Source organism: Coleofasciculus sp. G2-EDA-02, assembly GCF_040226375.1.
In the GTDB taxonomy this organism is placed as follows: domain Bacteria; phylum Cyanobacteriota; class Cyanobacteriia; order Cyanobacteriales; family Coleofasciculaceae; genus Coleofasciculus.
Genome location: NZ_JAVKEW010000242.1, coordinates 1 through 57,671 on the forward strand (window position 1 = coordinate 1; position 57,671 = coordinate 57,671).

Annotated in this window: 42 protein-coding genes, 1 tRNA gene and 2 pseudogenes (1 of these 45 running past the window's edge); 16 read left to right on the forward strand and 29 right to left on the reverse strand. The window is 46.2% G+C overall.

Annotation, left to right across the window (positions count from 1 at the left end; all coding sequences use genetic code 11):
* Positions 1–109, forward strand: a pseudogene (locus RLO19_RS27635) (IS200/IS605 family transposase); the annotation flags it as partial.
* Between the two features lie 21 nt (positions 110–130).
* On the opposite strand, the pseudogene RLO19_RS27640 reads toward RLO19_RS27635, so the two are convergent.
* Positions 131–388, reverse strand: a pseudogene (locus RLO19_RS27640) (phospholipid-binding protein); the annotation flags it as partial.
* A gap of 267 nt (positions 389–655) precedes the next feature.
* Here RLO19_RS27640 and RLO19_RS27645 point away from each other — a divergent pair.
* Positions 656–1,618: a glutaminase gene (locus RLO19_RS27645; RefSeq protein WP_446360572.1), complete on the forward strand. Its 963-nt coding sequence runs from the start codon at positions 656–658 to the stop codon at positions 1,616–1,618.
* A gap of 187 nt (positions 1,619–1,805) precedes the next feature.
* Here the strand turns inward: RLO19_RS27645 and RLO19_RS27650 are convergent, their stop codons facing one another.
* The 10 genes from RLO19_RS27650 to RLO19_RS27695 form a co-directional block, all read right to left on the reverse strand.
* Positions 1,806–2,930 (reverse strand): THUMP domain-containing class I SAM-dependent RNA methyltransferase, encoded by a 1,125-nt coding sequence (locus tag RLO19_RS27650; RefSeq protein WP_446360573.1) that lies wholly within the window; start codon positions 2,928–2,930, stop codon positions 1,806–1,808.
* A 38-nt stretch (positions 2,931–2,968) separates the two neighbouring features.
* A complete protein-coding gene (locus RLO19_RS27655; RefSeq protein WP_446360574.1) occupies positions 2,969–3,757 on the reverse strand; it encodes a DNA-binding response regulator in 789 nt (262 codons plus the stop codon).
* 131 nt (positions 3,758–3,888) lie between these two features.
* Positions 3,889–6,474 (reverse strand): tetratricopeptide repeat protein, encoded by a 2,586-nt coding sequence (locus RLO19_RS27660; protein WP_446360575.1) that lies wholly within the window; start codon positions 6,472–6,474, stop codon positions 3,889–3,891.
* 337 nt (positions 6,475–6,811) lie between these two features.
* Positions 6,812–7,024, reverse strand: coding sequence for a hypothetical protein (locus RLO19_RS27665; protein ID WP_446360576.1), 213 nt, complete (start codon positions 7,022–7,024; stop codon positions 6,812–6,814).
* 179 nt (positions 7,025–7,203) lie between these two features.
* Positions 7,204–7,866 carry a phosphoribosyltransferase gene (locus RLO19_RS27670; protein ID WP_446360577.1) on the reverse strand — a complete coding sequence of 221 codons (663 nt, stop codon included), beginning with the start codon at positions 7,864–7,866 and terminating at the stop codon, positions 7,204–7,206.
* Positions 7,867–8,085: 219 nt separating this feature from the next.
* Positions 8,086–10,680: a PAS domain S-box protein gene (locus tag RLO19_RS27675; protein WP_446360578.1), complete on the reverse strand. Its 2,595-nt coding sequence runs from the start codon at positions 10,678–10,680 to the stop codon at positions 8,086–8,088.
* A complete protein-coding gene (locus RLO19_RS27680; protein ID WP_446360579.1) occupies positions 10,622–12,130 on the reverse strand; it encodes a CBS domain-containing protein in 1,509 nt (502 codons plus the stop codon). The genes RLO19_RS27675 and RLO19_RS27680 overlap by 59 nt, the downstream gene beginning before the upstream one ends.
* 81 nt (positions 12,131–12,211) lie before the next feature.
* Positions 12,212–17,395, reverse strand: a complete 5,184-nt coding sequence (locus RLO19_RS27685) for a PAS domain S-box protein (RefSeq protein ID WP_446360580.1) — start codon at positions 17,393–17,395, stop codon at positions 12,212–12,214.
* A gap of 126 nt (positions 17,396–17,521) precedes the next feature.
* A complete protein-coding gene (locus tag RLO19_RS27690) occupies positions 17,522–17,689 on the reverse strand; it encodes a hypothetical protein (protein ID WP_446360581.1) in 168 nt (55 codons plus the stop codon).
* A gap of 92 nt (positions 17,690–17,781) precedes the next feature.
* Positions 17,782–18,840 (reverse strand): YihY/virulence factor BrkB family protein, encoded by a 1,059-nt coding sequence (locus RLO19_RS27695; RefSeq protein ID WP_446360582.1) that lies wholly within the window; start codon positions 18,838–18,840, stop codon positions 17,782–17,784.
* Positions 18,841–19,162: 322 nt separating this feature from the next.
* Here RLO19_RS27695 and RLO19_RS27700 point away from each other — a divergent pair, with 322 nt between their 5' ends.
* Together RLO19_RS27700 and bchD are read left to right on the forward strand one after the other, a co-directional pair.
* Positions 19,163–20,434 (forward strand): glycosyltransferase, encoded by a 1,272-nt coding sequence (locus tag RLO19_RS27700; RefSeq protein ID WP_446360583.1) that lies wholly within the window; start codon positions 19,163–19,165, stop codon positions 20,432–20,434.
* A 120-nt stretch (positions 20,435–20,554) separates the two neighbouring features.
* Complete coding sequence (gene bchD, locus RLO19_RS27705) at positions 20,555–22,582, forward strand: magnesium chelatase ATPase subunit D (protein WP_446360584.1); 2,028 nt, start codon at positions 20,555–20,557, stop codon at positions 22,580–22,582.
* 222 nt (positions 22,583–22,804) lie between these two features.
* Here bchD and RLO19_RS27710 read toward each other — a convergent pair whose 3' ends face one another.
* Positions 22,805–23,419: a Uma2 family endonuclease gene (locus RLO19_RS27710; RefSeq protein WP_446360585.1), complete on the reverse strand. Its 615-nt coding sequence runs from the start codon at positions 23,417–23,419 to the stop codon at positions 22,805–22,807.
* 220 nt (positions 23,420–23,639) lie between these two features.
* Here RLO19_RS27710 and RLO19_RS27715 point away from each other — a divergent pair, with 220 nt between their 5' ends.
* Complete coding sequence (locus tag RLO19_RS27715; RefSeq protein WP_446360586.1) at positions 23,640–23,804, forward strand: hypothetical protein; 165 nt, start codon at positions 23,640–23,642, stop codon at positions 23,802–23,804.
* A gap of 119 nt (positions 23,805–23,923) precedes the next feature.
* Here RLO19_RS27715 and RLO19_RS27720 read toward each other — a convergent pair whose 3' ends face one another.
* The gene (locus tag RLO19_RS27720) at positions 23,924–24,763 is read right to left on the reverse strand and encodes a DUF4231 domain-containing protein (RefSeq protein WP_446360587.1); all 840 of its coding nucleotides are present in this window, start codon (positions 24,761–24,763) and stop codon (positions 23,924–23,926) included.
* Positions 24,764–25,567: 804 nt separating this feature from the next.
* Between RLO19_RS27720 and nifJ the strand changes: the two genes are divergently transcribed.
* Together nifJ and RLO19_RS27730 are read left to right on the forward strand one after the other, a co-directional pair.
* Complete coding sequence (nifJ, locus tag RLO19_RS27725; RefSeq protein WP_446360588.1) at positions 25,568–29,182, forward strand: pyruvate:ferredoxin (flavodoxin) oxidoreductase; 3,615 nt, start codon at positions 25,568–25,570, stop codon at positions 29,180–29,182.
* An 82-nt stretch (positions 29,183–29,264) separates the two neighbouring features.
* A complete protein-coding gene (locus RLO19_RS27730; RefSeq protein WP_446360589.1) occupies positions 29,265–30,281 on the forward strand; it encodes a dihydroorotate dehydrogenase-like protein in 1,017 nt (338 codons plus the stop codon).
* A gap of 630 nt (positions 30,282–30,911) precedes the next feature.
* On the opposite strand, the gene RLO19_RS27735 is transcribed toward RLO19_RS27730, so the two are convergent.
* On the reverse strand, positions 30,912–32,855 hold the full coding sequence (locus RLO19_RS27735) for a DUF3370 family protein (RefSeq protein ID WP_446360590.1): 1,944 nt from the start codon (positions 32,853–32,855) through the stop codon (positions 30,912–30,914).
* Between the two features lie 317 nt (positions 32,856–33,172).
* On the opposite strand from RLO19_RS27735, the gene RLO19_RS27740 reads away from it, so the two are divergent.
* From RLO19_RS27740 to RLO19_RS27760, 5 genes are all read left to right on the forward strand, one after another.
* A tRNA-Asp gene (locus RLO19_RS27740) sits at positions 33,173–33,246 on the forward strand.
* A 298-nt stretch (positions 33,247–33,544) separates the two neighbouring features.
* A complete protein-coding gene (locus RLO19_RS27745) occupies positions 33,545–33,745 on the forward strand; it encodes a hypothetical protein (protein ID WP_446360591.1) in 201 nt (66 codons plus the stop codon).
* Between the two features lie 76 nt (positions 33,746–33,821).
* Positions 33,822–35,273 (forward strand): glutamate--tRNA ligase, encoded by a 1,452-nt coding sequence (gltX, locus tag RLO19_RS27750; RefSeq protein WP_446360592.1) that lies wholly within the window; start codon positions 33,822–33,824, stop codon positions 35,271–35,273.
* A 285-nt stretch (positions 35,274–35,558) separates the two neighbouring features.
* A complete protein-coding gene (locus RLO19_RS27755) occupies positions 35,559–35,690 on the forward strand; it encodes a hypothetical protein (protein ID WP_446360593.1) in 132 nt (43 codons plus the stop codon).
* Positions 35,691–36,030: 340 nt separating this feature from the next.
* Positions 36,031–36,255: a hypothetical protein gene (locus RLO19_RS27760; RefSeq protein WP_446360594.1), complete on the forward strand. Its 225-nt coding sequence runs from the start codon at positions 36,031–36,033 to the stop codon at positions 36,253–36,255.
* A gap of 152 nt (positions 36,256–36,407) precedes the next feature.
* Here the strand turns inward: RLO19_RS27760 and RLO19_RS27765 are convergent, their stop codons facing one another.
* The 10 genes from RLO19_RS27765 to RLO19_RS27810 form a co-directional block, all read right to left on the reverse strand.
* Positions 36,408–37,055: a ThiF family adenylyltransferase gene (locus RLO19_RS27765; protein WP_446360616.1), complete on the reverse strand. Its 648-nt coding sequence runs from the start codon at positions 37,053–37,055 to the stop codon at positions 36,408–36,410.
* Between the two features lie 57 nt (positions 37,056–37,112).
* Complete coding sequence (locus RLO19_RS27770; RefSeq protein ID WP_446360595.1) at positions 37,113–37,334, reverse strand: hypothetical protein; 222 nt, start codon at positions 37,332–37,334, stop codon at positions 37,113–37,115.
* 152 nt (positions 37,335–37,486) lie between these two features.
* Positions 37,487–38,404, reverse strand: a complete 918-nt coding sequence (locus tag RLO19_RS27775; RefSeq protein WP_446360596.1) for a hypothetical protein — start codon at positions 38,402–38,404, stop codon at positions 37,487–37,489.
* Between the two features lie 30 nt (positions 38,405–38,434).
* Positions 38,435–39,685, reverse strand: a complete 1,251-nt coding sequence (gene hpsP, locus RLO19_RS27780; protein ID WP_446360597.1) for a hormogonium polysaccharide biosynthesis glycosyltransferase HpsP — start codon at positions 39,683–39,685, stop codon at positions 38,435–38,437.
* Between the two features lie 202 nt (positions 39,686–39,887).
* Entirely contained in the window at positions 39,888–41,057 is a 1,170-nt protein-coding gene (hpsO, locus tag RLO19_RS27785) for a hormogonium polysaccharide biosynthesis glycosyltransferase HpsO (protein ID WP_446360598.1), read from the reverse strand.
* A 190-nt stretch (positions 41,058–41,247) separates the two neighbouring features.
* The gene (gene hpsN / locus RLO19_RS27790) at positions 41,248–42,240 is read right to left on the reverse strand and encodes a hormogonium polysaccharide biosynthesis glycosyltransferase HpsN (protein WP_446360599.1); all 993 of its coding nucleotides are present in this window, start codon (positions 42,238–42,240) and stop codon (positions 41,248–41,250) included.
* Positions 42,241–42,310: 70 nt separating this feature from the next.
* Positions 42,311–43,996, reverse strand: coding sequence for a hormogonium polysaccharide biosynthesis protein HpsL (gene hpsL, locus RLO19_RS27795; RefSeq protein ID WP_446360600.1), 1,686 nt, complete (start codon positions 43,994–43,996; stop codon positions 42,311–42,313).
* Positions 43,997–44,187: 191 nt separating this feature from the next.
* Positions 44,188–45,651, reverse strand: a complete 1,464-nt coding sequence (glmM, locus tag RLO19_RS27800) for a phosphoglucosamine mutase (RefSeq protein ID WP_446360601.1) — start codon at positions 45,649–45,651, stop codon at positions 44,188–44,190.
* Between the two features lie 231 nt (positions 45,652–45,882).
* The gene (locus tag RLO19_RS27805) at positions 45,883–47,319 is read right to left on the reverse strand and encodes a pentapeptide repeat-containing protein (RefSeq protein WP_446360602.1); all 1,437 of its coding nucleotides are present in this window, start codon (positions 47,317–47,319) and stop codon (positions 45,883–45,885) included.
* A 167-nt stretch (positions 47,320–47,486) separates the two neighbouring features.
* On the reverse strand, positions 47,487–47,648 hold the full coding sequence (locus RLO19_RS27810; protein ID WP_446360603.1) for a hypothetical protein: 162 nt from the start codon (positions 47,646–47,648) through the stop codon (positions 47,487–47,489).
* Between the two features lie 100 nt (positions 47,649–47,748).
* Between RLO19_RS27810 and RLO19_RS27815 the strand changes: the two genes are divergently transcribed.
* Positions 47,749–48,588, forward strand: coding sequence for a prephenate/arogenate dehydrogenase (locus tag RLO19_RS27815; protein ID WP_446360604.1), 840 nt, complete (start codon positions 47,749–47,751; stop codon positions 48,586–48,588).
* A gap of 133 nt (positions 48,589–48,721) precedes the next feature.
* Here the strand turns inward: RLO19_RS27815 and RLO19_RS27820 are convergent, their stop codons facing one another.
* The 3 genes from RLO19_RS27820 to RLO19_RS27830 form a co-directional block, all read right to left on the reverse strand.
* Positions 48,722–49,534 (reverse strand): sulfite exporter TauE/SafE family protein, encoded by an 813-nt coding sequence (locus RLO19_RS27820; RefSeq protein WP_446360605.1) that lies wholly within the window; start codon positions 49,532–49,534, stop codon positions 48,722–48,724.
* A 297-nt stretch (positions 49,535–49,831) separates the two neighbouring features.
* Positions 49,832–51,313, reverse strand: a complete 1,482-nt coding sequence (locus RLO19_RS27825; protein WP_446360606.1) for a M16 family metallopeptidase — start codon at positions 51,311–51,313, stop codon at positions 49,832–49,834.
* Between the two features lie 222 nt (positions 51,314–51,535).
* Positions 51,536–53,128, reverse strand: coding sequence for an insulinase family protein (locus tag RLO19_RS27830; protein ID WP_446360607.1), 1,593 nt, complete (start codon positions 53,126–53,128; stop codon positions 51,536–51,538).
* 269 nt (positions 53,129–53,397) lie between these two features.
* Between RLO19_RS27830 and RLO19_RS27835 the strand changes: the two genes are divergently transcribed.
* On the forward strand, positions 53,398–54,009 hold the full coding sequence (locus tag RLO19_RS27835; RefSeq protein WP_446360608.1) for a TetR/AcrR family transcriptional regulator: 612 nt from the start codon (positions 53,398–53,400) through the stop codon (positions 54,007–54,009).
* 23 nt (positions 54,010–54,032) lie between these two features.
* On the opposite strand, the gene RLO19_RS27840 is transcribed toward RLO19_RS27835, so the two are convergent.
* Positions 54,033–54,476 (reverse strand): DUF4332 domain-containing protein, encoded by a 444-nt coding sequence (locus RLO19_RS27840; protein WP_446360609.1) that lies wholly within the window; start codon positions 54,474–54,476, stop codon positions 54,033–54,035.
* A gap of 130 nt (positions 54,477–54,606) precedes the next feature.
* On the opposite strand from RLO19_RS27840, the gene RLO19_RS27845 reads away from it, so the two are divergent.
* The gene (locus tag RLO19_RS27845) at positions 54,607–56,385 is read left to right on the forward strand and encodes a metallophosphoesterase family protein (protein ID WP_446360610.1); all 1,779 of its coding nucleotides are present in this window, start codon (positions 54,607–54,609) and stop codon (positions 56,383–56,385) included.
* A gap of 79 nt (positions 56,386–56,464) precedes the next feature.
* Positions 56,465–57,004: a hypothetical protein gene (locus RLO19_RS27850; protein WP_446360611.1), complete on the forward strand. Its 540-nt coding sequence runs from the start codon at positions 56,465–56,467 to the stop codon at positions 57,002–57,004.
* Positions 57,005–57,090: 86 nt separating this feature from the next.
* Here RLO19_RS27850 and RLO19_RS27855 read toward each other — a convergent pair whose 3' ends face one another.
* A protein-coding gene (locus RLO19_RS27855) for a calcium-binding protein (protein ID WP_446360612.1) crosses the window boundary here: on the reverse strand, positions 57,091–57,671 show its 3' portion. The gene runs 718 nt beyond the window's last position; 581 of the gene's 1,299 nt are visible here — the last part of the coding sequence; the start codon falls outside the window, past its right edge; it ends in the stop codon at positions 57,091–57,093.

Sequence of the window (57,671 nt, forward strand, 5' to 3'; positions counted from 1 at the left end):
TGTTTTATGGACAGGCGCTTATTTTGTCGCTAGTTGTGGCGGTGTTACCATTGAACAGCTAAAAGTCTACGTTCAAAGCCAAGATTGTCCGGATTCATCCCATCGCTAAAAGCGAGGGTCTTCTCCGGACGCTAAGATAAAGAGTATTGATGTCATCTAGATCAGGGTCTTCATCAAAGGCTAAAGCTACCCGCTTCGCTAAACCACTTTGGTCATATTCTCCATTTAAACCAAGACGTTCTGGAGGAGTGGTGGAAAGTTTAGTCGTTGCTGGAGCTTGAGCGGTTTTGGGGCGACTGGCTACAGATGTAGGCTGCTGTTGTGTTGGAGGATTTACCTTTGCTTCTTTTGGCTTATCCATGCCAAATAGTCGTTTTAACCAACCCATATTCTTTTGAACTCCTATTATATTTGCCTATTGAGTTAATCATTATCGGTCAAACCTAGGAGTTAGAACATCTATCAATAAGGATATTTTGGTATTATAACTATCGCCATAAAGGTACAGATTGAGAGCCGACAACACTAGGTATCAGCAAGAACTCTTCTGTCATCTGCCTTGTGCCTTTTGCTATATGAGTCACTCACCTGGAAAAAAGGAAAAATCTTGATCAATCTAAGTTGAATTGGGGATAGCATGACTGAAAAAAATAAGATGTCTCACTCTATCAGTGACTGGAATAATCCGCATCGTCATCAATCTTTACTGAGACTATCCGCACTGACTCAGGATCAACTCAATCCCTTAATCGTTCAGGCAAAAGTACAATGTCAAGGGGGACAACTACCCACCTATATCCCATATTTGGCACAGGCAAATCCAACCTGGGTGGCGGTGCAGGTACAGAGGATTCAGGGTGAGGGGGTGGCGGCGGGTGATATTTATCATTCATTTCCCTTGATGAGTGTGATTAAGCCGTTTGTACTGCTATTTTTGCTGGAACAATTGGGGATAGAGGCGGTATTTTCTCAGGTGGGGATGGAATCGTCTGATCAGCCATTCAATTCCTTAGCCCAACTGCAAGCTGATGGGGGAAAGCCACGCAACCCAATGATTAATAGTGGTGCGATCGCACTCGCTGGGCGTTTACCGGGTAAGGATGCAGCGTCTCGTTGTGAAACCCTGCGCCAGTGGCTGAATCAGCGATCGCAGTCTGGGTTATTTTTAGATGAGGCTATGTTACAATCGGTGCGTTCTCTCCCCAATGAACGGAACCGCGCGATCGCGAATTTATTAGCCGCCTCTGGTTATCTGGATCACCCAGAAATCGCCCTGGATACCTACAATCACGTCTGTTGTCTATCGGGAACCGTGAGGAATTTAGCTCAACTGGGGATGCTGCTGGCGCAGGATACGAGCCTAATATCACCTCAACACCGCCATATCGTCAACGACATTCTGATCACCTGTGGATTGTATCAAGCCTCCAGTCGCTTTGCGGTAGAGGTAGGATTGCCAACCAAGTCAGGGGTGAGTGGGGCGATGGTTTCCGTCGTACCCTCTCAGGGTGCGATCGCTTGTTATTCTCCGGCGTTAGATGAGACGGGGAATTCTAAAGCGGGGTTGTTTATTGTGCAGCAATTGGCGCAGGGTTTAGAGTTGAATGGTTTGGGTTAAATTTCAGCATCGGAATGATATTTTTTTAACGCAGAGAGACGCAGAGGTTCGCGCAGAGGTCAAGAGAGGGGTTGTAAGTGTTTTGAAATTGTTGGAAATACTAGGTTAGTCGTCTTTAGACGACTTTAGCTTTTAGCCTTGGGTTTTAACCCAAGGCGGTTTAATGCGAGTGGTAAAAAAGTGATTATTAATACAGTTCATATTTTAAAAAGGTGCAAGGAATAGAACCGTTATATACGGGAATTCTACGGGATGGTTTTAGTCCTACGCGCTTTGCCAACTGCTTATTTCCTGTTAAAATAAATGCTGTCCATCCTTTAAAGCGTTGTTTAAAGATATCCCCTAGTAATTTATATAAATCTCCCAGTTCTTGAGGATTCCCCAAACGTTCTCCATAGGGAGGATTGCAGATAATTATCCCGCTATCGGCTGGGGGTTCTACCTGGGAAAGGTCTTGTTGGATAAAGGTGATCTGCTTTAGAATGCCACAGTGTTGGGCATTACTCCGGGCTTGGTTAAGGATATCCGCGTCGCGATCGCATCCCGTAATCGGTGCTGCTAATTCCTGGTGCTGACAGGCTTTTGCTTCTTTGAGCAGGTGTTGCCAAAGGGTGGGATTAAAATCTAACCAACGCTCAAATCCAAACTGTTCTCGAAACAAGCCAGGGGCAATATTTAAGCTGATTAAGCTGGCTTCTAGGGGTAGCGTTCCGGAACCACACATTGGGTCTAATAAAGGCAAATTCGGATGCCATTCTGCTAATTCTAACAGTGCGGCGGCTAAGGTTTCTTTGAGGGGAGCAAGTCCCATGGCGGGTCGATATCCGCGTCGATGTAGACTAGTTCCTGAACTATCTAAACTGAGAATACAACGGGTTTGATGAATGTGAACATTGACGAAAAGGTCAGGCTTTTCTATATTTATACTAGACCTTTGACTAAACTGGCTACGTTGTTGATCGACGATTGCGTTTTTCACCTGCAGGGCGGTAAAGTGGCTATGGTTAAGCTGGTTATTCTTTCCTGTCGCATTCACGGCTAAGGTTTGCTGCGGTTTCAGGTATTGCGCCCAAGGAATGCTTTGTACCCCCTGGTAAAGTTGTTTAGCATTTGCACAAGGAAATTCGGCGATAACGACGAGTACGCGAAAAATCGTTCTCGCCCAGAGATTTACCTGATACATTAATGATGTATCGCCCTGAAAATGCACCCCCGCAAAATCTGTACGCACCTCCTGCGCCCCCAAGCGTTCAAGTTCTTGCGCCGCAATGGGTTCTAATCCACGGGCTACTGTGGCAAAGTAATGGTTCACGTTTTATGGTTTAATACAACGTCTACCGATTCTGTATTTTATAAAAGCTCCTTTAACAAAGATTTAGGTAACAAGGATTCAGTCAATGACTCAGAGTTATCAGAATCATCAAATAACTTGGTCATGTAATCATAGTTACCCTCACCGACATTTTTGTTCAAGATGTTGATAATCATTTCTGAATTATCGTAGGGACCGCTAATATAAAAGGGTTTGCCATTGCGACCCAATTGAATTTTGGGTTGACCACTCCACTTACCTAAATGCTGTCGCGATCGCTTAAAATCTCGATGGGGTTGAAATCCTAATTGTTCGGCATAGTCTACTGCACTATAAACTAGGGATTGGGCTTGTTCTAGGGTGATTTTTTGATGTCCTTCGGGAAAGCCGCGATAGGCATAGTCTAACATCTGTTTATATTCAACTGAATTCAGTTGCCTCGGCCCCATGGTATCTTTGACACCGAGACACCATACATCTAACAGGTAAGTACAAACGGTGAATCGGTCATATTTGGGTTTGCGGGTAATACAGACTAAGGCTAAACCTCGGTCGATATTCTCCTCGGTTTCTTGAACGGGTTCAGTATTTTCATGAAGATAATACTCAGCACAACTGGCGTTGACGAAGCATTCAAAAACTGGATCTAATTCTCCTGATGCAACACGGGCAAGTTTGGTTTCTTCCGCCTGTTCTTTGATATAGGCGGTGACTTCAGCCGCCCGTAATCCTAATTTGCGAGCAATTTGTTTCGGGGTTAAGTTGCGATCGCGTAATTCGGTGATTTCTTGTTGTTGTTCGGGTGTCATAGTTTTGTCATTAGTCATTCGTCATTGGTCATTTGTTAGATTGATAAATCAGGGCGGGTTTTGTTGAGCAGTGATTGGTAAGAAGCTACCGCTAGTTCCTAAACCCGCCCCTACAATTGTGGTTAAACCCGCTCCTACAGTTATACGTTTCATTGTTCAATCAACCTCCAGAAGCGATCATCTTGGGCGATCGCGTCCAAGTCTAAATCTGTTCTGGCTTCCTCACGATACGCGGGATTGAGGGCGATGGCTTTTTCTAGGTTATCGATACTGAAGTGAACCTGACGTTGTTGAGCATAGCCGATAGCTTTCTGATAAAAAGCTGGGGCATAATCGGGTTGAATGGCTAATGCCTGATCATAACTTTCTAACGCTTCTTGATTGCGTTTTAACTTGAGTAACATATTCCCTTTGTATGTCCAAGCTTTATGGGAATCTGGTTTGAGTTCAATCGCCTTTTCAAAAGACGTTACCGCCTCCTCATACCGTTCCAATACCGCCAAAGCCAAGCCGCGATTAAACCAAGCCACGCCATCATCCGGTTGCACTTGTACCGCTTGATCAAAGGAATTAAACGCCTCTTGGTGTTGTTGCAGTGCGCCGAGTACCACACCGCGATTTACCCAAGCTTCATGGTAATCGGGTTTGATTTCCAACGCCTGCTCAAAGGATGCGATCGCATCCTCCCGGCGTTTCAATCTCCCTAGCATCATTCCCCGATTTAGCCATGCTTTGTAATCATCAGGCTGGATTTGAATCACCTTATTGAACGCCACTAACGCCCCTTCAAAGCGCTGTAATTCCCGTAAAGCCAACCCTCTATAATACAAGGTATCGGTGGCTTCTGGGGCGAGTTCCAATCCCCGATCCAAGGATGCGATCGCGTCTTGGTAGCGTTTTAATTCCCATAAGGCGACACCACGCTGATGCCATAGATTCGCGTTATCGGGTTGTAGTTCTAGGGCTTGATCATACCGTGCGATCGCCTCTTCATAGTCACCTTGAGCGAATAAATTATTCCCTTGATTAATATAGTCCTTTACATTCAAGAAAAACTCAGGATGATTCTCATTCAATCGTTCCAGTTGTTCCGTCAGGGGTTGGATTTGTTGCAGTACATCAGATAAGGCAGATTCGGCAATTTCCGTGGGCGTAATCTCTGCTAATTTTTGCAGGATTTCCTGTTTTTGCCGTTGAGCATCGCTTTGAATATCGGTTAACTCATCGCCTAACATAGACTCCAATTTTTCCAGGCTTTGGAATGCTTGATCTTTTCGCTCTTGAATCGCCGACTGGAATTGAGAAAATTGATTAGTAAACTCGCTTTGGATTTGACTCAAACTTTGCAGAGTTTGATCCCGGTTTTCTTGTACTCCCGATTGAGTGGTTGAAAGCTGACGGGTTACCTCCTGCTCCAATTTTTTCAAATTCCCCAAGGTTTGATCAATCTCTCCTTGAATTTGCGATTGGGATTGTTCCAGGTGGCGCGTAATCTCTTGGCGTAAGCGTTCCACATCGGCAAAGGCTGTCCCTTGCTGCTGTTGAGCCTTTTGTTCCGCTTCCGTTTTAATCTCTGTCAATTGGGGTGAGAACTCTGAGGCGAGGCGTTGCAAATTCTCTAGAATACTCTCCCGTTCTTGTTTCGTGGTAGTTTGCAGTTGGGTTAATTGCTGTTTAAACTCCGTTTCCGCCTGTTGCAAGTTCTGTAAAATTGTCGCTTTTTGTTCGTTTAGTGACCCTTTCACTTGGTTAAGCTGGGGTGTAAACTCCTTCTGGAGTTTTTCTAAGTTCTGGAGAATCCTATCCCGTTGTTTTTGTGCATCGTTTTGCAGTTGAGTTAATTGCTTACCAAACTCCGTCTCTGTTTTTTGTAAGCGCTGGATAATTGCCGCTTTTTCCCCTTGAGCCGCCTGTTGCAGTTTGGAGAGTTCCGGGGCAAATTCGGCACTGAGTTCTTCTAAACTCTGGATAATTCTATCCCGTTGGCTTTGGGCGTGGTTAAAGAGTTCCGCCAGTTGATTGCTAAACGCCGTTTCTGAGTTTTTCAGGTTTTCCACAACCCGATCTTTTTCGGCGTGAGTATCCTGTTGTAATTTCGCCAGTTCCGGCGTAAACTGGGCGGTTAATTGTTTCAGGTTCTCCAGTGTATTCGTTTGTTCCGATTCAACATGAGAACGCAGTTGGGATAAATGGTGAGAAAACTCGTTATCGGTTTGAGCCAGAGCTTTTTGGGCGTCTTTAATATGGGTATTTAAATCCCGCAGTGCTTGTTGTTGAGATTCCGATAGTTCACTCAGAAGCTGGGATGACTCTTTTTGCTTCATGCTAATATCTTCGTAGAAGTCATCGGCTTCTCTATTTAAATCATTAGCTAAATCTGCGGTACGTTCCAGAATCGCTTGTACCTGTTGATTCGCCTGGTTAATTTTCCCTTCCAAGTCGGTTAATTCATTCAGATGCGCTCTCACCAAATCCGCCACCTCGCGAATTACCGCCCGTCGCAACAGGAATAAGCCAACAATCGCCGCAATTAACAGCAGCGCTAAGACAGCTAGGAGGACATTAAACAGGGTGGTGGTGCGACTAAAGGCGCGATTTGCCTCCGCCTGTACTTGTTCTTGGATACGCCGCTGCTGTCGCAACCGTTCCAACTCTTGTTCCTCGGTATCAGAAAGCGCTTGAGATAGTAACGCATCTTGGGCGATGGCTTGAGGCTGGATAACGCTAACAGACAATAGGATTGTCGAAAAGACAACTGCGCTTAACGATAGGAATGTCAAAGTCACCGAGTTTATGAGCTTCATCAGAACGTCCTTTGCCTATTGCTCTCCCATTGCCATCTGATTTCTAACCTTACCTCAAAATCAGGTTTGTCGTTGCGCTTTAGCGCCGACTGCACGAATGGTACTGACTGGCATGGTGGTGGGCATTGTCCACCCTACGGTATATCAAGGGTTTCGGCGATCTAAAATCGCAAAGTTTCAGTGCCATTAAACTTTTATCATATCAAGAAATTAGGCGGTTAAATGTAGGGGTACGACAATGCCGTGCCTGTTAAAATTGCCGTGTCCCTTAAAAGGGAAGATCAATTAGAATATTCTGATTTTTGGGATAATGCTGGGGGTTTTCTGGATCTTCTGCCCAACGCCCAGGATTTTCTTTAATATAGCGTCGGATAGTCTCTAACGATTTTTCATCTCGGTTGATGTGTTCGTAAAAATTACGTTGCCAGATTAAGGATGTATGTGTTGTATTGCAGAGGAGATTAATTTGTTTGGTGACCAATGAAAGAGCCCCTACGATAATCCAGGGATAATTGATTAGGTAGGGTCATCATATCCGTTTCTATTTGCCAGACACGTTATTCCGTGGGCGCACGATATTAATAGGGCATGGAACGATAGTATTGTTCGGCGTTCTTAATCAACCGGGCATTTTGTTCGGCATAATCTAAGTCCTCCTAATCATCGAGTTGAACCAGCTATTTGTTGACTGGCTGAGCGCTCCATTAAGTCACGCACTTCTTGGTCAGTGGTTTGGTCAAAGTTGTCGTACCACAAACCTACCGCGTGGAACGGTTGGGGTGTTTCACTGCAGATAATTTCGTCTACCTCGACTTGAACATCCTGGCAGGTTTCTGGCGCAGCAACGGGGACAGCCGCAATGATTTTTTTCGGGTCATGCTGTCGCAAGGCAACGGCAGCGGCGTGCATCGATGCCCCTGTGGCTAAACCGTCATCCACTAAAAGTACAGTGCGATCGCGCAATTCTAGGGGAGGAAGATTACCTCGGTAAGCCTTTTCCCGCCGTTCTAATTCTTTTTGCTCTTTCGCCGCCACTTGGTCAATCACTTGCTCCGATACCCGCAGCGATCGCACGACGTCCTGGTTTAAAATACGGGTTCCACCACTCGCGATCGCGCCCATTGCCAGTTCTTCTTGACCTGGTACACCCAGTTTGCGAACCAGCCAAACATCCAAAGGGGCATCAAGTCCTCTCGCCACTTCATAAGCCACAGGTACACCACCACGGGGTAATGCTAGGACAATCACATCGGGGCGGTTGGCATACTCTTTGAGGTCGCTGGCAAGTCTTTGACCTGCTTCTTTTCTATTTTTGAAACGCATAATTATCCCAAATTGTCAACAATTTCTAGACCACTAATTCAATCAGCGATAAAGTTTTCTCTGAACTCCCTCATCCTGCCTGATTCTTAATTAAAAGGGGGTTGAATCCTGAATAGACGGCTTAATTATTGGTTTAAGCTTCTATTAGCTTAGCTCGTTAGATGCAATAAATTCTTCAACCTACAGATAGATACCTGAACACCCCAAACCCTAGCTAATTTACTTCGCAAGATCCATTTCATTTAAGCAGATTTCTCTTGGCTGTTGCGATCGCGGTTTAAGCGGAATCTCGATCATGAATGTTGTTCCTTTCCCTGGAGTAGACAAACAACAGAGTTGCCCCTGGTGTTTCTCAACGATAATTTGGTAGCTAATGGATAAGCCCAAACCCGTACCACTGCCTACAGGTTTTGTCGTAAAAAACGGATCAAAAATTTGCGGTTGCACCTCCTCAGAGATGCCAATTCCGTTGTCAGTAATGCAGATCTTCACAATATCGGTCTGCTGGCTTCCATTTTTCGGGGGTCGTTTTCGGTTAGCACCAGCTACTTCGGTGCTGATCCTAATCACCCCCGGTGACGAGTGACTGTCTATGGCGTCGATAGCATTAGCTAGTATATTCATAAACACCTGATTCAATTGATTCGCATAACAGGTTACTTGGGGCAGTTGACCATACTCTTTAATCACCTGAATTTCCTGTCGATTTCCGGGCTTTTTGAGTCGATGCTGTAAAATGAACAGCGTGCTTTCTATCCCTTGATGAATATCCACCGACTTCAGTTCAGCTTCATCGAGTCGAGAAAAGTTTCTCAGGGAAAGAATAATCTGATGAATCCGTTCCGCCCCCTCTTGGATAGAATTGAGCAGTTTATGCCAATCTTCTCTGACAAACTGTAAGTCAATGGCTTCGGCTATCTCTTCAAGGGTTTCCGGGGGATTGGGATAAGTTTCTTGATAGCGATTAATTAGCTGAATCAAATCGTTAAAGTATTGACGACCAATAGTAATATTGCCAAAAATAAAAGAAACTGGATTATTAATTTCATGAGCAATTCCCGCGATCATTTGCCCCAGACTCGACATTTTTGCCGTTTGCACAAGCTGGGATTGGGTGCGTTTTAATTCTTCGAGAGTGCGTTGGAGTTGATGCGCTCTTTCTCGTTCTCGTGCTTCAGATTGTCGCAAAGCGGTTTCAGCTTTTTGGCGCTGGGTGATATCTAAAGCAGTTCCGAAGAGTTTAATTATCCGATACTGCTGATCAAAAATGGGTTCAATTCTCACCTCAAGATGCCGAACTGTCGTCCGATTTCTCGGTAAAATCTGAAACTCTAATTCGTAGCAGAGTCCTTGCTCAATGGCTTGCTTGATGGTTTCTTCAAATTGGGAACGATCATCGGGATGAATAAAGTCAAGGAGTTGTTGATAGGTTGGTTCTGTTTGATTTGGTTCCAGACCAAAAATGCGAAACAGTTCGGCTGACCAGATAATTTGACTGGTGAGAACATCAAATTCCCAATTACCAATGTGGGCAATTCGTTGAGCTTGAGCTAGATTTTCTTCCGAGAGGCGCAGTTTTTCTTCCGCCTGTTTGCGCGTGGTAATATCAATGCCAAAGGATTGAATTTCTAAAATATGTCCTTGTTCATCCAGAATCGGTTGATCAGTCCACTTAAACCAATGGAGTTTACCCTGATGAGAGATCATGATATGTTCGGAGGTTTCTGGACATTCATGGTTGACTAGGGATTTGACAAAATCTCTGATCTGGTCTTGAATAGAATCAGGCAGTAATTCTAAATATTTTGTGCCAATCAGTTGAGCTGAAGACTTGCCAAAAAAACGACAGTAAGACTGGTTGACAAAGGTGAGGGTGGTATCCGGTTTCCAGCGACAGACGAGGACTTGTTTCTGAAATTCTACCAGTTCTCGATACCGGATTTCGCTTAAGCGTAATGCTTCTTGTGCTTTTTGACGTTCTGTGATGTCACTGGCTGTACCCGTTACACCGACAACTTGACCTTGGTCATCCACCACTGCGATCGCGTTGAGCAATAATTGAATGGGTTCCCCGGCTTTGGTTAGATGGGTTGTTTCATATTGGAACACAGACTGTCCCTGAAGTAAACACTTAAAAAGATTAACATCCGGTTTCAGGCGTTCCGGTGACAAGAAATCGGTAAACGAACGTCCCAGCATTTCCTCTGGAGAATACCCATAAAGGCGTTGTACAATCGGATTAACAAAGGTGTAACACCCATACCGATCAACCGACCAAATCAAGTCTTGTGACGCTTCAACCAGATGGCGATATTTTTTTTCACTCTCACTCAGAGCAATTTCTGCATGGTGGCGTTCCTGAATTTCTTGTTGCAGTTGGATATTTTGTTGGGCTAGCTGCTGTTGTAACCGTTGTAGGCGTAATTGATTCTCAACCCGGGCTAATACTTCTTGCACTTGAAACGGTTTAGTAATGTAATCGACGCCACCGACTTCAAAGGCTTTCACCTTATCAAAGGTTTCATTCAAACCACTTAAAAAAATTACCGGAATGTTTTGGGTGATCACAGAGGCTTTCAACTGTTGACAAACTTGATAGCCGTCCATGTCTGGCATGACAATATCCAGTAAAATTAAATCGGGGGGACTGTTCGCAATAGATCTCAGCGCCAGTTTACCATTGGGTATAATCCTGATTTTGTACCCTTGCTTGGTTAACATCTCGGTTAAAAGGTGCAAATTATCCGGGGTATCATCAATCGCTAGTATTGTCCCTTTGTACAAAGGAATTGACTCCAGAGTCATCTTGTTCATCAGTAGTTGATTTGGTCAAAGCTAATAGCCGTTCAAACTGAAATTCATGAGCTAAAGTAGAGAGAGAATTGGCTAAGAACTCATCGCGATCGCGAATTTCCTCGATCAGGCTCAGCATCACATCAAAATCTCCTTCAATTGTGGCTTGATGGAACGAGGTTTGCCAATCCCTGGGTAAATCAGCCATATCCTTTGGCGTCAAGATAATGGTTACCGGGGAGGCAGGCACCTTGGGTAGCACCTCAGACAGCTCAAAATTAACTTCATTGTACGGAATATGAGTGGACTGAGTTTTGGTTAATTCCAACAAGTTTTCCAACAGTTCGAGCAAATGCTTACCAGCACTAGAGATGATACCTAAATTTTTCTGATCTTCGGGGGAGAGGGATTTTGAACGGTGCATCAGTTGAGAAAAACCGAGAATCGCGTGGAGTGGTGTTCTAAATTCATGGTTTAAATTGGCTAAGAAGGCACGTTTAACTTGGTTAGCGGCGGTGGCTTCGTCTTTGGCTTGTTGCAGTTGTGCTTCTAACTTGCCATATTGGCAGAGTTTTTGCTGCAATTGCTCATTGAGTTGACTTAACTCCTGGGTTCGCTCATCCACTTGTTTACGCAGAAGTTCAATCGTAGCATACAGTTCTAGGGGGTTTAGCGCTTCTATGATTGTACTTTGGGTGATGATTCCTGCTAGTATTCCGGCTTCGTCTACAACCACTAAACGGCGAATTTTGTGGCATTTCATTATTTCATTCGCCAGCATCATTGAATCACTAATTTTAATCGGGATTAGGGGATTACTCATCATTGTTTTCGCCGGAGTATTAGCGAAATCAATCCCCATTTTATTAAACTGAATAATATCCCGTTCTGTAATAATTCCTACGGGAACAATATCCGCTTCGTTTTGAGTTTCAGTAATCACGATGCAGCTTTTATGATGGGTAACCATTTGCTGGGTAATTTCGAGTAATGACGCTGTGGATTCATTCTGAATCACCTGAGAAGTCATGACATCCCCCACTTGTTTGAACTTCAATAAGTCAGTCGGTTGAACAACCTCTCGAATGGTTTTAGGCGTAATTACTCCAATAATTTTGCTCTGTTGATCGATTACAGGCAAATGACGAATATGATGCTGGCGTAGCAGGGAAATAATCGAAAAAACGCCTTGATCTTGGTCAACGGAAACGGTAACCGGATCAGGAGTCATCACGGCTTGAATCCTTAAGTTTTCCAGGGGTATCTGCTGGGCAGCGATGCGGACAAAATCCCGTTCCGTGAAAATACCCACTAACCGTTTTCTTTTGACGACTAAGGCATAACTCCTCTGAAGTTCATTGAGCGAATTAATAACGTCCGTTACCCGCGTCTGGGGAGTAACTATCAGGGGATTGCGATCAATAGCTTGTGATTGGGATAGTTGTTTTAAAAGGGGACTGCTGGATGACATTTTTTGCATTTATTTTTTATTGAGGGGTAAGGATTCAGGGAACAGCGATCTTTTTCCCTTCCCCCTTCCCTTTCCATTAACTCATAATTTATCAGTTATAGTTGACCAAGGTTCGGTTAAATCGAGTAATCGTTCAAACTGGAAATTCTTAGCCAAGTGAGCAAGAGTATGGGCTAGAGTATTATCCTGAGCCTGGATTTGATCAATCAAGCTTAACATCTGCTCAAAATCTCCCTCAAGGGTAGCTTGGTGCAACGATGCTAACCAATCAATAGGCAGGATAGCCAAATCATCAGATGTTAAGACAACTGTCTCCGTTTGCCCGGTATTTTGTTCCGGCTCGTCACAGATAAAATTGACTTTCAGATGTTGGCGTATGGCGGCAAACAAATCCGATTCGTGAAACGGTTTGGCAATGAAATCTGTGCAACCCACCTCTAAGGCTTTTAACCGTTCTTCTTCTATTACACTAGCACTTAGGGCAATGATTATTGGGGAACAGACGCGCCATGGCGCGTCTCTACACTGTCGGATTTGTTGGGTAACAGCGTAGCCATCCATTCCCGGCATCCGCAAATCCATTAAAATTAAATGAGGTTGCCAATTATGCCAAATATCAATCGCCTCTTTACCATTACTAGCCTCTTGGAGTTCAAAGCCCAAGGGATTCAGCAATTGGATCAATAGTTGACGGTTTTCCACTTGATCATCCACAATCAAAATTCGATAGTGGGGTTGATTTGGTGTAAGGGCAATGACGCGACAGGGAGTCGTTTGGGCTGTGCTGGGAGTGACATCGATTACCTGGGCTTGAATATCAAATGTAAAGGTTGTACCCAGTTTAACTTGACTTTTAACCGTGATTTCTCCGCCCATAAGTTGAATAAACTTGCGCGTAATCGGCAGCCCTAAACCTGTTCCGTTCTGGGATTGAACTCCACTTTGGCTTTGCACAAAGGCTTCAAAGATACTCTCTAATTCATCAGCCGCAATACCGCATCCGGTATCTTTGATTTCAAAATGAAGGGTTATTTTTCTGTCTAAACTGTTCTCATTTTCTTCTACCTCTCTTCGGTCATTTCTCCTTTGTGAGGCAACATTCACAACCACACTTCCTGCTGAAGTAAATTTAATCGCATTACTCAAAAGATTAATTAAGACTTGGCGTAACTTAATCTCATCGGTTTGGATGGTGTGGGGAACATCAGCCGCACAGTTAAAACCCAATTGTAAGCCGTTTTCATCTGCCTTGAGTCGAAACATATCTTCAACTTCACGCAACAGATGATGCAAGTTAAATGTGGTTTCATTCAGGGTAATGCGTCCCGCTTCAATTTTAGATAAATCTAAAACCTGGTTAATTAGTGTCAGTAAATGTTCTCCACTATTGTGAATAATCCGTAGATTGTTTTGGTACTGGCGGGGAAGGGTGACACTATTACTCATCAGTTGAGCAAACCCCAAAATGGCGTTGAGGGGACTTCGCAATTCATGACTCATATTTGCCAGGAATGTGCTTTTTGCCCGGTTAGCTGCATCGGCGGCTTCTTTTGCCTCTTGTAAGGCGATTTCAGCTAATTTGCGTTCGGTGATATCAGTATTCGTACCAACCATGCGTATACCCTTTCCTTGGGCATCTCGGATGGCTTGTCCCCGCACAATAATCCAACGAATTGAGCCATCTTTGTGCAGCATTCGATGTTCAACTCGGTACTCTGGAGAAACTCCCGCTAAATGTGCATCGGCGGCGGCGAGGACAACCGACTGATCATCAGGATGAATATAGGTTGTCCAATGGTTCAAATCATTGGCAATTTCTGCCTCGGTGTAACCGAGAATTGCCTTAATTGTGGGGTCGATATAAAATTCATTGGTCTGTAGATTCCATTCCCAAACTCCTACCTTTGCCGCACGAGTTGCTAACTCATAGCGCTGTTCACTCTCTTGTAATGCGGCTTCTATCTGTTGGCGTTCGGTGATGTCTGTGGCGGTACCCAAAAGTTGGGTAACCATACCGTCAGCGGTTCTCGCAAAGGGGGTTTCTCGACCCAAAAGCGTGTGCCATTCTCCATTAGCATCTCTTACTCGGTACTCGATTTCAAAGATTTCTCCATCGGCGGCATTTTGAATTTGTTGGAAATAGGCGGGTAATCGGGCTAAATCCTCTGGATGGATGAGGGTGGGTAGAATGTTTTTACCCATGGCGTAAATTTGTTCTGCAGTATACCCTAAAAACGCTGCCATTTCTCGGTTGGTATAGACATTACGTTGTTCAGTTAAATCGAAAATATATAAAAGATTAGGAGAGGCTTCGGCAATACGTTGAACAAAATGCTGACTTTCTCGTAGTGCAGCTTCGGCTTGCTTGCGTTCAGTAATGTCGCGAACAATACAAATTCTTTCTCCTCCGGGTAATAACGTGATCGAGACTTCATGGGGAAATGTGCTACCGTCACGGCGTAACCCTTGGGCTTCGGTGCGACAATATCCCTGCTGCGATAATAATGGTAAAGAATCTTCTAGCAGTCGTTGATATTCCCTAGTCTCGTACAGCGCCTGCCAATTTTGACCGAGGAGTTGAGCAGCGTTATCATAGCCAAAGATTTGGGCGTGCGCCTGGTTAAGAGAGACATACTCCCCCTGCTGATTCAAAATCCCAATCCCATCGGTAGCGGCTGTCATCGCGGCGGCTTGCAACTGTAAAGTTTTCTCAACCTGTTTGCGATCGCTAATATTAAAGCTAGTACCAATCAGTCGATAGATTCGCCAGTTGCTGTCTCGCAGAGGGGTTAAATTAGTAATCCACCAGGTTTTTTGTCCCTGAATCTGCCGACATTCTTCATAGGTAATCTGTTCTCCCGCTTCAACACAGGCATGATACCGTTCAGACACCGCCTGTGCTACTTCTGGAGTGAAGGCTTCTTGGGGAGTCTTACCGCTTATTTGTGAGGAGAGAAGACCTGACATCCGTTCATGGGCTGGGTTAATGCTAACATAGCGAAATTCACCCAATTCTTGAACATCAACGATAAAGACAGCCGCTTCAATTCCGTCGTAGATACTGCGTAAAAACGCTTCTCGTTCTCTCAGGGATTTCTCTGCTTGTTTGCGTTCGGTGATATCAATTGCCGTACCAATCACCTGCTTAACGGTGCCATTTGGAGTTCTAGCGAATACAGTCTCCCGCCCCCATAGAGTATGCCATTTCCCTTGGGCATCCTGCATCCGATACTCTAACTCGAAAATTTCCCCATCCGCCGCATTCGCTAACTTTTGCCATTTTTCTGAGACGATAGTGAAGTCATCGGGGTGCAGTAGGTTGGAGATAAAATTCTCTCTCATGGCTTGAATTTGTGCGGGTGTATAACCCAAAATGGTAGCAATTTCTTGATTGCTGTAGATATTGCGATTTTCGATCAGATCATAAATATATAAGCAATAGGGTGAAGCCGCCGCAATCTGTTCGATAAAATGTTTACTTTGGCGCAGTTGTTCCTCCGCTTGTTTTTGAGTGCTAATATCAATACTCACACCCACATAGCCGATGGGATTTCCTTGGTGATCTCGAATTAGGGTATTGGTAGCATAAACCGGGAAGGTGCTACCGTCTTGGCATTTAACCGTGAATTCCCCCTCCCAATAACCATTTTCTTGAACACCCGCTAAAATTTCCTGCGCCAGGGATTGATCTTGGGGAAGTACGGTAACATCAAGAATGGATTGACCGAGTATGGTTTCTGGGTTGAGTTGATATAAACCCTGGGCAAATTGATTGGTGTAGATAATGGTTCCGGCTAAATCTGTGGCAATGACAGCGTTACTGACTTGATCCAGTAGAGAGGCTTGCAAGGCAATTTGTGCCTCAGCTTGCTTACGTTGACTAATGTCTCGGATAATAAATAGGGCTTCATTGTCCCCAGTTACCACAACCCGCACTTCTTCATAGTGCTGCTTACCATTGCTCCAATGATGCTGTTCATAAATTTGGGTTTCTTCCCTTAGCAACGCCTGATGTAGATGGTAAAGACAGGTTTGGGCTATGTCTGATGGTAGACAGTCGTGGATGCTGCTGCCAATGCGATCGCAGGTTGGGTAAATTAAGTCTAGTCTATCCCCAGGAGCGATATAATCGGTGATCATCCCCTCAGCGTTGAGCCGAAACATTAAATCAGGAATCGCATCGATAATCGCTTGATTTCTGGCTTCACTTTGGCGTAAGGCGATGTCTACCCGTTGGCGATCAATGGCTGTGGCTAGGATATGGGCAATTCCTTGGAGAAAGTGAACATCATCCTGATTAAATTGGCGGGGTTTTGAGGTATATACGCCCAAAACTCCAAAGGGTTGAGCGCGATCGGGAATAATCACACTAATACCGCTAATTATCCCCTGATCCTGCAACAGGTGTGAACCCTTAAACCGAGTCTCTGTGCGTAAATCTTCAAAAATAACGGGTTCATTGTGGGGTAGAATATAGCCTTCTGTGCTAATTGTGACGTGACTAACTAATTCCCCTTGCCAGCCTACCGCAGCTTTTAGGAATAATGTTTCCCCATCGGGTAAAAGTTGTAACACTTTGGCATAGTTTACCTCCAAGGTTTGAGCCAGCAGAGTTACGGCTTGATCCATTAGCTGAGAGACATCGGTTTCCACTAATGCAGTTTGTCCAAATTGAGCAATTGCGGCTTGTTGGCGGGCGTGGATTTTCAGGGTTGCTTCGGCTTGTTTGCGATCGCGACTAGACGGAGCAATCCTCTGTGCCGCAACTTGTGGTTCTAAACTCTGATTATAATCGGCTAAAACCCGCTCAGCCTGCTGACGTTGAGAGATATCCGCAAACGCCGCGATCGCATGAGTCAGATTTCCCTGACGATCATAGATTGGGGCGCCCCAGGCTTCTAGGGGAATGGTGCGATCGCGGCGACAGATTTCCATATCATCAACTCGTACCCGTCTCCCTTGTAAGGCTTGCCATAAGGGATGGCGATTCTGGGGATAAAATTGATCAGTTCCCGCCTGATAAACCCGATAGGTTTCCATTAATTGATCCGCCGCCATTGATTCAACCATTCCTTGACCGAAAACTTGCTCCCCGAATTTATTCATATAGTAAAGTTTACCATCAGCCTCTGACACAAAAATACCCATAGGTACAGCATCAAGAAGCTGTTTGAGGCGATGTTCACTCTCTTGGAGTTGGGTAATTAATACGGCTTGGTTTAATCCCTGATTCATTTGATCCAGTTGTGCTGTTTTTTGAGTCAATTATTCGTCTTGATGATACCGTCGCCGGGCTTCTTTCACCCTTAGGTGTAAGTCGATGCTTTGCCAAGGTTTATGGATATAACGATATAAGTTTACCGAGTTAATCCCATAACCACTCCCGCCCAATCAGCTTGTCTGGTGAGCATAGTTTTCAGGGTAGCGGGAGAACGTTGATAGATGCACGTCAGCTCTCATCCCTGGCATCAGGTAGTCAGCCATAACGACGGCTACGTCACCACCATCCTCTAGAATATCAGCAAAAACCGTTAATGCTTCTGCCCAACTTGCCGTCACTTCAATGGAGGCATTTTTCCCGAAAGCCGCTTAGAGTAAGGATTTTGCCATTTCTTATTGACATTAAGGTTTAAATGCCGAACCGCTTAATCCTACTTTTCCTTTTCTTTTTTATTTAAGCCCATTTTTCTGGCTAAATCATTGTAGGCTTTCAACGCTTTAGCCCCCGGATTACCTGACTTTTTTGTCGCGGAAGATTTGGGTGACTTGCCTGAATTTTCTGCGGCTTTTTTCAATGTTTCTGTCCGAGGAATTCCTTGTTTTGCCCGCGCTTCTTCAGTGAGTTGAATTGCATGTTTATCGGGAACGATTTCTGCCCCAAATTTTCTCGCATAAACTTGAGTAAATTCTGCCCCCAGAAAAAGAATTTGGGCTGAATAATAAACCCAAGCCAGAAAAACCACTAACGAACCCGCTGCACCATAGGTTGAGGCAAAACCACCCCGCCCTAAATACATACCGATTAAAGAGTTACCAATTGTGAAAAGTATGGCGGTGATAATCGCCCCAATCCAGACATCACTCCAACTAATTTTAACATCCGGAAGAAACTTGTACATCATCGCAAATAGCAGCGTGATTACGCTCAGAGAAAGCCCCCAGTTTAAAAGTGACCAAAGAAATTCCATTCCCAAGAGTAAATCACTGGCATAATTAATCACCGCCGATAAGACGGCACTGATAATCAAGGAAACTAAGAGTAAAAAGCCAACCCCCAGCACAATAGAAAAGGACAATAACCGTTTCTGTAAAAAGCCTTTAACTGGACGTCCCGGTTTAGGTTGTACTCCCCAAACTGTATTCAAGGCATCTTGCAGTTGGGCGAAGACTCCCGATGCACCAAAAAGCAGAACAATAATACTGATAATTGAGGCAATATTGCTAATATTGGGTTGATTAGCATTTTCAATTGCCGTTTCAATCACCTTAGCCCCCTCAGTACCAACCAACCCTTGAATTTGCTGGACAATTTCCCCCCGCGCCGCTTCCGGACCAAAAATAGAACCTGCGATCGCGATCGCGATAATTAACAGCGGTGCTAAGGAAAACACTGTGTAATAGGCTAAGGCGGCGGCTAAACGTGACGCTTTATCCTCTTGCCATTCTTGAATCGTTTCCTGAAATAGTTCTCTAATAATCTTAAAATTCATCACCATGACTCCATCACTGATAGGCATCAGCACATCAACTGGCTAAACCGTACAATTCTTATAAAATCTTCAGGCTTCCACCTACAACCCCCTAAAGACAGAAGTTAGACCATCAGTTAGTAGCGTGGGGTAGTTGAATTGATAGTCCTGGAGTTGTTAAATCGTCATTGGGTGAAACCCAAAGTAAACGGCTTGCCTGATCCCATTTTATTTCACAACTGATTTAGACACACTCAATCCTGTTGCTTTTGAGGCTTAAATTGGTATTTAATAGAGGTTTATTCAGTTTAAGAATATACAATAAACTCGAAAAAGAAAATATATGACGCATTTTGGTATCATCTGCCCCGCTGCACCCAGCCATCTCAACCTGATGTTTAACGTGGGAAACGAACTGAAACAGCGCGGTCATCAGCTCACCCTCTGTGGTTCCATCGAGGTTCAATCTCAGACAGTAGCCAGGGGTTTGGAATTTAGAGCGATTGGTCAGTCCGAGTTTCCCGCCGGAGCAATGGCTCAATATTTGTCTGGGTTAGGGAAAAGGAGTGGACTCAGCGCCAGGAGATATGTTAGTCGTCTAATGTCACGATGGGTAGATGTATTACTACGAGACGCCCCAGAAGCCTGCAAGGACGTTGGTGTAGAAATCCTTCTGGTCGATAATACCTCCTTTGAAGGTGGAACAGTCGCTGAGTATCTTGACATTCCCTTTGTTACCTTGTGTAGTGGTTTAGTGACCCATCAACATCCAAGTATTCCGCCGTGGAATACACCTTGGCGCTATAGCCCGACGTGGTGGGGAAATTGGCGTAACCAAGCAGGGTATAGGGTACTCAATTCCATCGATAAACCCATTTGGGATGTCGTGGAAAACTATCGCCAAGGGTGGAAATTGCCCCCCTTGGCAACCCGCAATGATGCCTACTCTAAACTGGCTCAAATCAGTCATCAACCCGCTGAGTTTGAGTTTCCGCGAACAGATTTACCCGACTATTTCCATTTCACCGGACCTTTCCATAACCCCGCTAATCGGAAACCCCTTTCGTTTCCTTATGAAAAATTAACGGGACAACCGTTGATTTATGCCTCTATGGGGACGATACAAAATAAGCGAATTGAAGTGTTTCAAACCATTGCCTCTGCCTGTGAGGGATTGGATGTACAATTAGTGGTATCTTTGGCAGGTTCTATGCCGCCCGAATCACTACCCCAATTACCTGGGAATCCGATTGTGGTTAGTTTTGCCCCTCAATTGCAACTCCTCGAAAAAGCAACCCTCACCATTACCCATGCCGGATTGCATACGACATTAGAATCGTTGAGTTATGGAGTCCCCATGGTAGCAATTCCGGTAACCAATGACCAGCCTGGTGTAGCTGCACGTATTGCTTGGACAGGGACTGGGGAAGTGATACCCCTGAAGAAATTGAGGGTTTCTCGATTGCGAAATGCCATAAAAAAAGTGCTAACGCAAGAGTCTTATAAACAGAATGCTTTAAATCTACAGGCGCTCATGCGTCAATCCGGTGGCGTCAAACGAGCCGCCGATATTATCGAAGAGGCAGTATTGACGAAAAAACCTGTAAGTAGGTAGACACATACAAGGTAATGGTGGAGATCGTCATTATTTGTCATTCGTCAGATTTTTCAGTTAACCGTCCAAACGACTCCAGGACGCGGTATGCTGAAAAACTGATAGTGTCATGCTTGCCTTATGCCTGTGCTGAACTCTGCCACAGCAATATCCAATTTTCCCCTAACGGCTGTCGTGGGTCAAGAAGCGATTAAATTAGCGCTCCTGTTGGCGGCGGTTGACCCCGGATTAGGAGGAGTTGCGATCGCGGGACGACGGGGAACGGCGAAATCCGTGATGGCACGGGCTCTCCACGCCCTCCTTCCCCCCATTGAAGTGGTGAAGGGTTCCCTGTCTAATTGCCATGCCGATTATCCTCAAGAATGGGATGATCAGCTTTTAGCCCAAGGAATTGAACCCGCCACTGTTGAGACAGAAATTATCCCCGCACCGTTTGTACAAATTCCCCTGGGAACCACCGAAGATCGCCTCTTAGGTTCGGTGGATGTGGAGAAATCGATGCAACAAGGCGAACCTGTTTTTCAACCTGGACTTTTAGCCCAAGCACATCGGGGTATTTTATATATTGATGAAATCAACCTCCTCGATGACCAAATCGCCAACCAACTCTTAAGCGTTCTCACCGAAGGGCGCAACCAAATCGAACGGGAGGGGATTAGTTTTCAGCATCCCTGCAAACCCCTATTAATCGCCACCTACAACCCAGACGAAGGACCCCTGCGGGAGCATTTACTCGATAGAATTGCGATTACCCTATCCGCCGATGGAGTGCTGGCACTGGATCAGCGGGTGCAAGCCGTCGAAGGCGCGATCGCATACACAACCTCACCCCAAGCCTTTATCGAGCAGTATCACGAAGACATAGATAACCTGAAAACCGATATTATTCTGGCACGGGAATGGCTCAAAGAGGTACAAATTACTCATGACCAAATTGCTTATCTCGTCGAAGAAGCCCTGCGGGGTGGCGTCCAAGGACATCGGGCGGAACTGTTTGCCGTGCGTGTTGCCAAAGCCTCAGCCGCCCTAGATGGGCGTCAGACGGTTAGTGCTGACGATTTGAAACGCGCCGTGGAATTGGTGATTGTCCCCCGTTCTACCATCGTCCAGACCCCACCAGAAGAACCCCCACCGCCACCTCCACCCCCACCGCCTCAGAATGAGTCTTCCCAAGACCAAGACGAACCGGAGGATAAGGAAGAACAAGAGGAGCAAGAGGAACCGGAACAAGAACAAGAACCTCCCAGCGTCCCCGAAGAATTCATCTTTGATACCGAGGGAGTCGTTCTCGATCCCAGCGTCCTCTACTTCGCTCAAATGGCGCAGCGGCAAGGAAAATCGGGAACCCGCAGTATTATTTTCTCGGATGATCGTGGGCGATATGTCAAGCCCATGTTACCCAAAGGTGCGGTTAAACGCATCGCCGTTGATGCCACATTACGGGCGGCTGCACCCTATCAGAAAGGACGCCGGGAACGCCAGCCGAACCGTAAGGTTATCGTAGAGTCGGGAGATTTGCGCTCTAAACGCCTAGCCCGTAAAGCCGGGGCTTTGGTGGTATTTGTGGTGGATGCATCGGGTTCAATGGCACTCAACCGAATGCAGTCGGCTAAGGGTGCAGTGATGCAACTTCTGACTGAAGCCTATCAAAACCGCGACCAAGTTTCCCTAATTCCCTTTCGCGGCGAACAAGCGGAGGTGTTGTTACCCCCCACCCGTTCCATTGCTTTGGCGCGGGGGCGGTTAGATCGGTTACCTTGTGGTGGCGGTTCCCCGTTGGCACATGGGTTAACCCAGGCGGTGCGTGTGGGGGTGAATGCCAAAATGTCGGGAGATATCGGTCAGGTGGTGATTGTGGCAATTACCGATGGACGAGGGAATATTTCCTTAGCCCGTTCTTTGGGTGAACCGATAGCCGAGGGCGAAAAGCCGGATATTAAGGGGGAACTGTTGGATATTGCGGCAAGAATTCGGGCAATGGGAATTCAGTTATTGGTGATTGATACGGAAAATAAGTTTGTGTCTACGGGGTTTGCTAAGGAATTAGCGAAGCAGGCGGGTGGGAAATATTACCATTTACCCAAAGCCACGGATAAAGCTATTGCGGCGATGACGAGGAGTGCGATCGCAGATATGAAATCCGGGTAATATCATGTCCGGTTGAATACCCATAATTACGGTGAGGGGGAGATGGGGAGAAGTTTTTATTATGGGTGATGGGTCCGGACATCATATAATTGTGCGATCGGAGCATCATCATGTAGGGGCTCTTTCATTGCCGTGCCCTTACCCCATATTACCGTTGCTGCATCACCTCCCAAGACATTCATTCAGCCTATAGGCAAGGGTGTCAGAAGATTGAGAAGTGCGCTAACCCCACACCCGACACAAATTCAACACAAAACCCGGTAAGACTTCCTCACCGGATAACTCAGCCGGATTTGATAATATTTCTACGTTTAAACCGACTCGATAAACTTCTACTGTTCTATTTTGTGGATCGATTAACCAACCCAATTTAGCCCCATTGTCCATATACTCCTGCATTTTCTCTTGCAGCGACTTCAGAGTATCCGAGTGCGATCGTAACTCCACCACAAAATCCGGGCAAATATTGGCAAAGGTTCCCTTTTGTTCATCAGTCAGTGCATCCCAACTTTCTTGACTAATCCAACAAGCATCCGGGGCACGAGTAGCACCATTGGGTAAAATGAAAGCCGTTGAGGAATCAAACGCCTCGCCCGGTTCATCTGCATTTCGCCACCATATATACAACTCTCCAGAAATACTCCAATTCCGTTTGCCAGTTCGCCAACCTGTGGGTGGATTCACAATTAATTCTCCTTTTGCCGTTCTCTCCAGGTGTAATTCTCTATTGCACTCGGCTAGGGCTGTAAACTGTTCTGGAGTGACATATAGCTTCATGGTTTTTGGTAACTCAAGTAACAGAGTTTCGGTTTCCGGTTTTCCTGGTGTTTGTAACATTTTGACCTTTCCTGTCATAGAGATTAGCGATCTAGGCGGTTAAAAACCTGGTTTCTGATTGAAAACGCAATCATTTATATTATCTATTTGTGTTGGTGCGTTACGCGGGGAACACAATTCACTGGAGTTTCCCCTAAATTATTGCCCCGCTAACGCACGATGGCGGACTTACACAGCTAAAATTGTGGAATAGATTTGACTTTTAAACCGGGCGCACGCCATGCGCCCCTACAATGCTAATCCACCAATTAAGGTGTGCCACGCTACTACTTGCTACTTGGGCGACTCTTTCCGCATCACCGGAACCAAGACATTCAGCAATCGTGCGATCGCACCAATTAATACAGCGATCGCTCAGGGCTGTTTCCCTCTCGCATCCAGGTAGCAGGATGTTCCATGGGAGTTTGAGACGGTGTTACAAGTTCAATGGGTTGAATCGTCTGTAGTTATGCATCCTGTAGGGGCTCTTTCATTGCCGTGCCCTTACCCCAAGACTTACCTGGTTCATTGTGCCGATGCCGATTTCTCAGTTTCCTGCCCCTCTGGCTTTTGCAGACTTTCCGAGGCTTCTTGAATCTGCTTCAGATGAATTGTATTCACCTGATTAATAAAATTTTCAATTGCCTGTTTCAGCTTTTTCTGACGTTGGACTTGATCGTCTAAATCATAGCAACGATAAGCTTGGGTGACTCCCAATATGAATTTTTCCCGTTCTGCTTCTAACAATTCAACGGCTGTATTGGCAGAAATCCAATTTTCTTGAAAAGGAAACGAAGTCACCACACTGGCAACAATAGAAGCGATCGCTGGAAAGATAACAGGTAACCACTTAAACCAAGCGACGCCAATATCTAACTTATCAACCAAAACCAGAATGGGTGTAATCCCGGAAAAGACAATCGTTGCCATTTGGAATGTATAGTATATATTTCTCGAAGTTTGGCGGCTTTGTTTATAGTCCTCAATCAGTTCTTGGCAATACTGCAACGCATTTTCTCGGGCTACCGTTATAGGATTGCTACCCGGTTGTAGCTGTTCATCAACAAGATATTGATAAATTTCCGCTCGTTTGGCAACATCAAGCTGGATTTGACGAATCGCCTCTTTCGCTAACTGCTTATCGATCAAAACCAGGAATACCAAAATCGAAACTAAGACAGCTATCCAAATAACTATAATGGCTTTATCTTGAACAACAAAGTTAATGATACTTGTACAAATCAAAGCCGCCAGGAATAGGTATTGTCCAATCTTGATCCAGGGAATCGGTAACCGGGATAAGGGTGAACCCTTTTCTCCTGCCTGAGACAGGTCAGATGGATTAGTATTGTCGAGAGTTGTCATAATCTTGGAGTTGAAGCTCGTACATAGTTTTATGTATATATTATTTCACGCCAGTATCAACGCAGTCAACCCCAAAAAACACCGTAGGGGCACCATCCTTGCGCCCATCAAACCTGCTTGCTGCCAAATTTGAAACAGCCGCTCAAAATCTTTCAACTCATCGTTGATAGTAGGACTTGAAGAACTCGGTTGACAATTAATTCTGGAATCTTTTGTCAAGATGTAAAATATAGTTTAAACTTAACCCAATCCCAGCGATGAATTAATTCGCGACTGCGGACACACAGACTTCCAAAAGTCCAGAAGCTGAGAAATATTTACAAAATGAAATATTTCTTAATTATTTTGTGCGAATACTTAATGAAGTTAAAATATCCCAGCTTGTAAAAACTAATACAGCTTATTCTGTTATTCTTTGGATTATTTTAAGGGAGGGAGTCACCCAAATTTTAAAGAAATTAAAAAAAAGTTAGACTCCCCTCAATTGCTAAATTTTTGTTAGATAATAGAAGAGTATCCGGAAGCAGACGGGAAGGTTAAAAAACCGTTAACACATCCCGGAGACGACCGTCAGCCATGGAGTGTGGGGGTTGAATGCCGACTTCTATACCTCAGAAAAAAACAACATTGACGTTGTTAAAAGAAGGACTCAATTGGATAACTTATGCCAATTCGATTTCAAAGAAAATTGCCGTTTTGTAGTGGAACAGACGAAATTAATAGGGAATTTGCAATAGACAAGGAATTAAGTTGAAGTTTAGCGCTCCAAAAAAGATTACCTAAAAACCATAAAGGTTTGTGACTATGACTAAACGAACGATTGCAACTCTAGACGGAAACGAAGCGGTGGCTCGCGTTGCCTACCCACTCAATGAAGTGATCGCCATTTATCCGATCACCCCCGCTTCACCCATGGGAGAATGGGCAGATGCTTGGTCGTCAGAAGGTCGCAAGAACATCTGGGGTACCGTTCCCTCAATCATTGAAATGCAGAGTGAAGCCGGAGCGGCAGGTACAGTCCATGGCGCGTTGCAGGCAGGGTCATTGACCAGCACATTCACAGCCTCTCAAGGGTTGCTGTTAATGCTGCCCAACCTCTACAAAATCGCTGGGGAAATGACCTCAGCCGTGATTCATGTCGCCGCGCGATCGCTAGCCGCCCAAGCCCTGTCCATTTTTGGGGATCACCAAGACGTGATGGCGTGCCGTGCCACAGGCTTTGGTCTTCTGGCATCAGGCTCAGTCCAAGAGGCACATGACCTGGCCTTAATTACCCACGCCGCCACCCTAGAATCCCGCATTCCCTTTATCCATTTCTTTGACGGCTTCCGCACCTCCCACGAAGTTCAGAAAATCGAACTACTAGGGGACGATGATCTGCGGGAAATGATCAACGATGAACGGGTGATGGAACACCGGGCGCGGGGTCTAACCCCCGATCGCCCTGTCCTGCGAGGCACCGCCCAAAACCCAGACGTCTATTTCCAAGCACGGGAAACCGTTAATACCTACTACGATGCCTGCCCGGAAATTGTCCAGAAAACCATGGACAAATTTGCCGAACTCACCGGACGCAAGTATGAACTATTCCAATATTACGGTGCCCCCGATGCCGAACGAGTGATTATCATCATGGGTTCTGGCGCAGAAACCGCCCATGACACCGTAGATTACCTGAACAAACAGGGTGAAAAAGTAGGACTGATCAAAGTGCGGCTGTATCGTCCCTTTGATATGAAGCGCTTAGTCGCCGCACTACCAACTACGACTAAGAATATCGCCGTCCTAGACCGCACCAAAGAACCCGGCGCTGGTGGCGAACCCCTGTATCTAGATGTCGTTACAGCCCTTCAGGAAGCCTGGGAAGCTGAGAGTCCGAAACCCAGGGTTGTAGGTGGACGCTATGGCTTATCCTCCAAAGAATTTAGCCCAGCGATGGTGAAGGCTATCTTAGAGAACCTAGCCGCTGACCAACCGAAGAACCACTTTACCATTGGCATTAACGATGACGTAACCCACACCAGCCTCTCCTATGATCCCAGCTTCTCCACTGAACCCGAAAGCGTGGTGCGCTGTGTGTTCTATGGCTTAGGGTCAGACGGTACCGTGGGCGCAAACAAGAACTCGATCAAGATTATTGGTGAAGAAACCGACAACTACGCCCAAGGCTACTTCGTTTACGACTCCAAGAAATCCGGCGCCGTCACCGTTTCTCACCTACGCTTTGGTCCAGAACCGATTCGTTCAACCTACCAGATTAGCCAAGCCAACTTCGTCGCCTGTCACCAATGGCTGTTCCTAGAAAAACTCAACGTCCTGAGTATCGCCGCCCCAGGTGCTACCTTCCTGCTGAATAGTCCCTTTAGTGCGGATGAAGTTTGGGGTCTACTGCCCCGCCCGGTGCAAGAGGAAATTGTCAACAAGAAGTTGAAGTTCTATGTCATTGACGCCAATGAGGTATCGGTTAACAGTGGCATGGGACGGCGGATTAACACCGTGATGCAAGTCTGCTTCTTTGAACTGGCGAATATCTTACCCAAAGAAGAAGCGATCGCCAAAATTAAACAGTACATTGAAAAGACTTACGGCAAAAAGGGTGCAGAAGTTGTCCGCATGAATATTGAGGCAGTGGACAACACCTTAGCGCATCTGTATGAAGTGCAAGTACCAGACACCTTTGACAGCACTGTGGACATGCGTCCCCCAGTTCCCGACACCGCCCCAGCCTTTGTCCGGGATGTCTTAGGTCAGATGATGGCGCGGGGTGGGGATAATCTGCCAGTGAGTGCCTTGCCCGTAGATGGCACATTCCCCACTGGCACGACAAAATGGGAAAAACGGAATATAACCCTAGAAGTTCCCGTGTGGGACCCCGATGTCTGCGTCCAGTGTGGTAAGTGTGTCATGGTTTGCCCCCATGCGGTAATCCGAGGCAAATCCTATGACCCGCAGGTGTTAGAAAACGCCCCCGCTTCCCTTAAGTCCACGGATACACGGGATAAAGAGTATGCGGGACAGAAATTCACCATTCAGGTGGCGGTAGAAGACTGCACCGGTTGCGGAATTTGTGTAGATGTTTGTCCGGCGAAGAACAAGTCTCAGCCCAAGCTGAAGGCGATTAACATGGAATCCCAGTTACCCCTGCGGGAACAGGAACAGGCAAATTGGGACTTCTTCTTAGATATTCCCAATCCCGATCGCCGTTCTTTAAATTTAGACCGCATCCGCCAGCAGCAATGGCAAGAACCCCTATTTGAGTTCTCCGGTGCTTGTGCAGGTTGTGGGGAAACCCCCTATCTGAAACTGGTGACTCAGTTATATGGCGATCGCATGTTGGTGGCAAATGCCACAGGCTGTTCCTCAATTTACGGTGGAAACCTACCCACCACACCTTGGTCACAAAACGCTGAAGGGCGCGGACCTGCTTGGTCGAATAGCTTATTTGAAGATAACGCCGAATTTGGTATCGGCTTCCGCGTTTCCGTTGACAAACACGCCCAATTTGCCGCTGAGTTACTGCAACGTTTAGCCGGTGAAATTGGCGATAACTTAGTTAGTGGCATTCTCAACGCGGAACAGAAATCTGAAGCCGATATTTGGGAACAACGGGAACGGGTGGCTCAACTCAAGCAGAAACTGCAACAGATGAACTCTTCTGAAGCCAAGCAGTTATTGAGTTTAGCCGATTACCTGGTCAAGAAGAGTGTCTGGATTATCGGCGGTGACGGCTGGGCGTATGATATTGGTTACGGTGGTTTAGACCATGTGATTGCTAGTGGTCGCAATGTGAATATCCTGGTTTTGGATACTGAGGTTTATTCCAATACCGGGGGTCAGGCGTCCAAAGCCACCCCACGGGGGGCGGTGGCGAAATTTGCTGCAGGTGGTAAACCGTCAGCTAAGAAAGACCTAGGCTTAATTGCCATGACCTACGGGAATGTCTATGTTGCTAGTGTGGCAATGGGGGCGCGGGATGAACATACTCTCAAGGCGTTCCTGGAAGCTGAGGCGTATGATGGTCCATCCCTAATCTTGGCTTATTCCCACTGCATTGCTCATGGGATTAATATGACCACGGCGATGTCTCATCAAAAGGCGTTGGTCGAGTCTGGGCGCTGGTTGCTGTATCGGTTTAATCCGGATTTAGTTAAAGACGGCAAGAATCCCCTGCAACTGGATATGCGGAGTCCAAAATTCCCCGTGGAAAAATCCATGTATGAAGAAAACCGCTTCAAGATGCTGACCAAGAGTAAGCCAGAAGATGCCAAACGTCTCCTGGAAGAAGCGCAGCAGGATGTGCAGACTCGGTGGCATATGTACCAATATCTGGCAGCCCGTCAGTTGGACACCCACAACGGTGATGGAAATGGTCAGACAACCCAAACTGGTGAGGAGGTTAAGGAACCAGCGAGTACCTAAATAACATTGTAGAGACGCGCCATGGCGCGTCTCTACACCCCTCCACAGGATTACCCATAAATAATGTAAGAGGTTTAAACGGATGGATCTGACAACAACATACCTAGGGTTAGAATTGCGCTCGCCACTCGTCGTTGGTGCGGCGGCGCCCCTGACGGAAGATATTGACAACATCAAGCGTATGGAGGATGCAGGGGCGGCGGCTGTGGTGCTGCATTCCTTATTTGAAGAACAACTGCGCCAAGAAAAGTTGGAGTTACACCATCATTTGGAGTATGGTACAGAAAGTTTTGCCGAAGCCCTGACTTATTTCCCGGAAGCGGAAGTATTTCATGTGGGGTCAGAGCAATATTTAGAGCATATCCGTAAGGCAAAAGAGACGGTAAATATGCCGATCATCGCCAGTCTTAATGGTTCCACGTTGGGCGGCTGGACGCGCTACGCTAAGGAAATTGAGCAGGCGGGGGCGAATGCGCTGGAGTTGAATATCTACAGCATCCCCACGGATATGAATCAGACGGGGGCACAAGTGGAGCAGAATTATATTGATATTCTGCAAGCGGTGAAATCTGAGGTGAAGATTCCGGTTGCGATTAAACTCAGTCCCTTCTTCAGCAATATGGCAAATATGGCGAAGCGGTTGACTGAGGCGGGTGCGGATGGTTTAGTCTTTTTCAATCGATTTTACCAGCCGGATATTGATATTGAGGAGTTGGAAGTTTCACCCAATATATTGCTGAGTACACCGCAAGCGATGCGCTTACCCATGCGCTGGATTGCGATTTTGTATGGTCGCTTATCTGTGGACTTTGCCGCTACCAGTGGGGTACATAAAGGGCAGGATGTAATCAAAATGATGATGGCAGGGGCGAAAGTGACGGAAATCGTTAGTGTGCTGCTGCGTCATGGGATTGGCAATCTGCAAGAGATTGAGCAAGAGGTGCGCCATTGGATGGAGGAGCATGAATATGAGTCCATCAAGCAGATGCAGGGTAGCATGAGTCAGATTAACTGTCCTGATGAAAGTGGCTTTGAACGGGCGCAGTACATGAAGGCGATTCAGACATACAAGCCTCAATTGGTCGGGTTTGCCCCGTAGGAAGAAATCATCGTATCTTCAGCCGCCCTCGTCGCCCTCGTCGCCCTCGTTCCCAGGCAAAGCCTGGGAATGCCTATCGGGAGGCTCTGCCTCCCTTAGCTAACCAATATTATCAATGGATAATTAATAATTGATAATTGACAATTGATTAATTGGGTCTAAGACCTCTTCGTTTACGAAGAAATTAAAAAAGATTTTACTTAATTTCAATCCTCTTATTTTAAGGAGAGGTAATTATCCATTGTTCATTATCCATTGTCAATTTGTGAATAAATTACCCTAAGAGAAATAGATAGTATCTGAGACTACAGCCGACAATCACCTCTCTAAAAGTATTCCCTTCTCAAAGCCTAGGAACGAGGCGACGAGGCGAAAAAAAGTAGATACACCCTGCCTTATTCAAGACCCTATATTTTATGCAGATGACCCTCTCAACCCTTGACGAAATAACTGCTCATTTTGTGTCATTGGGGAGAAGTTTTTCAAGTGGATGTAACGAAGGGTAAAAGATACCGTTTTGAGGCGTTTCTACTATGGGAGGCAGAGCCTCCAGAATAGCATTCCCAGGCTCTGCCTGGGAACGAGAGGAGAGGAGGCAGAGCCTGGGAGAGGGGCGGGGAGTGAGGATTTCTACCTCGCCAACGTCTTCACTGTCAACACCTGCGGCGGTGTGGAATCGGGTGGATAAATAAACTCGACCTTTACATTTCGCTGTTCCCCTGGCGCTAAATTTAACGTAACTAAGGGGTTAGACGGTTGTCCCCGACGCTGAACTAAATGGACATACCGTGTCTGACTTTCCCCTTGGTTGTCTTCATAAGTGACCCGAAGAGTTCCCCGAAAAAATACCAGATCAACTTGTGGATTCAAAAACAGTAACTTATCTGTACCTGCCTCATCTTTTAACGGCGTTTGCATCGATACAGTTACTGTTTTAGATTGACTCGTCGTATTTTTCAGGGGTAACGTCAGATTATATTCCACGCCATAATTACTATGAGCATAATACGCCGTATCCGGATAACGAGCTAACATCGGCGCACTTTGAATTTGACCCGTATTCAACGTAATTAAATGGAGCGTTCCTAAGACATAAGAAAATGCCTCACCGGGTTGGGGAATTCTCAGACTATCTGATTCTAATGTATCCGTAATCTCTGCTAACCATTGCGTCCCTTGGGAAACTCCGGCAACCCGTCCAAATACTGTGGGTTCTCTAGGCGGGTCAAGGGGTGTTGGCGTCAGATTCCGGGGTTCGGCTAATTCTCCTTCAACTAATAAACTTTGCCATTCAGCTAATGTCGGGGCGCGGTATGTACCATTGGAGTTTTGCGGTGCTTTCATGGCTAAATTAGCAACATAAACCGAACCATTACTCTGCAATCGCATCATCGTGGAACGTCCATTCGACGCCGGTGCCCGTTGGATAGGAATCGGCTGATTCATCAAGAGTTGAGTTTGCCCTGCTGCCAATATCACTTGTGCCGGAAAGCTTTCCTGACGAATCCCCCGCAGTACATCAGTCATCGTGCGACTACCGGGTCCCGAATAAATCTTGCCATTGGGATTATCCACCATATCCGGTAAGTCAATAAACGGCGCATCGGGAGAACTCAAATAACTTGCCCCTTGCAAAACCTCAACGGTTACAGGTTTATCGGTAGGATTGTTTAACAGTAATCCCTGATAAAGGGGGCGAGTTTCTGACTGAGTTTCTGCCCTAGCGATATGATGGGTAAAAATATCGAAACGTCCTTGAAAGGGAAAATTAAGATGGGCGGAAGGAACACGTTTTCCGGTTGGGGAAAATGTGGATAATAAAATCCCTTCACTTGTGACTAATTCGGGATAATTACTATTAAATGTGGGAACAGAATTCAGTCCTCCGGGTAATGTCCGCACCTGTTGGGGATGAATTTCCACCCCAGCAATATACTCAGGCGGAACCGCATAAATATTTAACCCCCGACACAATAACGCCGCCACTTCGCCCCGTGTCGCCCGTTCATTGGAACGAAGCCGTTGCACCGTGGGATAATTAACCACCAGACTATTCACCGCCGCCGCCGCGATCGCATTCCTGGCGTATCCTGGAATACCAGAGGCATCTTGGAAGTATTGTGGCAATATTCCCGATGGATTACTGGGAATGGTGTAATTCTTCGCCCCCGCCAAAACCCCAATCGCCTGCACACGAGGAATCGGTTGACTCGGTTGAAAAATCCGCCCCGGATAACCCGCGAAAAATTCCCGTTGATAAGCGTCTTGAATTGCCCGATATGCCCAGTGACTCTGTGGTACATCTGTAAAGGCGATACCACTGCGTTTCACCTCGGCGTCGGGGAATGCATTCAACATCAGCACCGCAAATTCTGCCCTTGTAATCGAACCATTGGGGCGAAACGTGCCATCCGGGTAACCTGTAACTAGGTTTCGAGATGCCATCTGGTTAATACAATCCTTTGCCCAATGGGTTTGGATATCGGGGAATGCGATAGCATCAGCACTAAAGAGGCTAAAACAGAAGGCAAGGAGAACCGATTGAGAGATAGAGACGTTGAAACCTCTGGGCATGAATTAGGCGTTCTGGTTAACTTATCGTCGTTGAAGCATTTTTGGGAGAATTTGTTTCTGCGATTTGTCATTAGTCATTAGTCATTTGTCCTTTGTCGCAGAATGCTTGTAATCCGTTGGGGCGGGTTTAGTGATATAAGGGTGAAAACCTTCCCGTTAGTGGTAAAACCCGCCCCTACAGCTTCCCCATCTTCCTCATCTTCCCCATCTCTCCCATCCTCCCCTACACCCCCTCTCTAACCCCAAGAAAAAATTTTTTCGGCACGGGCTTGACAAATCCATAGATCTTCGTAACAATGGTATTCGGCTCGTAAATTGGGACTGTAGTTCAATTGGTTAGAGCACCGCCCTGTCACGGCGGAAGTTGCGGGTTCGAGCCCCGTCAGTCCCGTAAAATGCTTAAATATTGTAGGTCTAGTTGGGATTAGTTGGGATAGAATGCAATGCCTACTCGCTCAGCCGTTACGGGGTGAGTTCTATTCGCACTGAATCCAATGGCATTATCGCTCGTCTCAACCCCTCTACTGGCAACATCGAGATTTCTAAGTGAATTACGATGTTCCAATAAAATAATTTTCGATAAATTATAGGATACTAAAGGTGTCATGTTGCCATTCACGGGTTATGACTCAAGCACTTACCCAATTTTCCATGAATGTCTTCAACGGTATTTCCCGGGTGCATTACCTATGGAAGATTACATGAAAAAAACTTTCCATTGTTTAAAAGCCCTGGGTTTTGAAGATGAAAATACAATGGGAATGGCAGCACTCTGTCGGGACGAAATTACTGATCCGTTACTTAATGAAGTAGTTAAATACTGGGGAAAAACCTTTAATTGTTGTAGTCTTGCTGGGTTCGGTTTGAAAAAGAAATTCGGGGATGGGTGAGGGAGTGAGCGCCGCTCTACGCTACAATAAATAGCTGGAAAGTACTTAGCCAACCCTACCACCAGAGATTGATCTTGTGACTGTTAGAGTCCGCATTGCACCGTCTCCCACCGGAAACTTCCACATCGGTACAGCCAGAACCGCTGTATTTAACTGGCTATTCGCCCGACACCACGGCGGTCAGTTTATTTTACGCATCGAAGATACCGACCAAACGCGATCGCGTCCCGAATATACCCAGAATATCTTAGAGGGTCTCACCTGGTTAGGACTCAATTGGGATGAAGGACCGATTTTTCAATCGAAACGGTTTGACCTTTATCACCACACCATTCAAACCCTTTTAGATAAAGGTTTAGCCTATTACTGTTACACCTCAGAAGCGGAACTTAAGGCACTCCGGGATGCCCAAAAAGCCCGCAAAGAAGCCCCTCGCTATGATAACCGTCACCGCAATCTCACCCTAGAACAACGCGCCGCTTTTGAAGCGGAGGGACGAGAGCCGGTGATTCGGTTTAAGATTGACGATAATCGCGAGATTGTCTGGAATGATATGGTGCGCGGTAAACTCACCTGGAAAGGGAGTGATCTGGGTGGGGATATGGTGATTGCCCGGGCGGCTTCTCAAGGTGAAATTGGTCAGCCTCTCTATAATTTAGCGGTAGTGGTTGATGACATTGATATGAAAATAACTCATATCATCCGAGGAGAAGACCACATTGCCAATACTGCCAAACAGATTTTGCTTTATGAAGCCCTCGGCGCAACAGTACCCGAATTTGCTCACACGCCTTTAATTCTAAATCCCCAGGGGCAAAAACTTTCTAAACGGGATGGCGTGACCTCTATTTCTGAGTTTCAGACGATGGGTTTTGTCCCAGAAGCGATGGCAAATTATATGACGCTTCTGGGTTGGTCACCACCCGACTCGACACAGGAAATCTTTACCCTAGAAGAAGCTGCTCAACAGTTTAGTTTTGATCGGGTGAATAAGGCGGGGGCAAAGTTTGACTGGGATAAACTGGATTGGCTCAATAGTCAATATCTGCACAAAAAACCGCCATCGGAATTAGTTGATTTACTAATTCCCTACTGGCAAGAAGCGGAGTATAACATTGATCGGGAAAATAATCGCCCTTGGTTAGAACGATTAGCTGCCGTTATTGGTCCGAGTCTGACGCGCTTACCGGATGCGGTGGAGATGACGCGGATGTTATTTACTGACTCGATTGAGTTGACTTCAGAGGCGATTGAACAAGTTAAAAAAGAAGGGGTAACAGATGTATTAAACAGGGTTTTGGAAGCCTTAGAAAATACCCCAGAATTTAGTGCAGAAACCGCAGGGGAAATCATCAAACAGGTGACTAAACAGCAAAAGGTAAAGAAAGGTTTAGTCATGCGCTCCCTGCGTGCTGCACTCACGGGTGATGTGCATGGTCCTGATTTAATTGAGTCTTGGGTATTGCTGCATCAAAAAGGACAAGATAAACCCCGTTTGCAGCAAGCTTTGAGTCAAGCCGAGAACTAAAGTTCTGGCTCAAAGTCAACTTAAGCTACAAGCCCTATCCCCCCTAGCCCCCCTTTGAAAGGGGGGGAAAAAGGGGGAAAAAGGGGGGGAAAAAGGGGGAAAAAGGGGGAAAAAGGGGGGGAAAAAGGGGGAAAAAGGGGGGAAAAGGGGGGAGAGGGGAGCAAGAAGGAAGCGATGTTCCAGACGTGCCATGCCCTACGGGTGACAAAGGAAACACTTTTTCAAAGTCCCCCTTAAAAAGGGGGATTTAGGGGGATCTCAACGGGTGAATTTCTCACCAATATTATGTATCTGTCTGAGTCGGAATTACTCGCTGCTGGCTATGAATTGAATCGCTTTGATGGTGAACATACTATCGCCTTCAAATTCGCTGGCATCGGGGATTTGCGATCGCGGCTACTGTACGTCAGTCCCTGAACCCTCTGCTTTCGGATTGAAAACCTGGCGCAGCAAAGGTTCCAGCTATTGACAGAATAGGTGCGATCGCGACTCCACCTATTCCTTAATCATAACACCTCACTTGTGTCAATAGCTATAGTGACGAACTACTACAGAATTAAACCCAATTCATGTATCTTTAAATACATTTTTATTGAATTTATCCGGGCTACCAAAGCAGGCGATCCACTAAATGCAGAGTTGACGATTAAATTTGTAAAGATTTTTGACAGAATCCTGACCATTTGCATAAAAGGCAGGAAATAAACCAGAGTAATAATTAGAAACTCAATCAACCTCTCAACCAACCAAGGAAACTATGTTGAACATCATTTTCAGCGGCTTAATCATCTTTTACCTCATCATGCTACCGCTTTTGTTCACGCGATGGCTAGACTTTTTACAACGTGAGGAAAACCTCTCTCCCGAAACCCAATTTCACTCGGTCATATTTTTAACCATAGCCGCTCTTCTTTGGCCCCTAGTCGTACCCATCTCCTACCTAGAACTATTAGAACGCCAAGGACAGATCCAGAATTTTTGAGCAATTTGATTATGGCGTCTAAACTTGAGGCTATCCGGGAATTTAGACGGGCGATTTCTCCGGCTTAAAGCGTCAGCAAATGTTTTGTATCACAAGCTACATAAAGCGGATTGAGGCAAAGCGATCGCTCTCATTTTTCGGTCTACTGAAATTCATACTTCATAATTGAATGGTTGAACGGCTAAATCGGCTAACGTAATGGTAAAACTTCGTTGCTTTTGAGTGGCAACAAAAGTAATAATCACCTCACAAGCAACCGCAACCGCCAGCATCACTAAATTTCGTGCCAAGGGATAATCACAAATATCATCATTGGCAGGTGAAGGAACGCGATAACTATCGTTCCAAATTATCTCCCCATAGTCACTCGCCAATCCGACATGGAGACAGGGAATCTGCACCTGTTGACAATACTCCTTCACCCCTTGACGGGCGACACTATTGTCAAAGGTATCGATGACTAAATGACTGTCCCGGAGTAATTGAGAACAGTTGTCCGCCGTTAGTTCTTTGGCACGCCCATCTATAGTGATACCTAATGCACGATAGAGGGTATTTGTCAAAATTTTAGTTTTATAAGCACCAATATCAGATTTGTAATAAGGTTGAGTGGAAAGATTTCGTTCTTCGATGCGATCGCGATCGATTACCCGTAACTTACCAAACCCTGAACGTGCCAGGTTTTCAGTCATATTTGCCCCCAGCGCTCCAGCCCCGCAGATAGTTACCGGAAACTCCTGCAACCGTGTCATCAGGGCAGGTGTTCGATAAAGGTTTTCGTGAAAGAAAATAGACATTATGAATAAAATCGGGCAACCACCGCGATCAGTCAATAGCCAGTGGCTAGTTTGAAACAACTAACCATTATCAACGACTTTAACAAAACCATGTCGCACCCCATAGATTAATCGAGTCACCGCCTCCTCATGATCTGAGGTAAAGGTATTATCCATCGGCATTACCAGTAATTCATACCAGTCAGCCAGACTGATTTTACCCTTTTGCATGCTTTGAGCAAAAAGTTGACTAAAGTCAAACGAGTTACTGATTTTTCTCTGGTAAATTTTTTTGGTCAGCATTATTTGTCTCTGTGCTTAATAGAGATTGTGGTAGACGATAACTAGATTGTAGTCAAGATTGAGGGAAAGTTTCTTGAAAACTCCGTAAAGAAATGTTGGTCGAACCATTAGGAAAATTAATACAGTTGAGCCGGAGAAAATCCCAAATCTTGTTAGATACGGGCTTCAATCACACCAACCAAGGATTGTAAATCAAAGTCGCGATCGCAACCACTTAAACAAATCCCTGAACTCATCACAGTTAAATCCCCCTTCGCGATCGCACAGGTATGACTTTCCCGATCACGAGTTGTCCATTCCACTTGCCAAAACTCGCCGCGATCGCGAAATGTCCGCAATCTCCCACCTCCCATCTGTAATGCATCCCGCAACCGTTGTTCATCGGTTTGATCAGGATTAGAACCCCATCTTTCCCGCCGTCTCTGGGGGTGTTGTGGGCGAATCTCCCCCTCTCTCACCTGACGCCGATGTTGTTCTCTCTCCTGATAAGCAGATGTTTGTTGCAATACAAGTTCATAAACCGTCACCATTTCCGGTGTCATTCCCCCAAACCGAACCTGATCCGGTAAAGTAACCTGTTCTAACTGTTCTCTTAACCGTTCAGTCGGTTGGGGTTCAGCGCGTCTGTCTATTTCATCAAACCAAAAAGCCGTACCATCAAAACGGGCAATAATCGGTTCAAATGTAGCGCCTTCGCTAACCAGATGTACAGGTACAGGTTTGATCATACCCAAGCGTTGCTGCATATCCGATTCATTAATCGGATACGCTAACCAAGTCAATGAACGCAACGGATAAGCCAATCGTAAACGCAGGGGTTTAAGTAGGTTCAGATACTCAGCTAATTGAGGTAAACTAGCCTCTTCAACCACCTCCGCCATTTTCTCATCCACAGGACGAAAAATACCCCATCCTTCAAAATCAGCCGGTTGAGGAGTAAACGTATAAATCAGATTAGCCACTGACGTGCGAACTTGTCCGCCTTGAACACAGGGGGCAAGAAACTCAGTATCCTGAAGTTGGGTTTCTTGGGCGGCTATTTGGTTGAGGAGGTTATCAATATCTGCCATAACAAATTATCAATTATCAATTATCAATTATCAATTATCAATTATGTTTTGATATGCCTCAATCATAGTCTGCGCGATCGCATCCCAACTATAATGCCGTAGTGCATAGTCTCTCCCATTGACCCCACGCCGCTTCTGTTCCCCAGCATCTCTTAACGCTTCCCGTAAAATTTGAGTCAACGACGCCACATCACACCCACAAACCCATCCCGCCTCCGCCCCCTTCACCTCCTGCCAAATATGCACCTGATCTGAAATTACCACAGGAGTCCCCGCCACCATAGCTTCGGCGACAGCAATACCAAAGTTTTCATAATAAGACGGCAAAACAAATAGATCTGCCCCTTGTAACAACGCCGCTTTTACTTCCCCCTCAACAAACCCCGTAATTGTCGTATGAGACGATAGAGGCGACGTCTGAATCTGTTGTTGAATTTTACATTCATACTCTGGATCTTGGGGATTCGCGCCAGCTAAGATAAACTGAAACCCTAACCCTTCAGCTAAAAGAGTTTCTAAAGCCGGAATCAGTAAAGCCAATCCTTTTTTAGGGTCAATTCGAGACATAAACAAGAGGATTGGCAATTGGGTAGAGACGTTCCCTAGAATATCTGTAGGGGCGGGTTTAGGAACTTTTGTTTCGTTATTGATGATAACGTTTGTGCAGAACCCGCCCTGACGTAGAGACGTTGCATGCAACGTCTCTACATCCTCCGGAGGCGTAACCCCCAAAGGAATCACAATATCCGGCGCATTCGTACCAAAACGTTGAGAAATCTTAGCCTCTTGTTCACTGGTAAAATGAATACCCGCCGCCCCCGCTAAATTAGCACGTTCCCACAAACTGACATAAACTTGTTTTAATCGCCGTTTCTTCTGTAAATCCGCCGGATCAAGCGTACCTAATGGACGCAAAATATACGGTAAATTTCGTTTTCGGGCAACTGTTGCGGCTGCGGTACTCACAGGTGAAAATAGAGCATGAATATGCGCCACATCAAATTCCCCTGCATGTTGCCACAACCAGCGTAATAATAAGAAAGAAAACTTATAGCGACGGAACGGAGAACACCGGAAATATCGCACCTGATACCCATCCTGCGGGACAGGTTTATTCAAAGGAACATCCAGTGGCGCTTGACCAAAATCCCCATTACTATCTGTCGTCAATATAGTAACATCTACTCCCTGATTCGCTAGCGCCTTAGAAAGCCCCAGTACCATTTGACTCGGACCCCCATAAATCAGCGAAATTGAAGGAACAACTTGTAAAATTCGCATTTTTTTAATTCGTCATTTATCATTCGTCATTCATCATTTGTTAGACTCACCAACCAATAATGTAGCCACCTCATATCATCGCCAACTATTTCCAAATCCGATAAAAAAAGCAAATCCCAATCCTCTAACCCCCTCTGCGTCCTCTGCGTAAACCTCTGCGCTCCTCTGCGTTAAAAAAATATAATTTTGATACCCCGTCTCATCATTCAACAAGTCTCTGATAAAAATCCAACAACTTCCGTGCCAAAGCCTTATTAGTATACTGCCTCATTGCTCGTTCATACCCCAATTCAGCCAACTGATTCCCCCACTCCGGCTGCTCCATCAGCGATACCAACTTACTCCGTAACGCTTCTACATTCTTCTCCGGAAAAACCAAACCCGCATCCCCAATCACATTCGGAATTTCCCCAGAATCAGACCCAATCACAGGCACTTTCGATGCCATCGCCTCAATCAAAACATGACCAAACTGTTCTTTCCATCCCGCCGCCGTTAGAGTTTTAAACTTGTACGTCGTTTCAGATGGCAAGACTAGAACATTCATCAAATTAATATAATTTGGCACTTCGTCATGAGGAACACTCTCCACCCAAATCATTCGGTCTTTAATTCCCCATTCCACCGCCTTCTCCATTAACACAGTTTGCAGAGAACCACGCCCTAACAGTAACCACTTCCAACGATGATCCTTGATCCCCGCCAAAGCTTCCCCTAAAGTTAATAACCCTTTTTCTTCAACAAACCGTCCTACAAATCCGACGACAAATTCATCTCCTTGAATTTCTAACTTGCTTTGTAAGTCTGGCTGGACTTGGGGACGAAATCGGCTATCATCCACACCCAATTGAGGCATAACGATAGAAGCCCCCTGATAACCATGCTGCTGGAGTACCTCCACCGCATCCTGATTTCCAGCAACGAGTCCGTGGGTATTTTGGAGGTTATAATCGTGCAATATCGATAAAGGAAACTTTACCTGATATGGTAAATTCCACCAGGTAAAGAATAGATTTTTTGCCTTTAGCCCTAAAACTTGATTCAAGGCAATGAATTGGGCATATCCTAATGACTTTGCGCCTTGTTCAACCTGAATAATCTGGGGGCGAAATTCCCGTAATAAGGGAATAATATCTGCGCCAAATGTGAGTAATCCCTGATTATTTTGGCTCAAGTTAGAGACAGGTACGACTCGAAATGAACCCTCTTGACGCGGTTGAGTTTCAATAATTTTATTTTGAACGCCCCCTGGACGCCAACGACGGGGTACGACTACGGTGACTTCAATATCAGATTCTAACTTAGCAAGTTCCCGTAGCTTTTCGCAGTTGAGATCAACAATATAGGTATGACTGGCAACTAGAATTCTCATACTTTTTTAGAGGGAACAGGAAACAGGGAATAGGGGAGATGAGGGAGTTAATGGAGATAGGGAGTTAACTCAACACTAAGTTAGGGCGGGTTTTGTACCAAGGTTACTATCAATCGCTACAAGAGAGTCCCTAAACCCGCCCCTACAAACCATGTCCATTGAATGTCGCGAAGGGTCAAAACGTCCCCAATCAACCATCAACTTTTTCATCTAACTTGGTATAAATTTGTCCCTGATCCCAACTGGACTTGATTTGACTTTTCAGGGCGTCGATAAACCCGATAATGTAGAAACCTGCACGAGTGACAATTTTGATTGGGGAACCACTCTTGTTACAGGGTGGATTTCCCAGAACGTGACAATCAAAAAGCTTAGCGAATAAGCGCACCTGCTGACTGGGGGTGAGGTTTTTCAGCGCCATCAAGAAATGATTGTGATAAAAAGTAACTTGGTATTTTAGCGATCGCGTACTAATATCATGACAGCCGCCAGTTTCTTCGCCTAGATGCACCAAATATGCATCGGGATCATACCAAATCTTGTAACCCGTTTGCCGCGATCGCAGACAAAAATCCGACTCTTCCCGTACTGCACTCCCGCGAAATCGCTCGTCAAACCATATCCCATGCTTGGTAAAAATGTCCCGACGGTAGGACATATTACAGCCTCTGGCGGAAATCACCCACTGAGGTTTAATCGTATGCACTAAGTCAATGTGATACCAGGCAATTCCAGGGTCCATCGCCTGAGGTGGCAAATCCTCAATTTCATAATCTCCCTGATGTTTCTTCTTAGAATCTGCCAGCTTCATCCGGTCAAACACTCGCCCTGCAACCGCTCCAACCTCCTGACGCTGATAGTTACGGGCGTGGGCATCTAAGTACCCAGCGGGCATTTTTACATCATCATCGATAAACACAACAATTTCGCCCGTCGCCCGTCGCACACCATAATTTCGCGCCCCAGGTAGACTCGCCCAGTTCACCCGAAACCATTTAATTTTATGGTCATTCGCTAATTGCTGTAAATAGGCTTCGATTTCAGGTTTATGGTTTTGAGTTTGATCAACCACTAAAACTTCTACAGCAGGATATTCTTGCTTGAGTACATCTTCTAAGGTATCTCGCAAGGGTTCTTCGCGTTCGTAAGTGGGAATAATGACTGAAATTAAAGGCACATTCACGGCTATTTTTTTGAAATGGTAATTGTTGATTGTTGATTGGTAATCAGCTCCCCCAGCTAAGAGACGTGCACTAGGAGGCTACTGGGGTAGCAATTCGGGGTTTAGAGACCTTTTTTTTACCGTTCTTTTGCGCGTCAGGTTCATCCTGTTGTTGGACAAGTTTAAGTTTTCGCAGTTCCTGTCTGTCTATCGCGGGTAAGGCTAAGATTGCTCCAGCAAAGAACCAGTAGTATACAGCCACGGGGTCTGTATCCAAAGGATACCAATAGGTGTTATAACTGATAATCAAAACAAAGACCCAATAACTAGAGCCAAAACTACGTAAATTTTTGTCACGAACTGATTGTTTTGCTTTAAATGTAGTAAATGTCAAGTGCGTCACAAACGCCAAAAACGCTAGGGTACCGATCATACCTATTTCAAAGATAAGTTTGGGATAATAGGTTTCAACCAGTGAAACATCCCCAAAGGTGCGAGTAGAATTAGTAGCTCGTCCTAAACCATTCCCGAGCAATCCTTTGGTGTTATAAGTCGCCCATTCAAATTGATGTTGAATGAATGCTTGCGGTGGTGAAGCCTCAGCACGACTCTGAAAACTGTCAATCCGTTCCTGAACCAGTTCCGGATTCGTAGCTAAGCCAATCGCAATCACCAAGGCGAGTCCTACCCCAATCGGAATAAACCGCTTGAGATTCGCTATCTGACCTGTAAGAATTAACAAGAGTATCGTAATAGCTGGAACCAAAGCCAAGGCAATTCGCTGACCGCAGATTACCGCATTTATGAAAACCAGTGCCATTCCCACCAAACCCCCAATCCGCCAGAAAAAAGATGAATCGCTGAATGCGGCAGAAAACGTTAACGCACTATTGGCAATTAGGAACCAACCCCAGTGCCAAGGAGACACAAAAGTTCCTGGCAAGCGAATCATATTCTGTGATGGACTGTACAGCAAAGCCCCACCAATAAAACACCGAGCCTCTAAGGTTGCCTTAAATAACTCAACCCCGGAAAGATGATCCGTACCTTTACAGATACCCTGCTTGAGCATCATGTACTGCCACAGCCCTAGGACACAGCAAATAATTGCCAGACCTAGATGCAAACGGCTACAAAATAGCAAATCCTTTTTACTTTTGAGCAAATGTTGAGCGCAAAAAACCAGGGGAGCGTATCCCAGGAAAATTTTTAAGCCCAAAATTCCTTGAATAAAGGGTTGTCCTGATTCCTTGCCTGTTAACTGCAAACCGTTGACAAAGAATAATGTCAAAAGAGACAACACCAAACAAATACTCAGTGTTGGCATTAGGCTTTTGGGAACAAAAAAGGGTTTCTTTTCGCGTCTGCACTGTTGGTATAAGCCAATTAGAGCAGGAAAATACAATCCATCTTTGGCTAATTGGAGTAGAGCGCTACCACCCAGGCTATAAACAACAGTACCGCTAAAGGGCATATAAATGAAAAATAGCCACAGAGCCTTGCGGGGATATTTATAGGACAGACCAAAACAAGGTATGATAGCTCCGGCGATCACACCCATCTTCGGTTCGGCAACCACACTAACGATCGCTCCTAGAAATATCCCTGGCAGTAGCGTCATGAACAGCCATTGAATCAGTTCTTGGCGCTGCCGTTGTGCTGTACGCTTTTGGGCTAGCTGCTCCTTCAAACTCAGGAGAGGGGCTTCAGACTGCTTTGACTGCTTTTTTCCTTTTTTTGAAGTTTTCGATTTTGATTTTGATTTTGATTTAACCATGGCAAAGCTGTCACGCTGCCTATCTCTTTCGATTGTGGCACATTCCCAAGTGAGGGAGTTCTTGAAGCAGGGGGAGCATGGGGAGCTGGGAAGCAATGTAGAGACGTGCCATGGCACGTCTGGAAGCAGGGGGAGAAAAAGTTAAATGATAGTTTTCTGCGAGCAGTATTGCCTTAGAGCCTTGAAGCCTTCTAACCTAAATGGTTTTCGACAACAGAAACCAGTTTAGCTGTCCAGTGCGTTGCCATTTGAGCTTCAACGGCTTCTACCATCACCCGGATAACGGGTTCGGTTCCCGATGCCCGGACTAAAACGCGCCCTTGATCTGCCATAACGGTTTGAGCTTGGGCAATGGCATCCATCAGGGGTTGACACTCTTGCCAATGTAAGCGGCGATCGCGGTTTTCGACGCGCACATTTTGCAACAGTTGGGGATAAGTCTGGAAGCTTTGATCAACCAGAGTATTCAAGGAAACCCCCGACTGACGTACCAACGAGGCTAAATGCAAAGCCGTTAACATGCCATCGCCTGTCAAGCCGTAGTGGTAACAAAGAATATGTCCCGACTGTTCGCCGCCGAGCATGGCACCACTGCGATTCATTGCCGCCTGAACATATTGGTCGCCTACAGCAGTTCGCACCAATTTGCCGCCCCTGGCTTTCCAGGCATTTTCAAAGCCCAGATTTGCCATAACAGTGGCAACAATTAAATCGTCAGGGAGTTGATTCGTTTGTCGTAATGTTTGCCCCCAGAAATAGAGAATATAATCCCCATCAACGACTCGACCTTCACAATCAACCGCCATCACCCGATCCGCGTCACCATCAAAGGCAAAACCCATATCGGCAGAGTGTTCTCGTACCGCATTCTGGAGGCAGGTTAAATGAGTTGAGCCACAATTAACATTAATGCGATCGCCATTGGGTTGATTATGTAAACAGATAACGGTTGCTCCCAACTGTGCAAAAACCTGTTCCGCTAAGTGCACGGAAGCCCCCCACGCCAAATCGAGGACGATTTTCATCCCTTGTAAATTGGTCACCGATTCCAGGGGACGCCGTAATGATTCGAGATAACGTCCCACTAATTCCGGTCGGTGGTAATGGTGACCCTGGCTATGAGCAACCACAGCCTTATCCACTATCCCTCGGATACCCGCCTCAATCTGCTGCTGCAATTCCCCAGGCAGTTTTGTCCCTTGGGCGCTAAAAAATTTAATCCCATTATCTTCTGGGGGATTATGACTGGCAGAAATCATCACCCCGCCCACGGCTTCTGAGAAACGGGTAAGATAGGCAACTCCGGGCGTCGGACATAACCCGATATTCCATACCTCCAATCCAGCTAAGTTTAAGCCTTTACTCAGCGCCGATGCCAACATATCGCTGGAGTTTCGCGAATCCTGTCCGACAATCACCGGACCCAATGCTGAGGCTTGCGAATGTAAGACCTGACCTGCCCAAAACCCAATTTGTAGTGCCAATTCAGCCGTAAGCAGTTCTCCCACTCGTCCCCGAATGCCATCCGTACCAAACAAGGGAGTCTTTGGCAGAGTTAGGGGTAAATCCGTTAGCGTTCCATGGGTCGAAGATTTTTGTAGATGTCTGGGGGCAAAACGATATAAGTCCTGACGGCGGACAGGAGACGTAACCATAACTTGAATTTCCTCACACAACACGATACTGTGGAGGATAACACTTTCTTCTATGGTTGTTATAAGTCATTCGTCATTCGTCCCCAGCTCTCTCTGCTCCCCCTGCTCCCCCTGCTCCCCCTGCTCCCCCAGCTCCCCCTGCTCCCTCTGCTCCCCCTGCTCCCCCTGCTCCCCCTGCTCCCCCTGCTCCCCCTGCTCCCCCTGCTCCCCCTGCTCCCCCTGCTCCCCTGCCTATTGAGATTGCATCAACGGCTTACCAAAGGCTGGATGGTAGTAAGCTGTCCAGGTTTGATTGTTAGAGTTAGTGATGATGGTTTGAGTGGGAGCTTGGAAAAAAGGACTCGACTTTCTGAAATCCACCGCCATTTTGGACGGATCAATGCCTTGTTCAAGGGTTTTCAGGAACTCTTGAATGGATTGGGATGTTTTAAAGCCCCACTTTTCCAGAACACTGGGTTCTAGCTTCTTGAGCAGTGCGATAATATTTTCTTGGGTAATCGTTGCATCTTTAAACGGAACAATTCCTAAGTAAGCAATAATTAACAATTCAGCATTACTGGCACTAAAGGTCAAAGAGGTTTTCCGCACGCCAACGTTCACGCTGGGTGCTGTATTGAGAACGGGGAAACTCTGCGCCAGTTGATGATAAACACGGACTAAGGCTAAATTCGCGGCGATATCTAAAGGGGCATCAATGATAATGGTGACGGTGGGTAAGGTTTCGTTAAAAAACTTGTGCGATACTTCTTCGCTGGCAAGGTTGACAACCCGACTGTGATCGCCCTCTGGACTCAAATCAACCCATTCACAGACAATACCTTGGGTTTTGAGACCAACACGAGACACCCCATGCAATTTTGCCCCTGTGAGCGTCGCCCCGGTTAAGTCTGCCCCAATCCAATCGGCATAAATTAATCGCGCTTGGGTGAGATCGGCATGGACTAAACTGGTATTGAGCAAATTAGCATGACTCAAATCCGCCCCGGTTAAATTCGCGCCGCTTAACTTAGCCTCACTCAGATTTGCCCAACTGAGATTCGCACCACTCAAGTCAGTCCAGCGCAAGTTAGCACCACTGAGATCCGCACCCGCTAAATTGGCACAACTGAGATTGGCTTGCTTGAATTCAGCCTGTCGAACATTGGTATTACTCAGATCAGTACGGCTCAAATCGGCGGCGTTCAAATTAGCACCCTCCAGAATTGCCCCTGTTAAAACAGCTCCCCGTAGGTTAGCTTCGCTAAGATTAGCCCGGTGCAGTTTGGCATTTCTGAGGGCGGCTTCTCGCAGATCCGCACCACTGAGATTCGCTTCTGTTAGGTTAGCGCCACTTAATTTGGCACGAATCAGTTCTGCCCGAATCATCGCCGCCTGAGTCAGTTGCGCTCCACCCAAGTCCGCTCGAATCAAATTGGCAACGTTGAGATTGGCTTTGGTTAAGTTGGCGTTGGAGAGATTGGCACCACTGAGTCTGGCTACATTAAGTCGTGCCCGACTTAAATTTGTACCAATTAAATAAGCACCACTGAGGTTGGCTACACTTAAGTTCGCGTCACTTAAATCGGCACCACTGAGATTAATCCCACTCAGGTTGGCTTCGGCAAGATTTGCCCCGGAAAAGTTTTTCACGCCAGCGGCATATTTTTTGAGAATTTCCATCACATTCATCTTTCTTCCCCCGTGGAGACCTCCGTTAACCTTATGGGTATAACGGGAGGAGGAAACGGGGGATTCTTTCGGGGGCGTTGAACCTCAGAAAGAATCAGGTTACTGTACATAAGAATAACCGTCTTTTTTATGAATAGGTGTGCAGTATTTGTGACGGATGCCTTGAACTAGCCCAGCTTTGTTAATGCATCCCGAATTTGAAAGCCTCGGTACTGTAAATCAGCTACCCAGACAACCTCGCCTGTGCTGTCGTTAACCAACGCTAGCCCAGTTGTCTGCGGGCTGGGATCAATCTTGATGGGGAGCGATTCTACTTCTAAGTTCCACACCTCCTGTTTCAAATGCTATCCTTAATTGAACTGCCAGTTGCCTAAAACCCAGCTTTGCCTAAAACTTAATTTAATAGCTTAACGTGGATGGCATGGGATCATGAAGATTGGAATTGTTGGGCTGGGACTGATTGGGGGTTCCCTGGGACTGGACTTGAGAAAATTGGGTCATTCCGTCTTGGGAGTGTCTCGCCAAGACTATACCTGCAACAGAGCCATTGAACTCGGTGTGGTGGATGACGCCAGTGTCAAAATGAACCTATTGGCAGCTTCTGATATTGTTTTTATTTGTACGCCAATTTCTGCGATCGCGCCAATGCTCCAGGCGTTAATTCCTCACCTATCCCCGGAAACTATTATCACGGATGTGGGTTCGGTGAAAACGGCGGTGGTGGAAGCGGTGACACCCCTGTGGCATAATTTTGTCGGTGGACATCCCATGGCGGGTCGAGAATTGAATGGGATTGAGGCGGCGGTATCAGGGTTATTTACTGATTGTGCTTATGTGTTGACACCTCTGGATACGACGCCACCCGCCGCCGTGAAACAGGTTGAGCATTTGGTGCGATCGCTCACGAATCGGGTTTATTTCTGTAGTCCTCAAGATCATGATCGCGCTGTCGCTTGGATTTCTCACCTGCCTGTTATGGTGAGCGCTAGTTTAATTAATGCTTGTATCGATGAAACTGACCCGATTGTCTTAGAGTTAATACAGCAGTTAGCTAGTTCCGGGTTTCGTGATACCAGTCGGGTGGGTGGCGGAAATCCTGAGTTAGGGGTGATGATGGCACGTTATAATCGGGACTTTTTATTGCGATCGCTCTTATCCTATCGTCACTGTCTCGATGAATTGATTGAACGGGTTGAGCAAAGCGACTGGCAAGGCTTAGAACAGCAACTCCAAGACACTCAAGCCGCGCGATCGCAATTTTTCTCCTAATCCCTAAACTCCAAACCTCCCCACTTTTTTCATTAGAAGATGCCGTGAACGCTCAGAGTGGGGTCAATACTGCACTTTCATGCAACGTCTCTACAATCTGGACATAACAGGGTTATGTATGCAAGATTTGATATCAGACCCCATTTATATAGCTTTGCCATGCCTGCCAGAAAAAGTAAATGGCTAAGATAGCTAGTAGTGTACTAAATGCCAAACTAACCACTTGATCCGGTAATTTAGGCAAAAAACGGGTACTAATTTGCGCTCCCAATAACCCCCCTGTACCCAGAAGTAATCCCTCAATCCATAACACATTCCCTTGTACAGCATGACCGATACAAGCCGAAATTGCGGTAATCACAATCACGCCTAAACTGGTTTGAATTGCCGTTTTAATGCTCTCTCCCAAGAGTAAAATTTGCAAGGGCACCATAATCACGCCTCCACCCACACCAAATACGCCAGCGAGTAAACCGGCGGCACTTCCTGTGGCAATTCTGGCTAATGCTGCTTTGCTTTTCGAGTGTGGAGTTTGTCGTTGATTTTCCGTTTCTGGAGCATCTTGCTTTTCTCTGGCTTTCAAACGTTTGCGGAGTCGCACTAAGTAAATATTAATTAGGAGTAATAGTCCGAATGCCGCCTTTAACCAGTAGTCGGCAAATAATTCTGTTAAATAAGCGCCAATTGGCGCAGTTATTATCGCCGGAAAGCCAATGGCAATGATGCGCTTAAAATCTATGTTACCCAGCCGCCAATTCTGTAATGTACCCGAAATTGCTGTAATCACGATTGACAGGGTACTTGTAGCAACGGCTTGTTGATAGTCGTATCCTAAGGTTACTAATAAAGGTACAAGAACTGTACCGCCACCGATTCCCAAAAAGCCGGCTAAGATTCCGGCAAATAAGCCAGCAGATGCGAAAATTAATAACTGGGTCGGTGTCATTGGTTATTGGTTTTATGTCATTTGTCTGGTGCGTTACGCTACGCTAACGCACGATGGCGCCGTGACCCACCTAAAATGGTGGATTAGAATTGTAGGGGCGCAGGTTGTGCGCCCAATTTAACCATCAATCTATTGCACAATTTTAGCTGGGTCAGTCCACTACTGGCTTTGTGGTAGAGAGGTGGGCGAAGCATTCTTGGAGTACATTTATAGTCTTCGGAGTGAGTTTTTGGCAAGAATGCTTCGCCCCTACGTATGCCCCTACGTATGCCTCTACGGATGTCCCTATGTATATCCCTAACTGCTTTGTTCTGGAATAGTGATATCTAACGACGTGACATTGTTAGAAAGACTGGTTAAGGGAGGCTGAATTGCATCCGTATTACCGACAACTAACGTAACCAGTTGATTGGGTTGTAGATACTTTTGAGCCACCCGTTGCACATCTTCAATCGTCGTCTCTTTCACCTTCTGCTGATAGCGGAAGAGAAAATCTTCGGGATACCCATAATATTCATACCGCATCAGCCGTGATAAGGTTTGGCTGGGATCTTGAAAGTTAAAGACAAATGAGTTCAAAACTTGGTCTTTAGCAGACTCAAGTTCCTTGGGAGTTACAGGTGTGGTGCGGATTTTCTCAATTTCTGAGCGAATCGCTTGAATAAAAGATACGGTTGCTTCAGAACGAGTTTGTCCACCCGCAACAAACATCCCAGGATAGTCATGGCGAGGACTCCAGAACCCATAGACAGAATAGGCTAACCCTTGGCGCGATCGCACTTCATTAAATAACCGTCCACCAAACCCATTCAGGATTTGATTCATCACATCCAATGCCGGATAATCAGGGTTATCAAATTCTCCACCAATATGTCCCAGATACACATAACTTTGGGTAAGTTGATCCTGATCCACAACAAATAAACCATCTTCCTTTGCCTGAGACGCAGACGGTACGGTTATCTCTGGGGGAGGTGATGGGGGATTCCAGTTACCAAAAGTTTCCTGAATCCGCGATCGCATCTTGTCTGAATCAAAATCTCCCACGATACCCAAAATCATCCGTTCGGGATGGAAATATTTCTCATAAAATTCCACCACATCGTCACGGGATATATTAGCTAGGGTTTCATATTCAATAGTGCGGGCATAAGGACTCTGATCCCCATAAATCAGTTTAGTAAATTCGCGACTGGCAATATCTTTAGGATCATCATTGCGACGGGCAATTTGTCCAGCTTGTTGCTTTTTCGCCAACTCCAGCTTATCTTCAGCAAAGGCAGGCTTTTTAATCACCTCAGCGAATAATTCAAACACCATATCCACATCTTCACTGAGAGCATTAAAACTGGCGCTACCGACAGAGGTATCAATACCTGTTTCCACAGACGCCGCCCGTTGTTCGAGTAACTGATTCAGTTCATCCGGCGAATGTTCTGTTGTCCCACCTGTGCGGAGGACTTCTCCGGTAATATTAGCTAAACCCACCTGATCAGCCGGTTCAAGGCGATCGCCTGTACGAATCATCGCGGTCCCACTCACCAAAGGCAATTCGTGGTCTTCCATTAAATAGACGACGATGCCATTATCCAGTTGATAGCGAGTATACTCAGGAATCTGAATCTCTGACAGAGGCGGAAACGTTAACTCGGTATAATGCTTCGCCGTCGCCGCTACAGCAGGCGTGCGCGATACGATAACCAGAAGCATCGTAGCAACCAGTAATCCAAACCAGCGCCAGACTTTGCGACCGAATCTATTCAATATAAGATTGCTCATTTGTCATTTGTCCTTCGTCATTTGTCCTTCGTCATTTGTCCTTTGTCATTTGTCAGAGATTTAGAACTATTAACACAACCGAATAAAACTGAGTGTATTTCCACCCACCTACTCAATCGCCAAAACCTCTGCGTTACTCTGCGTAAACCTCTGCGTCCTCTGCGTTAAAAAAAAATTCGCAAGACAACAGATTCAACCCAAAAAATAACCAATGACAACAAACTATTGACTCGATAACAACCGTCCAATGGTACGATTTTCCGGCGTGAACGTCTCTTGAGCCACCCTTTGAATATCAGTCGGTGTGACTTGGGCGATTGCCTGGATTTCATTAAACAGATTACGCCAGTCGCCTGTTTTCACCTCATATTCGACTAAATTACGTGCCATCCCCATATTAGAATCGAGCGATCGCAATAAGCCAGCACGGACTTGAGTTTTCACACGTTCCAACTCTTGAGGTGAAACGGGTTCAGTTTTGAGTTGTTCAATTTCTTCTCGCAAAGCTGTCGCCACTTCTTCAACGGTATGTCCTGGTGCAGTTAGGGCATATAACAGCATCAGATTTGGATATTTATCTCCCGGAAACCCGCTAAATCCGGCGGCAGAAAGCGCAACTTGTTTTTCTTCGACCAACGATTTATACAGGCGAGAGGTGCGACCCTCGCTGAGTAAACGCCCAATAATTTCATAAACCACATGGTCAGGATGAGTACGAGAGGGTCGATGATATCCTTCTAAATACCAGGGTTGAGACTGTAGTTCCAACGTCACCTCCCGCGTTTGTTGCTGGGGAGGTTCGACTAGGGTTACTTCAGGTGCAGCGGGTTTTGCCTTATAGCGTCCGAAGTACGTTTGAGCCAACTGTTTAACCTCGTCGGGATCAACATCACCCACAATGGCAACGGTTAATTCACTGGGAACATAGTAAGTTTCAAAGAATTGCCGCACGTCTTCACGAGTCAGGTTGCGGATGTCTTCGTCATACCCAATCACCGGACGCCGATAGGGATGGACTTGAAACGCCGTATCCAGAAAAGCCTCGATCATTTGACCTATGGGCGAGTTGTCGGTTCGCAGACGCCGTTCTTCGAGAATCACTTCTTGTTCTTTATAGAATTCGCGAAACACAGGTTCTAGGAAGCGTTCCGACTCCAAAGACATCCACAGTTCCAGTTTGTTGGAGGGGAAACTATAGAAATAAACTGTCGCATCGGCTGACGTGGCTGCATTTAACCCGACGCCTCCAGCTTGTTCAACGATTTGACCCAACTCATTTTGCTTAACCAAGCTAGCGGCTTGGGCTTCGACTTGGGCAAATTCCGCTTGTAATTGGGCAACTTTTGCCTCGTTCCCGGCTTTTTTCGCCGCTTTCATTTGTGCCGATAACTGATCCAAGCGGTCTAACAGGGGTTTTTCTGCCTGATAGTCTCGCGTTCCGATTTTCGGGGTTCCCTTAAAGGCTAAATGTTCCAGAAAGTGAGCCACACCGGTTTTACCCACAGGTTCGTCAACACCACCAACATCAGCATAGGTGGCAAAGGAGACAACGGGGGCTTGATGCCGTTCGAGAACGATGAACTTCATCCCATTATCCAGGCGAAACTCGCTCACCTGGTCAATCACGCCATCCAAATAAGGTTGGATTGATTCAGCGTTAGTGGGTGGGGTTTCGGTGCGAGCCAAAGCCCCCAATGGTATACTGCTCCATACCAGGGTTACAACTAAGAACGCTCCCAGGATGGAGCGCCATTGGTATTTTCTCAAGTGAACAGTCCAACGCGGAAAAGGCAGAATAGATCGATTTTTTGTCATTTGTCATCCTCGCTAAGCGAGAAGCCAGCTATGTCTTATGTTATGGGTCAGGAGTAGCGCAATAGTCACAGAACTTCATATAGTTTAGCGCTTTTGCTATCCGTTACTCTTTGGGCATAGTTCGTGACCCCTAACCTTTTGTAAAGTTTCACCCCTTTGGAGGAAGAAATACGCTAATGTAAAATGCGTCTTATGAGAAACTTATGATAAAATTTGCCTTTTTTGGGATAACCTATTGCCCATAGCCTTACCGCTCATTTTGGAGTCCAATGCGAATCTTACATCAGCCCCCTCAGTCAGAGACAGAGACAAAGCAGCGTATCCTAGATGCTGCCCAACGTTTATTTGCCAGTCGAGGGTATAACGGCACAACAACCCGCGACTTAGCCGCAAAAGCGGGTGTTGCTGAAGGGACTCTATTTCGCCATTTTGAGAATAAAAAAGCCATATTAGTCGAGGTGGCGACTCAAGGATGGGTGGAATTGCTCACGGATTTGCTAACTGAATTGAGCGAAATGGGGAGTTATAAAGCCGTGGCGCAGGTGATGCGGCGGCGGATGATGCGGATGCATGAAAATGCGGATATGATGCGGGTTTGCTTTATGGAAGCTCAGTTTCACCCCGATTTACGCGATCGCATCCAGTCGGAAGTCATTGCTAAAATGTCTAATGTGGCGGAAGCATTCTTTGAAACGGCAATGGAGCGGGGGATATATCGGCGTACTAACCCCAAGGTTGTTGCCAGGGTATTTTTAGGTATGTTTGCTGTGGCGGGGTTTAGCGATGAGACAATTATGGAACCAGGTGCCTCCCTTAAAGATGTGCAAGAAATGGCAGAAGGCATTGCTGATATTTTCCTTAATGGTGTCTTAGCGAAATAGTAGAGACGTTGCCTGCAACGTCTCTACAACGTAGGTAATTCCCCTGCTTGTTGAATCCAAGCAGCGACTTGATCAACAGTAGGAGACAGATCACGCCGTTGCATCGTTGCCACTTGGAGTCGTAAAATTTGCTGGTGTAACTTGTGAGTCGGGGTTTGAGCAAGCTGCTTGACTGAAATAATGCCAGCGTGCAGCAACAACCCGCAGTAGTCATAGCCAATACTAGGTACGCGAGCTAAATCAGCCAATGCTACCCATTTATGCACATATTGTGCCTTGATTTGCAGTTGATTGGCTAACACTTGTTGAGATTGGCGACTATTGGCGAGTTTGAGGAGTTGAGTTGTTGTCGTAATTCCCTGTTGCTGAAGCTTAGCGCAATCTTGCTCACTCAATCCAGGAAGATGTTCAATGGCGCGATCGCATACTGGAATAGTACGACGAGGGATTTTGGGTTGCTTAGACATTTTAGGGCATAAATTAGGTCGGCACAATTAAAACAAACAAGTCATGTAATGCTGTAGACAGCATCTCATCCTCACGTATTGCTAAAGTAAACTTGACTCCATCTATCCAGTCTTGTCTCGAAGACGATTCATGGTCAATCCTTTAAGCAGTCGCCCACAACTCATAGCGGTGTTAGCTTTCGTCTTCATTGCCCTTGCACCCATTGTCGTGCTATCTACCCAACAACCCCCTTACCTCTCCCCACCGCAACTGCTGAGTGATCCGTTTTTACAATTACCTACCGACACCTCTGTGCGCGTGGTTTGGTTTACAGAATTTGCCGGCACCCGTCATAGTGTAGCTTACGGACAAGGACTAAGACAGGTTGCGATCGCCAACACCACCAAACTCACTCGCACCCGGGAAGACCAAAAATCCCGTGTTGGAGAACAAACCGAAGATGCTCTAGTTTACCAGAAACCGACGCCAAGGGATATCTGGCGACATGAAGCCAAGGTAACTCGACTCACTCCCGGTCAACGAGTTCCCTATCAAGTCACTAGCGTGCGGAATGATGGGCAAATTGTCAAGAGTAACCCCTTTACCTTAACCCCTGCACCTCCCCCTCATACCCCCCTAAAAATTCTGCTCACCTCCGATCACCAACTCATGCCAATGACAGCCGCCAATTTACAAAAGGTAGCAGAAACCGTGGGGAATGTGGATGCCGTTTTTCTCGCCGGAGACTTAGTAAATATTCCCGATCGCGCTTCCGAATGGTTTGATGATAATCGCGGCGGTGCTTTCTTCCCAGCACTTCAGGGTCATGCTGATTATAAACTGGAGTACAATAACATCACCACCCGCTACACCGGGGGTGAGTTAATTCAACATGCGCCCTTATTTCCCGCCACAGGAAATCACGAAGTCATGGGACGATTTTCTACAGATAGCGGATTAAATGCTCAGTTTAATGACCCCATTCCTCGCCAAGTTGCAGCAGAAATTTATCAACAAACCTCTTCCCTATTGAACCCTAACAACAATCCCAACTGGCTCAAAGATAATTCCTTTAATACCGACACATACAACGAAATTTTTACTCTACCGGGTAAAGAGAACTATTATGCCATTACCTTTGGTGATATTCGCCTAATTTCCCTGTACATTACCAATATCTGGAGAACTCCTAGTCTCAAACCAAATGCCAAAGGACGATATCGGGAACGGGAAGCCGATTTAAATAATCCTACCGCTTGGGGATATGGACAGCATATTTTTGAACCCATTAAACAGGGAAGTCCTCAGTATAACTGGCTCAAGGCTGAACTCAACAGTCCAGAGTTCCAACAAGCCAAATACAAAATCGTTATGTTTCATCATCCTCCCCATTCTTTAGGAGATAATATTGTCCCGCCTTATACTGACCCCATACAAACTATTGAACGGGATAGAAAAGGCACAATTACGGCGGTGCGTTATGACTATCCCCCCCAAGCCGATTATATTATTCGGGATGTGATACCCTTACTCGAAACCGCAGGTGTGCAACTGGTTTTATATGGACATTCCCATCTCTGGAATCGCTTTGTGAATTCTCAGGGAATCCATTTTCTGGAATCATCAAATGTGGGGAATACCTATGGGGCTTACCTGGGCGAAAAACAGCGCCAAGTGCCAGAGGGAAAAGATTACGCGGCGACGGGTGATCCCAATGGATTAGAACCGATTCTGCCAACAATTGCACCATTACGGGGGGAAGATAACCAACCCTTACCATATATTGCCAGTAACGATATCACCGTATTTAGTATTTTAGATACCAGCACAGGAATCGTCAGCAGCTATCGTTTTGATACCACAAAACCAGACTCAGATGTAATTGAATTTGATGAATTTAAAATCGCTCCGGTTCGTAGGGTGCGTTAGCGCTTGCGTAACGCACCTTTACCCTGGGGTACAAGAAAATATAAAAAAGAAAATTCGTGAACAAGGCTGTAGACAACCTATGGCATTTCCCGACTTCAAATCCCTAGCTCAAGTTCAACAAGAATACAATATTAAGTATCTTGCTAACGGCATTGAAACCGTAGGGGCGCACGGCGTGCGCCCTGGAATTTACGGCGTGCGCCCTGGAATTTACGGCGTGCGCCCTGGAATTTACGGCGTGCGCCCTGGAATTTACGGCGTGCGCCCTGGAATTTACGGCGTGCGCCCTAGAATTTACGGCGTGCGCCCTGGAATTTACGGCGTGCGCCCTAGAATTTACGCCGTGCACCCTGGAATTTACGGCGTGCGCCCTGGAATTTACGGCGTGCGCCCTGGAATTTACGGCGTGCGCCCTAGAATTTACGCCGTGCACCCTGGAATTTACGACGTGCGCCCTGGTACTGGACTGACCCAGCTAAAATGGTGGATTAGATATGTCGATTTTAGGGGCGCATGCCATGCGCCCCTACGGTTTCGGGGCGTAAGATTAATTGATCAAATAAGGTGTGCCGAGCCAGTACTGGTGTGGCACACCTTATTTGGTGGATTAGAATTGTAGGGGCGCAGGTTGTGCGCCCAGAAAATCGCCAAAATCTATCCCACTATTTTAGGTGTGCCGAGCCAATACCCTGACATTTTCAGCGATTAAACCGTCACGAAATTCGCCGCCGTGAGCGTGGTTGTATCCACCCCATCCAGGATAGCCAGAACCTCACTACCAACCAGGATCTCATTGCCACTCAAGGTGAGAGAACCGAAGTCCAAACCACCAGAAAGACCAATCAAATCTGAACCCAACTGGAAGTCAGTAATTGTATCAGTACCTTCCCCAGGCGCAAAGACAAAGGTATCGCCACCCTTACCACCGGTTAACAAGTCATCCCCTGCACCGCCAGTGAGGATGTCAGCACCTTTGCCACCATCAAGGGTATCATTGCCAGCACCGCCGTTGAGAATGTCATCGCCGCCAGCACCGATATTGAGATCATCTCCCAGTAGCAAGTCATCACCATTACCACCGTTGAGGACATCCCCACCCGTGCCACCGATTAAGGTATCATTGCCTGCCAAACCGTCGAGGGTATCTGCACCATTGCCACCGTTGAGAAAGTCATCCCCGGCGTCACCGCTGAGGATATCAACGCCATTACCGCCGTCGATAATTAGTCCAGCAACGGCAGTCACTCCTACCGTCACCGCCCCAGTGCTACTGTCGGTGCCATCGC

Excerpts from the sequence above, each read along its gene's own strand:
- RLO19_RS27835 (WP_446360608.1), top strand. The coding sequence starts at position 53,398 with ATGCGAATCTTACATCAGCCCCCTCAGTCAGAGACAGAGACAAAGCAG.
- RLO19_RS27645 (WP_446360572.1), top strand. The coding sequence starts at position 656 with ATGTCTCACTCTATCAGTGACTGGAATAATCCGCATCGTCATCAATCT.
- RLO19_RS27730 (WP_446360589.1), top strand. The coding sequence starts at position 29,265 with ATGGATCTGACAACAACATACCTAGGGTTAGAATTGCGCTCGCCACTC.
- RLO19_RS27825 (WP_446360606.1), bottom strand. The coding sequence starts at position 51,313 with ATGAGCAATCTTATATTGAATAGATTCGGTCGCAAAGTCTGGCGCTGG.
- RLO19_RS27755 (WP_446360593.1), top strand. The coding sequence starts at position 35,559 with ATGTATCTGTCTGAGTCGGAATTACTCGCTGCTGGCTATGAATTGAAT.
- RLO19_RS27745 (WP_446360591.1), top strand. The coding sequence starts at position 33,545 with ATGGAAGATTACATGAAAAAAACTTTCCATTGTTTAAAAGCCCTGGGT.
- RLO19_RS27830 (WP_446360607.1), bottom strand. The coding sequence starts at position 53,128 with ATGACAAAAAATCGATCTATTCTGCCTTTTCCGCGTTGGACTGTTCAC.
- RLO19_RS27805 (WP_446360602.1), bottom strand. The coding sequence starts at position 47,319 with ATGAATGTGATGGAAATTCTCAAAAAATATGCCGCTGGCGTGAAAAAC.
- hpsP (WP_446360597.1), bottom strand. The coding sequence starts at position 39,685 with ATGCGAATTTTACAAGTTGTTCCTTCAATTTCGCTGATTTATGGGGGT.
- RLO19_RS27675 (WP_446360578.1), bottom strand. The coding sequence starts at position 10,680 with ATGAACAAGATGACTCTGGAGTCAATTCCTTTGTACAAAGGGACAATA.
- RLO19_RS27700 (WP_446360583.1), top strand. The coding sequence starts at position 19,163 with ATGACGCATTTTGGTATCATCTGCCCCGCTGCACCCAGCCATCTCAAC.
- RLO19_RS27710 (WP_446360585.1), bottom strand. The coding sequence starts at position 23,419 with ATGTTACAAACACCAGGAAAACCGGAAACCGAAACTCTGTTACTTGAG.
- nifJ (WP_446360588.1), top strand. The coding sequence starts at position 25,568 with ATGACTAAACGAACGATTGCAACTCTAGACGGAAACGAAGCGGTGGCT.
- hpsL (WP_446360600.1), bottom strand. The coding sequence starts at position 43,996 with ATGGTTAAATCAAAATCAAAATCAAAATCGAAAACTTCAAAAAAAGGA.
- RLO19_RS27735 (WP_446360590.1), bottom strand. The coding sequence starts at position 32,855 with ATGCCCAGAGGTTTCAACGTCTCTATCTCTCAATCGGTTCTCCTTGCC.
- RLO19_RS27850 (WP_446360611.1), top strand. The coding sequence starts at position 56,465 with ATGGCATTTCCCGACTTCAAATCCCTAGCTCAAGTTCAACAAGAATAC.
- RLO19_RS27840 (WP_446360609.1), bottom strand. The coding sequence starts at position 54,476 with ATGTCTAAGCAACCCAAAATCCCTCGTCGTACTATTCCAGTATGCGAT.
- RLO19_RS27680 (WP_446360579.1), bottom strand. The coding sequence starts at position 12,130 with ATGTCATCCAGCAGTCCCCTTTTAAAACAACTATCCCAATCACAAGCT.
- hpsO (WP_446360598.1), bottom strand. The coding sequence starts at position 41,057 with ATGAGAATTCTAGTTGCCAGTCATACCTATATTGTTGATCTCAACTGC.
- glmM (WP_446360601.1), bottom strand. The coding sequence starts at position 45,651 with ATGGTTACGTCTCCTGTCCGCCGTCAGGACTTATATCGTTTTGCCCCC.
- RLO19_RS27770 (WP_446360595.1), bottom strand. The coding sequence starts at position 37,334 with ATGCTGACCAAAAAAATTTACCAGAGAAAAATCAGTAACTCGTTTGAC.
- bchD (WP_446360584.1), top strand. The coding sequence starts at position 20,555 with ATGCCTGTGCTGAACTCTGCCACAGCAATATCCAATTTTCCCCTAACG.
- RLO19_RS27775 (WP_446360596.1), bottom strand. The coding sequence starts at position 38,404 with ATGGCAGATATTGATAACCTCCTCAACCAAATAGCCGCCCAAGAAACC.
- RLO19_RS27820 (WP_446360605.1), bottom strand. The coding sequence starts at position 49,534 with ATGACACCGACCCAGTTATTAATTTTCGCATCTGCTGGCTTATTTGCC.
- RLO19_RS27670 (WP_446360577.1), bottom strand. The coding sequence starts at position 7,866 with ATGCGTTTCAAAAATAGAAAAGAAGCAGGTCAAAGACTTGCCAGCGAC.
- RLO19_RS27815 (WP_446360604.1), top strand. The coding sequence starts at position 47,749 with ATGAAGATTGGAATTGTTGGGCTGGGACTGATTGGGGGTTCCCTGGGA.
- RLO19_RS27720 (WP_446360587.1), bottom strand. The coding sequence starts at position 24,763 with ATGACAACTCTCGACAATACTAATCCATCTGACCTGTCTCAGGCAGGA.
- RLO19_RS27655 (WP_446360574.1), bottom strand. The coding sequence starts at position 3,757 with ATGACTAATGACAAAACTATGACACCCGAACAACAACAAGAAATCACC.
- RLO19_RS27715 (WP_446360586.1), top strand. The coding sequence starts at position 23,640 with ATGCGCCCCTACAATGCTAATCCACCAATTAAGGTGTGCCACGCTACT.
- RLO19_RS27845 (WP_446360610.1), top strand. The coding sequence starts at position 54,607 with ATGGTCAATCCTTTAAGCAGTCGCCCACAACTCATAGCGGTGTTAGCT.
- RLO19_RS27760 (WP_446360594.1), top strand. The coding sequence starts at position 36,031 with ATGTTGAACATCATTTTCAGCGGCTTAATCATCTTTTACCTCATCATG.
- RLO19_RS27695 (WP_446360582.1), bottom strand. The coding sequence starts at position 18,840 with ATGAATTTTAAGATTATTAGAGAACTATTTCAGGAAACGATTCAAGAA.